A 55,678-nucleotide genomic window follows, 5' to 3' on the forward strand; every position below is an offset into this window, starting at 1 on the left:
TGTTGTGGGTGGCTGGGGGTGTTGTTTGGGGCGTGCTGCGTGCGCGCGGCGGGGGGGGGGGGGCGGGTGGTGGGGGGGGGGGGGGGGGCGCGCCCCCCCCCCCCCCCCCCCCCCCCCCCCCCCTCCCCCGTAAGGCGTCACCACAGCCCCACTACTCAGCCGGCCACGGCACCTTCACCGAGCGGTAGTAGTCGATCCCCAGCGCCTCGAAGCGCGGGGCCTGCGCGGCGAGGCGCACCTTGTAGGTGTTCCAGTCGTGGGTGGCCTTCGGGGACCAGCCCAGCTCGGCGACGCCGGGCAGACGGGGGAAGGCCATGAACTCCAGCTGATCGCTGGTGGCGAGCGTCTCGGTCCACAGTGGGGCCTCGACACCGAGGACCGACTCCGCGGGGACGCCCTCCAGGTAGCTGCCCGGGTCCCAGTCGTAGGCGCGGTCCACCTCGACGTAACCGGCCCAGGCCAGGCCCAGCGGGGTGTCCTTGTGGTACTTCATGTCGAGGTAGGTGCGGTCGGCGGGCGAGATCACCAGCTTGGTGCCTGCCTTCGCCGCGTCGGCGACCTGCTTGCGCTCGGCGGCACCGGTCTTGTCGTAGCCCCAGTACTGGGCGACCTTGCCGTCCACCTGCTTGGCACCGGTCAGCTGGTGCCAGCCCATGACCTTCTTTCCGAGCTTGCCGACCACGTCCTGGGCGTAGTCCATCATCTTGACGTAGTCCGCGTGCGAGGTGGAGTGCGCCTCGTCGCCGCCGATGTGGAGGTACTTGCCGGGCGTCAGCTCGGCGATCTCCCGCAGGACGTCGTCGATGAACCTGTACGTGACGTCCTTGCTCGCGCACAGGCTACTGAAGCCGACATTGGTGCCGGTGTAGAGCGGCGGGGCGACGCCGTTGCAGTTCAGCTCGGCGTAGGAGGCGAGGGCCGCGTTGGTGTGGCCCGGCATGTCGACCTCGGGGATGACCTCCATCTGGCGGGAGGCCGCGTACGTCACCAGGTCCTTGTACTGGGCCTTGGTGTAGTAGCCGCCGGGGCCGCCGCCGACCTGGGTGGAGCCGCCGTAAGTGGCCAGCCGGGGCCAGGAGTTGATGGCGATGCGCCAGCCCTGGTCCTCGGTGAGGTGCATCCGCAGCTTGTTGACCTTGTAGAGCGCGGCCTGGTCGATGTACTTCTTCACCTGGTCGACGGTGAGGAAGTGGCGGCCGACGTCGAGCATCACGGCCCGGTAGCTGTAGCGCGGCACGTCCTTGATGGTGCCGCCCGCGACCTGCCAGGGGCCCTGCTGCCTGGTTCTGCTCTCCACCTTGCCGGGGAGCTGCTGGCGCAGTGTCTGGACCCCGTTGAAGAGGCCGGCGGCCTTGCGCGCGGTGATGGTGACGCCGCGCTTGCCGGACTGGAGCCGGTAGCCCTCGTCACCCAACGACTTGTCGCGGGAGCCGAGTTCGAGGGTGATGGCGTCACGGCTGCCCCGGCTGGTGACGGGCAGCTCGTAGCCGGTGGAGGGCCGCAGCACGTCCGCCAGATACGCCGCGACCTTCTTCGCCTCGGACGAGTGCCCTTCGACCCGGATCGAGGTCTTGTGGTTCAGGGTGTACGCCGGTCCGCCGGCCTTGACCGAGGCGGGGGCCGGGATCACCTGGCCGAGCGGGGTGGGCGCGGTCCGGGGCTCGGGGGCCTGTGGCGGGGCGGCGCCCACGGTGGTGAAGCCGGCGGCTGCGACCAGCAGCAGGGGGGTGAAGAGTCGGGGGATCGTACGACGGTGTCTCACAAGCGGGTCCCTTCGAAGGGGCGGCGCGACTGTGGCATGTACGTAACAGGATTCATGGCTACCGTCCAAGTAACGCCCGGGTCAAGGGTGTAGACCAATCCCGGCCAGTCCCGCCCCCATGTGACCACTGATCCGGTCGTCCCCGCGAGGGTGCCTCGCGCGCGCCGTCCCGGTAATACCGCCCCGGTGCGAGAATCGCCCGCATGGCGGAAATCCTTCAGAAGGACGGCACGTGGACCTTCGACGGCGACACGGTGCGGATCGTCCCGGGGCGCGGCCGGGTCCATCCACTGCGGCAGGCGCTCGGTGAACTGGAGGTCCCGCTGACCGCACTGGCGGGCATCGCCTTCGAACCGGGCCGCAAGGGCGGCGGACTGCGGCTCAGGCTGCGCGAGGGGGCCTGCCCGCTGCTGCTCGCCGCCGGCGGCAGGCTGCCGGACAACGCGGACCCCTACCGCCTCGCCGTCGAGTCCGACCGCACGGGCGTCGCCGAGTACTTCGCCGACGAGGTCCGCAACGCCCTCCTGCTCGACCGGGTGCCCGCCGGCCCGGTGGACCACTTCCTGCTGCCGGGCCCCTCGGTGCCTGTGTCGATCGGCGGCGCGGACGGCACCGCCTCTTTCGACGGTGAGAGCGTGCAGCTGACCTGGAGCTGGAAGGCCGAGGAGGCCAAGTCCGACCGGGGCCCCCTCACCCTCCCGCTCGCCGCGATCACCGGGGTGGACTGGCTGCCCGCCATCGGCCTGGAGAACGGCCACCTCCGCTTCCTCACGGCCACCAGGGGCGGCGCCAAACGCCCCGCCGTGAAGTACGACCCCCACGCGCTGACCCTGTGGGGGCTTTCCCGCAAGGAGTACGCGGCCGCCCTGGTGGCCGCCGCCGTACTGGCCCGCCGCCCGCACCCGCTGGCCCCCGCCGACACCCCGGCCCTGGAGAAGGCCGCCCCCGAGCCGGTCGCCGTACCGGCCCCGCCCGCGCCTCCGGATCAGGACCACGACGTACTCCTGCGCCGGCTGCGGGAGCTGGGTGAGCTGCACCGGGCCGGAATCCTGGACGACGAGGAGTTCGCGAGGGCCAAACAGGCGGTGCTCAAGCAGCTCTGAGGCGCCGAGCGGGCCCGAAGTGCAGCCCGAAAGTCTGTACCAATACGCGATCAAGAGTAATCCTGCCCGATATCGGGCAGGATTCTTGCGTAGGGCCGCCCTCTCCCCCCAGTATCGACGGGTGCTCGAACGCCGTACGTCCTCCCCGTCGTCCCACGACGACCTCGTCGACCACCTGGTCCGCTCCACCGCGCTGCCGCGCGGCGAGGCAGCCCGGGTCGTGCTCGATGTGCTGGCGTACTTCGACGAGACGACCGAGGAGTTCGTCCGCCGCCGCCACCGTGAACTCCAGGCCGGTGGCTCCGTGAACGCGGAGATCTTCGAGCGGATCGCGGCCGAGCTGCCGCACCGCGCGGTCGCTCCCCCGGAGCTGTCACTGCGGCAGTTGCGCCGCATGGTCTACGGCTGAGCACCCCAGGACACGCAGGACACGCAGGACAAGAAGTGCACGAAGTACGAGAACCACCAGGTCACACCCACTCGGAGGTCAACACCACATGTGCGGAATCGTCGGTTACATCGGCAAGCGTGACGTCGCGCCCCTCCTCCTCGAAGGGCTCCAGCGCCTGGAGTACCGGGGTTACGACTCGGCGGGCCTGGTCATCACCAGCCCCAAGGCCGCCGGCCAGCTGCGCATGGTCAAGGCCAAGGGCCGCGTCCGTGACCTCGAAGCGAAGGTCCCCAAGCGCTTCGCGGGCACCACCGGCATCGCCCACACCCGCTGGGCCACCCACGGCGCCCCCTCCGACGAGAACTCGCACCCGCACCTGGACGCCGAGGGCAAGGTCGCCGTCGTCCACAACGGCATCATCGACAACGCCGACGACCTGCGCGCCAAGCTGACCGCCGACGGGGTCGTCTTCGCCTCGGAGACGGACACCGAGGTCGTCGTCCACCTGATCGCCCGCGCCCAGGCCGAGACGCTTGAGGAGAAGGTGCGCGAAGCCCTTCGGCACATCGAGGGCACCTACGGCCTGGCCGTGATGCACGCCGACTTCTCCGACCGCATCGTGGTGGCCCGCAACGGCTCCCCGGTCGTCCTCGGCATCGGCGAGAAGGAGATGTTCGTCGCCTCCGACGTCGCAGCCCTGGTCTCCCACACCCGCCAGATCGTCACCCTGGACGACGGCGAGATGGCGACCCTGAAGGCGGACGACTTCCGGACGTACACCACCGAGGGCTCCACCACCTCGGCAACGCCGACCACCGTGGAGTGGGAGGCCGAGTCGTACGACATGGGCGGCCACGACACGTACATGCACAAGGAGATCTCCGAGCAGGCCGACGCCGTGGACCGGGTGCTGCGCGGCCGGATCGACGACCGCTTCTCCACCGTGCACCTGGGCGGCCTCAACCTGGACGCCCGCGAGGCCCGTGGCGTACGCCGCATCAAGATCCTCGGCTGCGGCACCAGCTACCACGCCGGCCTGATCGGCGCCGGGCTCATCGAGTCGCTGGCCCGCATCCCGGCCGACGCCGAGCCCGCCTCCGAGTTCCGCTACCGCAACCCGGTCGTGGACCCCGACACCCTCTACATCGCGGTCTCGCAGTCCGGTGAGACCTACGACGTGCTCGCGGCCGTGCAGGAGCTGAAGCGCAAGGGCGCCCGGGTGCTGGGTGTCGTGAACGTGGTCGGCTCCGCGATCGCCCGTGAGGCCGACGGCGGCGTGTACGTCCACGCGGGCCCCGAGGTCTGCGTCGTCTCCACCAAGTGCTTCACCAACACCGTGGTCGCCTTCGCGCTGCTCGCCCTGCACCTGGGCCGCATCCGCGACCTCTCGGTCTCCGACGGCAAGCGGATCATCGAGGGCCTGCGCAAGCTGCCCGAGCAGATCACCGAGATCCTCAAGTCCGAGGAGCACATCAAGGAGGTCGCCGAGGCCTACGCGGGCGCCCAGTCGATGATGTTCATCGGGCGCGTGCGCGGCTACCCGGTCGCCCTGGAGGCCTCCCTGAAGCTCAAGGAGATCTCCTACATCCACGCGGAGGCCTACCCCGCCTCCGAGCTCAAGCACGGCCCGCTGGCCCTCATCGAGCCCGCGCTGCCGACGGTCGCCATCGTCCCCGACGACGACCTGCTGGAGAAGAACCGCGCCGCCCTGGAAGAGATCAAGGCCCGCAGCGGCCGGATCCTGGCGGTCGCCCACCGCGAGCAGGAAAAGGCCGACCACACCATTGTGGTCCCCAAGAACGAGAACGAGCTGGACCCCATCCTGATGGGCATCCCGCTCCAACTCCTCGCCTACCACACCGCGTTGGCGATGGGCCGCGACATCGACAAGCCGCGCAACCTGGCGAAGTCCGTCACGGTCGAGTAGTCGCGCTCGACGCCGCTTTCGGACGTACGCCGTCTCACAGGTACGCATGAGAAGGGCCCCGAACACGCCACCGCGTGTACGGGGCCCTTCCCCTCGGAAGGCCGGTGTCGCCCCACACCGGCCGTGGGTACGGCAGTCGATCAGCCGGTGGCCGTCACGCCCCGGCCCGCCGCCGAAAACCGCCAAGAGCGAAGAACCGCCAACTGGCGCGCCCTGTCCGCGAACTGACGGGAAATGACACAGGGGCGACGGCCTACGGAATGACCACGACCGGCCGCTGCGCCCGCTTGGCCAGCCGCCCCGCCACCGACCCGAAGAGCCGCCCGACGATGCCCTGGGTCGACCCCACCACGATCGCGTCCGCCTCGTACTCCCGGCCGACCTCCTCCAGCTCGTGGCAGATGTCGCCGCCGCGCTCGACCAGGATCCACGGCACCTCGGCGAGGTAGTCCGCACAGGCCAGTTCGAGCCCGAGCACTTCGGTGCGGTGGTCCGGGACGTCCACGAAGACGGGGGGCTCGCAGCCCGCCCAGACCGTGGTGGGCAGCCGGTTGGCGACATGGACGATGATCAGTCCCTGTCCTATCCGGCGGGCCATCCCGATGGCATAGGCGAGCGCCCGCTCACTGGAGGTGGAGCCGTCGAAGCCGACGACGACACCGTGCCGGAAGGCGGGGTCGCAGGAGTGGTGCGGCTCTTCAAGCGCGTAGAGGTCGCCGCTCGACTCCGCACTGGGATCGGCGACCTGCTTGCGGTCCGCGGGTTCAGGAATTTCGTGACCGGCCATCGGTATCTCGGCGTCTGGATCCTCAGAGGGGCTGACAACGCGACGGTGGAGCTGTGGAGCTGTCCGGGAATCATCTTCCCAAGCCCATACCCCCAAGGGTACGACCGCACTCCTCCGCTGCCCAGCCCCTGCTTGCGTTCGGCGTTCCAGGAGCATGCACGACCCCGACCGGTATCGCAATGCCCGCTGCGCCGTACAGCCTTCTGCCGCCGCCCCCGTACCCCTTCCCTGCCGACACCCCCCTCACCGCACACCCGTCCCCGCCTCCCCGTACGGCCGCCCCGCCCACGTGACCCCCCGCCCCTCCCGTTCGTTGATCAGTCCCCCGCCCCCCACGCCCCCGCAGGGAGTGCACCGTGCACGGCCCCTCGCACCTCGCCCCGCCCCACGACCGCCCCCGCGGCCGCCACTCCCCCCACCCCCCTCACAGCTCCCACTCGCACCACGGACCCCGCCGCTCCACCGAGGCCCCACCGGCCCCCCAGCCGGGATCCGGCTCCGCGGATGTCGTCCGGTGGGCCGCCTTCAGCTGTCTGCTGGTGCCCGCCGTACTGATCGGTTACGGCGGCTCCGTCGGCGGCGCCACCGTGGCGGCCGGCGGGCTGGCCGTCGTCACCGTCGTCTGCCGGCTGCTGCTGCGCCAGTCGGAGCGGACCGCGGCCCGCGACCTCGCCGAGGACCAGGCGGGAACCCACCGCGGCCGCCACAGCCGCACCGGAAGCGGCGCGCACCGCGGCGGCCGCAAGACCGACGCGTGAGGAACGCTCGAAGGGCGCTGGAGAAACACTCAATTTTCACAGGAACAACGCGTGAAGAATTCATCGCGACGGCCACTTCCCGGAGCGTGGTGCGCCGGGTGAGTGACGGGATCGCACACGCGCGCCCGTAGCTTTTCGGCCAACTTCCCCGCCCACCGGAACCCTTGGCGGAATGCGCCCCCAACCCCCTTGCCACCAGCGAGGAAAGGACCGCTCGCGGCCCGCGCACCCTACGGGGACGGGCCATGACCGGGAGGCGCACTTCCCTGCGGCGCCCGGGAGTGAAACGCTTCCTGATCGAATGCTTCGCGCCAAGTTGCCATGTCGACATAGCGCCGGTTCCGGAACTTGTCACGGCGGCGCCACGCGACACAGTAGATTCGATCATGGGGTTATTCGACGGCGGGGGAACCGTGCAGGACCTAGAGGGACTGCGACTTCGAGGAGCAGTGTGCAGGATCGACAGGCCCGTCACGAACAGGGAGCCGCGACCAGCGAGGGGGGCTTAGCGCCATGAGCCAGGACTTGGCCGCTCCGTCGGAGGCCACCCGGAAGCTCTCCGGGCGCCGCCGCCGGGAAATCGTAGCGGTGCTGCTTTTCAGCGGGGGACCCATCTTCGAGAGCTCGATCCCGCTCTCGGTGTTCGGCATCGACCGGCAGGACGCCGGGGTTCCGCGCTATCGGCTGTTGGTGTGCGCAGGCGAGGAAGGACCCCTCCGTACCACCGGAGGCCTCGAACTGACCGCGCCGTACGGCCTGGAGGCGATGAGCCGCGCCGGGACGGTCGTCGTACCGGCCTGGCGGTCCATCACCTCCCCACCACCGGCGGAGGCGCTGGACGCGCTGCGTCGCGCGCACGAGGAGGGGGCGCGGATCGTCGGGCTGTGCACGGGCGCCTTCGTGCTGGCCGCCGCCGGCCTGCTGGACGGCCGCCCGGCCACCACCCACTGGATGTACGCACCGACGCTCGCCAAGCGCTATCCGTCGGTGCACGTCGATCCGCGCGAGCTGTTCGTCGACGACGGAGATGTTCTTACGTCGGCGGGGACGGCGGCCGGAATCGATCTGTGTCTGCACATCGTGCGGACCGACCACGGGACGGAGGCGGCCGGCGCACTGGCCAGACGCCTCGTGGTCCCGCCGCGGCGAAGTGGCGGCCAGGAGCGCTATCTCGACAGGTCTTTACCCGAAGAGATCGGTGCGGATCCACTGGCCGAGGTCGTCGCGTGGGCGCTGGAGCACCTCCACGAGCAGTTCGACGTGGAGACCCTGGCGGCACGGGCGTACATGAGCCGACGCACCTTCGACCGCCGGTTCCGCTCGCTGACCGGGAGCGCTCCGCTTCAGTGGCTGATCACCCAGCGGGTGCTCCAGGCGCAGCGTCTCCTGGAGACCTCCGACTACTCGGTCGACGAGGTCGCGGGCCGGTGCGGCTTCCGCTCACCGGTGGCGCTGCGCGGCCACTTCCGCCGCCAGCTGGGCTCGTCCCCGGCCGCGTACCGGGCGGCGTACCGGGCCAGGCGCCCGGCGTCCGACCCGGTACCGCTGGGGTCCTCGGCGATGGCCGACGCGGTGCCGCAGCAGATACGGCGGGCAGCGGCGGCGCACGCTCCGGCGGGCGGTGCCACTTCGCCGGTCGGCGGCGGGGCGGAGAACGGCAGGCCGGGGGCGGACGCGTTCGTACCGGGGCGGTTCCGGTAGGCGGTTCCGCTTTCGCGTGACGGTCCCAAGGGGGGCGGGCTTCCCGCCCCCCTCTGCCGTACCCCTGGCGTTCCCGGCGCGTCCGCGCGCCAAGGCCACCCGGCCCGGGCGGGCCCCGAAGCGTCCCCCACCCCATAGGGTGACGGCATGAACGATCGCATGGTGTGGATCGACTGCGAGATGACCGGGCTCTCGCTGACGGACGACGCACTTATCGAGGTGGCCGCACTGGTCACCGACTCGGAGCTCAATGTGCTCGGCGAAGGCGTGGACATCGTGATCCGCCCGCCGGACGCAGCCCTGGAGACCATGCCGGAGATCGTGCGCCAGATGCACACCTCCTCCGGTCTCCTCGACGAACTGGCGGGCGGCACCACCCTCGCCGACGCCGAAGCACAGGTCATGGCGTACCTCAGGGAACACATCAAGGAACCGAAGAAGGCCCCGCTGTGCGGGAACTCCGTCGGCACCGACCGTGGCTTCCTGGCCCGTGACATGCAGGAGCTCGAAGGCTTCCTGCACTACCGGATCGTGGATGTGTCCTCGGTGAAGGAGCTGGCCCGCCGCTGGTTCCCGAGGGCGTACTTCAACAGCCCGGACAAGAACGGCAACCACCGCGCGCTGGCCGACATCCGTGACTCCATCACCGAGCTGCGCTACTACCGCGAGGCCGTGTTCGTGCCCCATCCCGGGCCCGACTCGGACACCGCGAAGAAGATCGCCGCGAAGTTCTCCGCCCCTGGTGAGGGGGGATGACAGCGGCCTGAGGAGGGCCTCGGAAGGGCCCTCGTAAACCTGGGCGCGAGCACCCTCGCGAACCCTGTACACTTTTTCTCAGCCGGTCGGGAAAAAGACCGGTCACGGTGGGTGTAGCTCAGTTGGTAGAGCACCTGGTTGTGGTCCAGGTGGCCGCGGGTTCAAGTCCCGTCACTCACCCTGTGAATCGAAGGTCCCGACTCGAAAGAGTCGGGGCCTTCGGTGTTTTCCGGGGCGGCTCTCCGAGGTGGTGCCGGGGCGGCCTTCCGGAACGGGGTGCCGGGGCCGTCGCCCCGGCACCGTTCGCGGCGACGTTACGACGAGGAGCGCGCGACCAGCTCGGTCGGCAGCATCAGCTGGGGCTGCGGCGGGCGCGGTGCGCCCACCGGGAGGCCCGCGCGGGCGATCTCGCCGAGCAGGGTGTGGGCCATCACCCGGCCCATTTCCTCGATCGGCTGGCGGACGCTGGTCAGCGGCGGTTCCATGTGGCGGGCGATGGAGGAGTCGTCGAAGCCGACCATGGCCATCTCCTCGGGGACCCGGATGCCCCGGGCGCGCAGCACCTGGCGGGCGCCGGCCGCCATCACGTCGGAGGCGACGAAGACGGCGTCCGGGAGCGGGTCGCGGGTCAGCAGGACCTCCATCGCGGCCCGGCCGCCCTCCTCGGTGAAGTCGGCGGGCGCGATCAGTGACTCGTCCGGCGGCAGGCCCGCCTCGGTGAGGGCGTCGCGGTAGCCGGCCAGGCGGCACTGGGCGCCGTAGATGTCGAGGCGGCCGGTGATGGTGGCGATCCGGCGGTGGCCGCGGGCGGCGAGGTGGGCGACCGCCTGACGGGCTCCGCCGACGTTGTCGGCGTCCACCCACGGGAGGGGCTCGTCGGCGGCGCGGCGGCCGCTGATGACGGCGGGGATGCCGAGCTCGGTGAGGAGGTCGGGGAGCGGGTCGTCGGCGCTGAGGGAGACCACCAGGACGCCGTCCACGCGGTGGCCCGCCAAGTAGTTGGCCAGCCGGCCCCGTTCGCGGTCGCTGCCGACGATGGTCAGCAGGAGCTGCATCTCGGTGTCGGCGAGGGCGGTGTTGACGCCTCGCAGGATGTCGGAGAAGTACGGCTCGACGAAGAAGCGGTGTTCGGCCTCGGGGACCACCAGGGCTATCGCGTCCGTGCGGTTGGCGGCCAGCGCACGGGCCGCCCGATTGGGGACATAACCCAGCTCGGCGACGGCGGCCTCGACCGCCTCACGGGTCCGCTCGCTGACTCTTGGCGAGCCGTTGACCACCCGGGACACCGTTCCGCGGCCCACGCCCGCTCGGGCTGCCACCTCTTCGAGGGTGGGGCGGCCCGCACCACGCGGGCTCCGGCTGCCCGTTTCCCGTATCGCCAATTGAATCGACTCCTCCCAGCACGCCGCGTGTACACAACCACGTCTTTGACGCCAAGTCTCGCCGTCCAGTGCCTTGACACCCCAGCGGGGAGCCGCGACCCTTCAACACATCACTCGTGGGAGCGCTCCCACCGTACCTGACCCATCGGGCTTCAGGAGGGCCGCAATGCAGATCTTCGCGTCACGTAAGACCTCACTTGCTCTCACCACCGCCGTCGCACTTCTCGGCGGCGCACTGCTCTCGGGCTGCGCCTCGGACGATCCGGGGGCCGGAGGCAGCACCGGGGGCGGCAGCACGGCCGCCGGGCAGAAGGGGAAGACCGTACTCCGTATCGGGGTCTTCGGTGCCTTCGGTTTGAAGGAGGCCGGTCTGTTCGATCAGTACATGAAGGAAAACCCCGACGTCACCATCGAGCAGAACTCGATCGAGCGCAACGAGAACTACTACCCGCAGCTGCTCAATCACCTGACCAGCGGCAGTGGCCTGTCGGACATCCAGGCCGTCGAGATCAACAACATCGCCGAGATCACCGCCACCCAGTCCGCGAAGCTGATGGACCTGGGCAAGGTCGCGGGGGTGCAGAAGGACGCGTTCCTGCCGTGGAAGTGGGCGCAGGGCACCAGCAAGGACGGCAAGACGGTCGGGCTCGGCACGGACGTCGGCCCGATGGGCATGTGCTACCGCAAGGACCTCTTCGCCAAGGCCGGGCTGCCCACCGACCGTGAGGCGGTCGGCAAGCTGTGGGCAGGTGACTGGCGCAAGTACATCGAGGCCGGCAAGCAGTACAAGGCCAAGGCTCCCGACGGCACCAAGTTCCTCGATTCGGCGTCCGGCCTGATGGCGGCCGTCACCGGCGGTTCCGAGAAGCGGTACTACGACACCGACGGCAAGGTCATCTACAAGTCGAACCCGGTGGTGAAGGAAGCCTGGGACATCGCGGCGGAGGCCGCCGGGGCCGGGCTGACGGCCAAGCACCAGCAGTTCCAGAAGGGCTGGGACCAGGGCTTCGCCAACGGTCAGTTCGCCACCGTGTCCTGCCCGCCGTGGATGCTCGGCTACATCCAGGACAAGGCCGGCGACGCGGGCAAGGGCAAGTGGGACGTGGCGGCCGCACCGAAGCCCTCCAACTGGGGCGGGGCGTTCCTGACCGTTCCTGAGGCGGGCAAGAACAAGGAGGCCGCCGCGAAGCTGGCCGCCTGGCTGACCGCGCCCAAGCAGCAGGCCAAGTTCTTCGCCGAGCGCGGCAGCTTCCCGAGCGCCCAGGCGGCGTACGACATGCCCGAGGTGTCCGGGGCGAAGCACGCGTACTTCAACAACGCGCCCATCGGGACGATCTTCTCGACCGCCGCCAAGGGCGTGCCGGTGCAGATCCTCGGCCCGAAGGACCTCGTCATCGCGCAGAACCTCGCGGACATCGGCATGCTTCAGGTCGACCAGAAGGGCCGCTCGTCCGAGGAGGGCTGGAACGCGGCGGTGAAGGCGATCGACAACGCACTCGACCAGTGAGCGGACACCTGTGATGAGCAGCCCGAGCAGTCAGTCCGTCCAGGCCCCGTCCTCCCCCTCCGCCGAGGGGGAGGAGGGCGGGGCCGCCCGGCGCGCTTCCAAGGCCCCCGCGCACAGCGCGTGGCGCAGCCGCCGCTACCGCTGGGACATGAAGTTCAGTCCGTACGCCTATGTGGCGCCGTTCTTCGTCTTCTTCGTCGCCTTCGGTCTCTTCCCGCTCCTCTACACCGGCTGGGCGTCACTCCACCAGGTGGAGCTGACCGCGCCGACCGACATGAACTGGGTGGGGCTGAGGAACTTCAGCCGGCTGATGAGCGACGAGTTCTTCTGGAACGCGTTGCGCAACACCGTCACCATCGGCATCCTGTCCACCGTCCCGCAGCTGGTGATCGCCCTGGGCATCGCCCATCTGCTGCACTTCAAACTGCGCGGCTCCTCGTTCTTCCGGGTCGCGGTCCTGACCCCGTACGCCACGTCCGTGGCCGCGGCCACCCTCGTCTTCGTGCTCCTCTTCGGACGCGACTACGGAATGATCAACTGGGCGATCGGGATGCTCGGCATCGATCCCGTCGACTGGCAGAACGGCAACTGGACCTCGCAACTGGCCGTCTCCACCATCGTCATCTGGCGGTGGACGGGGTACAACGCGCTGATCTACCTGGCCGCCATGCAGGCCATCTCCCCCGACCTGTACGAGTCGGCGGAGCTGGACGGGGCCTCGCGCTGGCAGCAGTTCCGCCACGTCACGATCCCCTCGCTGCGGCCGACGATCCTGTTCACGGTGGTCGTTTCCACGATCGGCGCGACGCAGCTCTTCGGTGAGCCGTTGCTGTTCAGCGGCAGCGCGGGGGCCACAGGCGGCTCGGAACACCAGTTCCAGACGCTGGGTCTGTACCTGTACGAGCAGGGGTGGGTGAACCTGCACCTGGGCCGGGCCTCGGCCATCGCCTGGACGATGTTCCTGATCCTGGTGCTGATCGGGTTGGTCAACTGGCTGATCTCGCGACGCCTGACCAAGAGCGAGAAGGGATCGCGGTCATGAGCACGACGGCCGTACGAGAGGTGCGCGAGCCCGAGGACGCCGAGCCGAAGCGTGCCCGCAAAGGACGCGGGGGCCGTGGCAGCCGCGGGGTCCACCAGGCAGGGCGGCAGCGGTACGCGGGGAAGCTGACGTACGCGATCCTGATCGTCTTCACGGTCGGTTCGCTCTTTCCCCTGGTGTGGACGGCGATCGCCGCGTCCCGCAACAACACCCGGCTCGCGCAGACCCCGCCGCCGTTCTGGTTCGGCGGGAACCTGTTCAAGAACCTCGGTATCGCGTGGACCGACGCCAACATGGGCACGGCCCTGCTCAACACCACGATTGTGGCGGGCTCGGTCGCCCTGGGCACGGTGCTCTTCTCGACCTTCGCCGGCTTCGCCTTCGCCAAGCTGCGGTTCCGCTTCAAGAACCTGATGCTGCTGCTGGTGATCGGCACCATGATGGTGCCGCCGCAGCTCAGCGTCGTACCGCTGTACATGATGATCGCGAAGCTGGAGTGGACCGACCAGCTCCAGTCCGTCGTCCTGCCGACGCTGGTGAGCGCCTTCGGGGTGTTCTTCATGCGGCAGTACCTTCACGAGGCACTGCCGACCGAGCTGATCGAGGCGGCCCGGGTGGACGGGGCGAGCAGTATCCGGGTCATGTGGCACATCGTCTTCCCGGCGGCCCGGCCGGCGATGGCGGTGCTGGGGATGCTCACCTTCGTGATGGCCTGGAACGACTTCTTCTGGCCGATCATCGCCCTCACCCAGAACGGCAGTCCGACCGTCCAGGTGGCGCTGACCGGTCTCGGCCGGGGCTTCATCCCCGACCAGTCGGTGATCATGGCGGGCGCGCTGCTGGGCACCCTGCCGTTGCTGATCGCATTCGTGCTGTTCGGCAAGCAGATCGTCGGCGGGATCATGCAGGGCGCGGTCAAGGGCTGACCCGTATCTCTTCTCAACCACCTTTTCTCTTCCGGGAGTTGAACCATGCCTTCTGCTGCGAGCTTTCCGGCGGGCTTCCTGTGGGGCTCGGCCACCGCCGCCTACCAGATCGAGGGCGCGCCGCGCGAGGACGGCCGTACGCCGTCCATCTGGGACACCTTCAGCCACACCCCGGGCCGCACCGAGAACGGTGACACCGGGGACGTGGCCTGCGACCATTACCACCGGCGGGCCGAGGACGTCGCGCTGATGGCGGACCTCAACCTCAGCGCCTACCGCTTCTCGGTCTCCTGGTCGCGCGTCCAGCCGACCGGCCGGGGCCCTGCCGTCCAGCGCGGCCTGGACTTCTACCGCGGCCTGGTCGACGACCTCCTCGACCGCGGCATCACCCCCTCTCTCACCCTCTACCACTGGGACCTCCCCCAGGAGTTGGAGGACGCGGGCGGCTGGCCGGCCAGGGACACCGCCTACCGGTTCGCGGAGTACGCGGGGCTGGTCGCGGAGGCGCTGGGCGACCGGGTCGAGCTGTGGACCACGCTCAACGAGCCGTGGTGCAGCGCGTTTTTGGGGTACGGCTCGGGGGTCCACGCCCCGGGCCGCACCGACCACGTCTCGGTGCTGCGGGCCGCCCACCACCTCAACCTGGCCCACGGTCTTGGCACCCAGGCGCTGCGCGCATCGCTGCCGGCCCGGGCCCGTGTCGGCATCAGCCTCAACCCGAGCGTGGTCCGCCCGCTGACCTCCTCCGAGGCCGACGCGGACGCCGCCCGCAGGATCGACGCGCTCGCCAACCGGATCTTCTCGGGGCCGCTGCTGCACGGCGCGTACCCGCAGGACCTGCTCGCGGACACGGCGTCACTCACCGACTGGTCGTTCGTCGAGCCGGGCGACGAGGCTCTCGCCCACCAGCGCCTGGACATGCTGGGCATCAACTACTACACACCCGCGGTGGTTTCGCACGCCGCGGACCCGGACGCCCCGCGTTCGGACGGCCACGGCGCCAGCGACCACTCCCCCTGGCCGGCCGCCGAGAGCGTCGCCTTCCACCAGCCGCCCGGCGAGCGGACGGCGATGAACTGGTCGATCGACCCGTCGGGACTGTACGAACTCCTGGTGCGGTACGGGCAGGAGGCCCCCGGCACGGCGCTCTACATCACCGAGAACGGCGCCGCCTACGACGACAAGCCGGACGCGGAGGGCGTCGTCCACGACCCGGAGCGGATCGCCTATCTCCGGGCCCATCTGGCCGCCGTGCAGAAGGCGTTGGCGGTCGGGGCCGATGTGCGCGGCTACTTCCTGTGGTCGCTGATGGACAACTTCGAGTGGGCGTACGGCTACGGCAAGCGGTTCGGTGCGGTCCATGTGGACTTCGAGACGCAGGTCCGCACCCCGAAGTCGAGCGCACGGTGGTACGCGGAGGTGGCGCGGACGGGCGTGCTGCCGGAGGAGGAGGCTGCGGAGTAGCGGCCCGGGCGGGGCCGGGGGGGCGCGGTACGGGGGGGCGCACCCTCTCGGCGTACCCCTGGCCGCCCCCCGGCGTACCCCTGAGGGCTAGGCCTTCTTGCCCTGCTGCTGGGCGATCTTGTCCGTCATGTCGGTGGTCTCAGCGGCGGCCGGGGGCTGGGCGTCCACCTTCGTACCGAAGTCGGAGAACTCGATGACGGTGCGCGAGGTGGCCTTCTCCTGGGTGGCGGAGTCGGCGCCCTGGCCCTTGGGAACGGTCATCGTCATATCGATCTGCTGGCGACGGATCCGGCCCTCGTCGTCGATCCACAGCTCCATCGGCAGGGTCGGTCCGACCATCTTCTTCAGCTCGCTGCCGCCCTGGAGCTTGGAGACGTCCACCTTCACCTTGTAGTGCGTGGTGTTGGCGTCGCCGATCTTCTCCGTGCCAACCTTGCTGACGTCCTTGTCCATGATGTTCTTGGCGAAGGCGGTGTTCGCGGCAGGGTCGCTGACCTGGGGGTTGGAGCCGTTCTGGGTTCCGAGCTTCTTCAGGTCGACCTTGATCCAGGGCTTGCCACCGGAGTCCTTCTGCGCCTTCGGCGGGAGCTTCTGGTAGAGCACCTGGTCCACCACGCGCTGCTCGATCTTCTCGCCCTCGGCGGTGAGACTCATCGCGCTGGTACCGGACTTCAGGTCGAGCACGCCCTGGCCGTCCACCGAGACGGTCTTGCCCTGGCTGCTGACCTGGGTGCGCATCACCATCCTGGCGCTGCCCGCCTCGGTGGTCTTGTCCGAGGCCGAACGGACCGCGCTGGTCCCGTCCTCGGAGGCGCCGGGGCTCTTCGGCGCACCGGAGGACTCGGCGGACCTGGCCCCCGGATCCTTCTTGGTGTCGCTTCCACAGGCGACGAGTGACGTACAGGCGAGAACCCCCGCGATACCCAAGGCGCCCACCCGAAGACCGTTCTTGTCTCGCAACATGGTGTGTATTCCCTCCCTGAGGAAGCCGGCTTTTCGGCATCCTGTGGAGTTCTCGTGTGCCCCAGGTGTTTCTGATTACGCGAGGAATTTGGTCACTTTGTTCGGGTACTCGCCCCGGGAACGCAGATCATCGCAGGTCACAGAGTTCGCAGAATTCTCAGGAGGGGAAGCACCCATGTCGTCCTCGATCGTCGAGACCATTGACGTCAACGCCCCGGTGTCGGACAGCTGGGCACTGTGGAGCGATGTGACGCAGTGGCCCACCTTCCTCTCGCACGTCGAGCGGGTGGACCCGATCGACGCCAACACCTTCACCTGGTGGCTCTCGCTGCCGGGCGCCGACAAGGCCTTCACCGCCGAACTAACCGAGGTGGTGGCGGAGGACCGGATCGCCTGGAAGACCACGGCCGGCGTCAAGCACGCGGGCGTCGTCACCTTCCACCGCCTCAGCGCAACCACCAGCCGGGTCACGCTCCAGATCGAGTACGAGCCGCACGGCTTCATCGAACACCTCGGCGCACTCACCAACCTGGACAAGACCCTCACCAACTACGACCTCGGCCAGTTCAAGCGGCTGGTGGAGGACGCGGCGGCACATCACCTCACGTCGTGAGCGGGTGACCCCGTCCGGCCCTCTGGGGCGGGGTGAGGAAGTCCAGCAGCGCCCCGGCCAGTTCGGCCGGGGCGTCTTCCTGTACGAGGTGGCCGGCGCCCGCAACCGGTACGAACGCGGCGCCCGGGATGCGGGCCGCCAGAGCGCGTCCGCGCTCGGCCGGGATCCAGCTGTCGTCCTCACCCCAGCACACCAGGGCGGGCACGGTGATTTCGCCGTAGCGGCCCTCGATCTCGTCGGTCCAGCGCTGGTCGGACTGGGCGATCTGCCGGTAGAAGGCGGACTGCCCGGCCTCGGTGAGCCAGGGGGCGGCGAGCTGCTCGGCGACGGCCGGGTGGAGGCCCGGGGACGATGCGGTGCCGAGGTACTCCCGTACCAGCGCCGCGTGCAGATGAGGGGGCAACCGGTCGAACACGTCGGCGTGCTGACCGACCAGCCGGAAGAACGGGGAACCCCAGGGGGCGAGCGCGACCGGGTCGACCAGGGCGAGGCGGCGGTAGCGGGCACCGTGCAGGAGGTGGGCGCGCAGGGCGGTCGCGCCGCCGAAGTCATGGGCGACGACATCGGGCGGGGCGGGCAGCTGCCAGTGCCGGAGCAGGTCGGCGAAGACGCGCCCCTGGGCGCCGAGGGAGACGTCCTGGCCCTCGTACATCGCCGACTGCCCGTAGCCGGGCATGTCCCACACGTACACCTGGTGCCCGCGCGCGGCCAGGGTGCGGGCAAGCGCCCGCCAGACGTACGACGAGAACGGGGTCCCGTGGAGCAGCACCACCGGCGGGCCCGCCGGGTCGCCGAGGCGGGCCCAGCGCACTTCGCCGGAGGCGGTGGGGAAGGTGTGGTCGAGGCGCACGGTGCTCACTTCCTCGGGTGGGGCTTCTTCTCGGGGACACCGGCTGTCGGGGACGCCGGCTGTCGGGGACACCGGCTGCCGGGGACGCTGGTTGTCGGGGACACCGGCTGCCGGGGACGCTGGTTGTCGGGGACACAGTTGATCGGGGACGCCGGTCACTGCACGCAGAACTCGTTGCCCTCCGGGTCGGCCATCGTGACGTGGTGTGTACCCGGTTCCTGTACCTCGCGCAGCACCTTCGCGCCGAGCCCCTCCAGCCGGGTCACCGCCGCGTCCCGTCCTTCCGGGCCGAAATGCAGGTCGATGTGGAGGCGGTTCTTGCCCTGCTTGGGCTCGGGCACCTGCTGGAAGAGCAGCCTGCGTCCGAGTCCGATGCCGGTGAAGTCCTGGACGGGGTCCTCGGGGTGGCGGACGGCGGCCAGGGCGCGCCAGGCGCGGCCGCCGTCGGGGGTGGTGAGGGTCAGGTCCTCGGTGATCTGCCCGGCGGAGAGCAGCTGGTCGATGAGTGCGCCGTGTTCCTCGGTGACGTATCCGAGGGCCTGGGACCAGAAGGCGGTCTGGGCGTGGGGGTCGGCGCAGTCGACGACGAGTTTCCAGCCGACGGCGGGGGTGGGGTCTGCGGGCACGGCGGGCTCCAAGTGACACGGACCGGGGGCGAGTTGCGGCAGGAATTCCGTAACCAGTTATAGGGGTTACGACGGGATGCGGCAAGCACTTCGGGGGTGTGGAGCGGGAGTACGTCGTGCGGAGTGCGGTCCGGTGCGTCACCGGGAGCGGGGGTACGGGGGCCGTCTCAGGACGCGCCCGCGACCTTCCGGGCCGAGGGCCTCCGGCGGCGGACCACGCGGTGGCCCCGTCGTTCGCCCGTGCGGCCGCCGTGCAGCGCCAGCCAGACCCGGACCTCCGTGCCGCCGAGGACCGAGCGGCCGAGGCGGACGTCACCGCCGGTGGACTCGGCGACGCGGCGGACGATGTCGAGGCCCAGGCCGGTGGAGCCGGCCCGCTCGCCGCTGTTGCCGCGGGCGAGGGCGGCCTCGGGGTCGGGTATGCCGGGGCCCGCGTCGGAGACCAGGACGATCACGGCGTCCTCGCCGTTGTGGACGTCGAGGGAGAACGGGGTGCCCTCGGGGGTGTGCCGGAAGATGTTGCCGAGCAGCGCGTCCAGGGCGGCGGCCAGATCGGGGCGGGCGACCGGGATGCGGACCGGGCGATCCACCCCCGCGAGACGGACCTCGCGGCCCTCGTCCTCGGCGAGGGCGGACCAGAACGCCATCCGGTCGCGGATGACCTCGGAGGCGTCGCAGCCACCGGCCGGGGAGGTCGCGGGCTGGGTCTGCGGGCGCTGTTCGCGGGCGGTACGGATGATGATGTCGACCTCGCGCTCCAGCTGCTCGACGGCGGCGCGGGTCTGATCGGCGGCGGGGCCCTCGCCGAGGGAGGCCGCGTTGAGGCGCAGCACGGTGAGCGGGGTGCGCAGCCGGTGGGACAGGTCGGCGGCCAGTTCGCGTTCGTTGGCCAGGAGCTGGACGACCTGGTCCGCCATCGAGTTGAACGCGACGGCGGCGGACTTGAGTTCGGTGGGGCCGTCCTCGGGGACGCGGGCGCCGAGCCTGCCCTCGCCCAGGTCCTGGGCCGCGCCCGCCAGCCGCTGGGCGGGCTGGACCATCCGTACACCGAGACGGTCGGCGACCGCCACCGAACCGACGATCAGCGCCAGACCGACGCCCGCCAGGACCAGCCAGGCGGTGCCGACCCCGTTGCTGACGCTCTCCTCGGGGACGAAGACCTCGACGACCGCGATGCTGCCGCTGGCGAGGGCCGTCGGCTGGAGCAGGACGGAACCGCCGGGGGCCTGCGCGGTGTACGCGCGGCCGATCCGCCGGGTGGCCGCCACGTCCGCGACCGAGGCACGGCGGGTGCCGACCTCCTGCGCCTGCACGCCCCTGTCGGTCTCGCGCACGGCGGGCAGATGGATCGCCATCCAGCCCTTGCCGCCCGGCTCGGTGATCGCGATCGCCCGTTCCAGCTCCTCGCGGTCGGTGGTGATGGAGAGGGTCGGGCCGATGGACGCCGCCTGCCGTTCCGCGCCGGAGAACGCGCGGTCCTCCGCCATCTCCTTGATGACCAGCCCGAGCGGCACCGCGAAGGCCACCACGACCATCGCCGTGACGGCCAGGCACACCTTGACCAGCGCCCACCTCACCCGAGGGCACCCGGTGGTTCGAGCTTCACTCCGACCCCCCGAAGGGTGTGCAGATAGCGGGGGTTGGCGGCGTTTTCACCCAACTTGCGACGGAGCCACGACAAATGCACATCAATAGTCTGGTCGTCGCCATAGCTCTGCTGCCAGACCTCTGCGAGAAGTTCCTTGCGCGGTACGACCACCCCGGGCCGACCCGCAAGGAAAGTGAGCAGGTCGAACTCCCGCCTGGTCAGATCCAGTCGGATGCCGTCGAGTTCGGCCTGCCGGCGCAGCGGGTCGATGGCCAGCCCGCCCACCCGGATCTCCCGCGGCGGCGGCTCGGCGCCCGCGGAGGCCCGCGAGCGGCGCAGTACGGCCGCCATCCGCGCGGACAGGTGCTCCACCGAGAAAGGTTTCGTCAGATAGTCGTCGGCGCCGTCGTTCAACAGCCGTACGATCTCCGCCTCGTCGTCCCGCGCGGTGGCGATGATCACCGGTACGTCGGTGATTCCGCGCAGCATCTTCAGCGCCTCGGACCCGTCGAGGTCCGGCAGACCGAGGTCCAGGATCACCACGTCGAAGCGGAAATGGGCGACCTCGCGCAGCGCCTCCAGGGCCGTTCCGACGCTCCGCACGGTGTGCGAGGCCTCGGTCAGGTGCCGGATGAGGGCGGAGCGCACGAACTGGTCGTCCTCGACCACGAGCACACTTGCCATGGAACGGCACCGTACGCCATTCGGCCCCCCGGCATCCCCGGGGGCGGCGCCTCCCCTCTCCTCCCCGTGGGACAGCGGTGGTGCGCGTGGGGCAGGATGGCGTGAATGCGACGAGGACTCATACATTCCGGTGCCTGGCTGCTCGCCACCGGCGCAGCGGTCACCCTGTCGTGGTGGGGCGTGCACACGGTGATGGCCGGGACCGCGTACGACCCGCCGCGCGCCCTGCCGATCCCTTCCGGCCGCTCGCTGCCCGCCATGGGGAGCGGCGACGGTACGGCTCAGTCGGCGAGCCCGCAGTCCTCCTCCACCCACCGCCCCTCGCGGACCCCGACCGCGGAGAAGCCGTCCCCTTCGAAGACGCCGGCCGGCCGCACCCCACCGCGGTCCCCCTCCCGCACCCCCGCCCTGCCCGCCTCACCCAAGCCGTCCGGCCAGGTCAAGGTGGTCAACACGGAGGCGGGCCGGGTGGTCTTCTCCATGGGCAAGGACTCGGCCAAGCTGGTGTACGCGATTCCGGCCGCCGGGTGGGCGATGCAGGTGTGGAACAACCCGTCGTGGATCCGGGTGGAGTTCACCGCGGGCGCGGCGAAGCTGTCGGTGTTCTGCACCTGGCACGACCATCCGCCGGCGGTCGAGATCATCAAGTCCTGAGGCGATGTGCGTCGCTTGGACGCGTGCGCACACGCGCGAACAACCCTCTTACGGATTACGTCACTTGACGCCAGTCACGTGCCGCTGCGTCACTTGAATACGGACGACGGCGGCATCGGCGAGGGCCGGGCGCGCGCGTCCGTCACGGCCGTCGCTCCCCCGGTGAAGTCGGCCAGGTCCCGCCCGTGCTCGACCCGCCCGGGGTGCGGGTCGGTAGCCACCCGCCGGGTCCACTCGGCGAGCGGCAGGGTCAGTTCGGAGCCGAGGAGTACGGCGTTCCCGAACCGCTTGCCACGCAGTACGGCGGGGTCGGCGGCCAGTGCCAGCTGCGGGAACACGACCGCGGCGGTGGCGATCTGGCCGCGCAGATGCGCCAGCGGGGGGCCGTCGGCGAGATTCGCGGCGTAGTGCCCCTGCGGCTTCAGCACCCGCCGTACGTCGGCGAGGAACTCGGCGCTGGTGAGATGGGCCGGGGTGCGGGCCCCGCTGAACACATCCGCGATGATCAGGTCCGCCCAGCCGTCGGGCAGCTTCGCCAGCCCCTCGCGGGCGTCCGCGCCGCGCACCCTGATCCGGGCATTCGGGTCCAACGGCAGCTCACGGCGCACCAGTTGGGCGAGCGGCCCGTCGATCTCCACGACCTGCTGGGCGGAGCGGGGGCGGGTCGCGGCGACGTATCGCGCCATGGTGAAGGCGCCACCGCCGAGGTGCAGCACCTGAAGCGGCTGCTTGGGCGGGGCGATCAGGTCGACGATGTGACCGAGGCGGCGCTGGTACGCGAAGTCGAGATGGGCGGGGTCGTCGAGGTCGACGTGCGACTGGGGCGCCCCGTCCAGCAGCAGCGTCCAGCCCCGGGGGCGGTCCCGGTCGGGTATCAGCTCGGCGAGACCGCCGTCGACCTTCTCGACGACCGCCTCGGGGGAGGATGCGCGGTCACGCCGCCTGCTGGTGCTCTTCTTCGCCACTTGGCCAGTATCGGGGCGAGGGGCGGAGGTGGCCTGGTGGGGGTCCCACTCCTGGTGGGCCCCCTGGTGGCCCGGCGTGCGCGGGGGCGCCGTCGTCGCCGTGCCACCCCCGGCCCGCTGGGCGCCGGGCCGGCGCCCCCCGCCGGCCGCTGTCGGGCGCCCCCGTCAGCGGCAGCGGTCCGCCGCCTCGATCAGCCTGGCCGCCTCGCCCAGCGCCCGGCGCAGCACCATGGGGTCGGTGACGTGATCCGTGTCCGTGGGGGGCAGCAGCCAGCCCGTGCCGTTGACCGGAGGCTCGGGAACCGGAGGAGCGGACTCCGGGGCGCCTGCGGGCCTGCCCGCCGCGACCGGCGTGGGGCCGCCCGCGTCCCCCGGACCGCCCGGCCCCGGGTTCCCGAAGGAGACGCCCCGTCCCAGTGTCTGCGTACACGCGCTCCCCGGCAGGTCCCAGCAGTCCGCCGTGCCCGGCGGTACCAGGAAGCCGAGCGTGTCGCACGGTCCGTCGTGCAGGACCGGTCCGACTGTGGGCCCGGCCGCCAACGTCTCCGCCCCCGCCGCGCCGGACCACATCGAGGTGGCCGCCGCGCGCTGCAGGATGTCGACCGCCTCCAGTCCCTGCCGGGCCGGCACCGTGACCAGGTCCAGCGGTTCGGCGGGGCCCGGCGCCCGGCCATGGTCGGGGGCGGGGCTGAAGTCGTGGGTGGGCCTGTGCTGGGCGGTCGAGGTGCGGGGGGCGGCGGTCGCGCGGGGCGCCGGGCCCGTCGAGGTGGGTGGTGCGGAGTCGCGCGGAACACATGTCGCCGCGGGCTGCGGGCTGGCTTCCACGATCTCCGTGCCGGCCTCCAACAAGGGAATCCTCCTCGTTCGGGAGGGAGCCGCACCCCCTCCGTCCCCTGTCAACGCGGCGACGGCGTCAACGGCTACGGCAACGCGTCGCCGCAAAGGATGGCAGTTCATGGCAGATCACGGATGAGATATCCGGTTTGTAGGCAAACTCCGCGTGTTCAACCCGTCACAGCCGGTACGTTCGTGCCCCGTCCGGGGTCAGAGCCTGCTTCGTCACGCATCCGCCCCGGCAGCACCATCCGCCAGAGAGGGCCAGGCCATGGCGTCGTCACCCACGAATCTTCGGCCGACCGAACCGAACCTCGCCTTCCGGGCTCTGCGGGGACACCGCTCGCCGGGGGAGTTCGCCGCCGCGGTGCGCAGGGCCGCCCGCGAGATCAATGAGCAAGTGGCCTGCGACGCCCGGTACATCGGGCGGGTGGAGGCCGGCGAGATCCGCTGCCCCAACTACGCGTACGAGCGGGTCTTCCTGCACATGTTCCCCGGCCTGACGCTGACGGAACTCGGGTTCACCGCCAGGGAGGCGGTACGGGGACGGAGGGCGCGCAAAAGCGTCCAGGCGCCCGTACCGCACCCCGGTACACCAAGCCCCGGTACGCCGCGGTTCGGTGCACCGCCCGGTGACGCGCCCGGCCGAACCACCATGTCCCATATCGACGAGGAGAGCGACGTGCTGCGTCGCGCATTCATGACGAGCGGCTCCGCCACCGTGGCGAGTGCCGCCACGCTCGGCTCAATGGGCCCCGCCCGGGCGGGTACGCCCGGACATCCGAGGCACCAGGATCATTCGATCACCATGCCGGGGCCGGGACCGGCCCCCTCATGGCGACGGGGCGGCGAGAGCGAGGCCTTCGCGGTGGAGGGGGCGGTGCGGCAGATCCGGCTGCTCGACGACCGGCACGGCGCCGACGCGCTCTACCGGCACGCCAACAAGCCCCTCCAGGCGGCGTACGCCCTGCTCGACGCGGGGACGGTGCGCCGCACGGTCTCCGACAAACTGCACTCCGGCGCGGGTGAACTGGCGCTGTCGGTGGGGTGGCTGGCGCACGACTCGGGGCGGTTCGACGAGGCGCGCTCGCACTACGCGGAGGCGCTGGCCACCGCACGGGTGGCCGGGGACGGCGGACTTGAGGCGCACGCCTTCTGCAACATGGCGTTCCTGGCCAGGGACGCGGGCCGGCCGCGCGAGGCGCTGCGGTCGGCGCAGGCCGGGCTGCGGGTGGCGCGCGGGCTCGGCTCGATGCGGCTGATGTCCCTGCTGACGCTGCGCGAGGCGGGGGGCTGGGCCGCGCTCGGCGACCGTACGGCCTGCGTCGAGGCGCTGGTGCGGGCCAAGTCGCTGTTCCAGTGCGGGGCTTGTGACGACGACCCCGAGTGGATGTCCTTCTTCGGGCCCGCCGAACTGGCCGGTCTGGAGGCGCAGTGCTGGTCGGCCCTGGGCAACTGGCGGCGGGCCGCCCGGTACGCGCACCGGGCGGCCGAACTCCAGGACCCGCACTTCGCCCGCAACCTGGCGCTCTACAACGCCGAACTCGCCGACGACCTCGCCCGCTCCGGCGTCCCCGACGAGGCGGCGGCAGTCGGCCAGCGGGTCCTGGACCTGCTCGAACAGGTCCAGTCCTCCCGGGTGCACACCATGCTCGCCGGGACGATCCGCACCCTGCTGCCGCACCGGCGCTCACCGGAGATCGGGGCGTTCCTGTCCCGGCACGCGAATGTGGTGCGGCGGGGCTGAGGGCCTGCCTTCCGGGGGACGCGATTCCCGGGCGGGGACGGGGATCCTGGATCTCGTGCGGGCCCCTGGCGGTCTCAGGCCTGGGCGTCGAGGTGGCCGGTGTCGTTCCAGCGCTCGACGGCCGGTTCGCCGTACGCCCAGCCGAGGACCGAGAGCGAGGTCGGCTCCAGGCGGATGTGCGCGCCGAAGCCGATGCCGAGGCCCAGCCAGCGGGCGCCGATGGAGCGCAGCACATGGCCGTGCGCGAAAACCAGGACGTCGCGGTCGGCGGAGCGGGCCCACTCGATGACCCCGTCCACGCGGGCGGTGACATCGGCGAGGGTCTCGCCGTCCGGGGCGCCGTCCCGCCAGATCATCCAGCCCGGCTGCTGCGCGTGGATCCGGTCCGGAGTGAGGCCCTCGTAGGCGCCGTAGTCCCACTCCATCAGGGCGTCCCAGTTCTGCGCGCGGTCGCCGAACCCGGCGATGTCGCAGGTCTCGCGGGCGCGGACCAGGGGGCTGGAGCGGACCTCGACGCCGGGGAGGCCGTTCCAGGGGGCGCGGTGCAGGCGTTCGCCGAGGAGCCCCGCGCCGCGGCGGCCCTCTTCGAGCAGCGGGATGTCCGTCCGTCCGGTGTGCTTTCCGGACAGCGACCACTCCGTCTGACCGTGCCGGGCCAGCAGGATGCGGGGTGCCATGGCGTTCTCTCCCTGGGCGCTGAGCGATATGGGGTGCGAAAAGATGAATCGATATGAGGTGAAGCATCCGGTTTGAGGTCCGGCGCTTCCCATCATCGCCCACGGGCGGAAACTGCGGATGCGGGGGTGTTGTCAGTGGCGGATGCGAGACTTCCGAGGGTGAACGCATCCCTGGGCAGCGGACCCGAACCCACACCTCCGCACGCACAAGGTCAGCACCTGGGCGAAAGGGCTGTTCCGGTCCGGCAGCGGCTGGCCGAACTGCGCGGTCCGACCGTCGCCCCGCACCCGCTGGACGCCCGCGCGCTGGCCGCGCTGGCGGCCAATCCGGGGTGTGAGCGGCGGGCTCTGCTGGACGGGGCGGGGGTGAACAAGGCGGTCCTTGCGCAGGCGCTGGGCTCGCCCGCGCCCTTCGGGCAGTCCCAGTTCGCGTTCATGCGCGGCAACGCGTTCGAGGCGCGGGTGAAGTCGGACGGGGGTACGGAACTGCTGCGGCTGCTCGGTGTCGAGGACCCGGCCGGGGCGCTGACCCCGGACGTCTCGGCGGCGGGCCCCGAGGGACGTACGGCGCGGACCGCGCTCGCACTGCGGGAGGCGACGGCGGCGAAGGCGTGGACGCTGCTGGACCACCCGATGCTGGCGCTGGAGGTGGCGGGTACGCCGGTGTATCTGGAGCCGGACGCGGTGGTGGTCCATCCGGACGGGCACTGGACGGTGGTGGAGATCAAGTCCTTCCCGATGCTGGACGGTTCGGCCGACCCGGCGAAGGTGGGGGCGGCGGCCCGGCAGGCGGCGGTGTACGTGCTGGCACTGGAGCGGGTGGCCGCGCAGGTGGCGGGGGCGGAGGTGGGGCACCGGGTGCTGCTGGTCTGCCCCAAGGACTTCTCGAACCTGCCGACCGGGTCCGCGGTGGACGTACGCAAGCAACTGTCTGTGACACGGAGGCAGTTGGGCCGGATGCGGAGGGTGGAGGAGCTGGCCGCGGCACTGCCGCCCGGGACCACCTTCGATCCGGCGTGCGGGCCGGAGGAACTGACGGAGGCGGTCTCCGCGGTGGACGCGGCGTATGCGCCGGAGTGCCTGGCGGCTTGCGAGTTGGCGTTCCACTGCCGTGAGCAGGCGCGGGACGCGGGGGCGGTGGAGTCGCTGGGGCGGAGTGTGCGGGGCGAGTTGGGGGGGCTGACGACGGTCGAGGCGGTGCTGGACGCGGCCCAGGGGCGCGCGGGGGATCCGTCGGATCCGACGGTGGCGGCGTTGCGGCGGGCGGCGGGGCTTCGGGCGGAGGTGCTGGGGCCGGCGGGGCGGTCCTAGGAGGGCGGGGTTACGGGGGCGGGGCGGGAACGAGGGGGCGGCGTCCGCCGGGGCCGCCCCGCGCCCACCCGTCCCGCCCCTTGAGGGCGGCACCAGCGCCCACAGGGCCACGTGGGGCTGTGTCCGGCACCAGTGCGACAGGGCTCCCGGTAACAACTCCACCCCACCTCACCCTCGGTAAGAGGAAGGACCCGGATCCACTTCATGTCCCTCATCAACACGCTTGCGCGGCTCGAAGCCACTCGTAGTGGGCGCGCGCAGGTGCTTGCGACTGTCCGGCATCGGCATCTGTCCGAGCGGCCGATGGTGGTCGTGCCGCTGACCACGGCGGGCGAGGCCGGGGCGCCGCTCGGGGCGCTGGTCGGGACCGACCGGGACAAGCCCCGGCTGCTCGCCGTCGCCCAGCCCCGCGATCGCGACCTCCGCTTCGCGTTCCTCGCCGAGCTGGCCGAGGCCGTCCTGCCGTACGTCGACTCCTATGCGGACCACGTCGAGCCCGCCGAGCGCAACGAGACCGACCCGGAGACCGGCAAGCGCGTCAAGGTGGAGGTCGAACTCTGTCTGGACGCACCCCAGTTGATCGTCCCGAGCCGGGCCGGTATCGACTACCTCCGCCTCCTCGGCCGCTCCACCCGCTTCCGCCGCACCGCCGAACAGGACCCCGACACCCCCTACCCGGCCCCTCCCCACATCCCCCTCCTCGGCCGCTGGCTCACCCACTACGGCGAGCGCGCCCGCGTCCCCGGCGCCTCCCTCCTCCTCGCCGCCACCGACCTCCTCGCCCGGCACTGGGCGACCGGCCAGAGCAGCCTGGAGGACCTGCACCTGGGCGCGCTGCTGGCCTGGGTCGACCCGCCGGAGGGCGAGAGCGGCACGGACGCCGCCCGCCGCGCCGAGACCGGCAGGGACGAGCACGGGCAGCTCCTGTGCCCGCCGGCCGGACCCGCCACCGACCCCGCCTTCGACAACCACCTCCTCGCCCCGGCCATCGACGCCTACGACCTGGCCCGCAAGAACCTCGCCGCCGCCGAGGACGGCGAGTCCGCCGATCTACGCCTGGGTCAGCTCACCGCCGCCGAACGCCACATCCGCGACCTCCTCGCCGCCCAGCTCCTCCCCACCTGGCACGCCACCTGGCGCTCCCTCGACCTGCTGCGCACCCTCCCCGAGGGCCCCCGCGCCACCGCCCGCTGGGACCGCGACCGCTGGTCGTTCACCGGGCACCGCGACCGGGTCCGTGCGGGCGAGCCCCCGCAGCCCGCGATCGACAACGCCGTCGGCGCCGCCCAGAAGCTCGCCGCCCGGGAGACCGAACAGGGTCGGCTGGAGGCCCAGGAGGCACTCGACGATCCGCTCGTCATGGCCTCCCGGCGACTGGCCGGAGAGGCCTTCACCAGCGAGGTCATCGACGTCGAGATGACCTGGACCGAGACCAGGCGCCCCAGCCCCCGTCCCCTCGTCACCGTCACCACCGACGATTCTCCGCAGCTCGCCGACGAGGGCGTGAAGGTGTTCCGGGCGACGGACGACGGCAAGTCGCAGCACGCCGAGTTCGTGACCCGGACGCCCGGCGGCGCCCTGGTGCTGCGCGTCCTCAACGGGATGGGCCGCTCCAAGGACCCCGCCCCCGGCACCGTCCCCGAGCGCGGCGACCGCATCTGCTGGACCCTCTTCGAGCACGACCAGCGCGGTGGCCCCCAGCTCCCCGACCCACAGGACACCCCGTGGACCCACGGCGGGCCGCCGGACGCCGAAGCCGCCGCCCGGCCCCTCCCCGTATCCGCGGAGCACCCCGAGGACATCCTGTGAACCGCCCCTCCCCGTACTCCGGCCCCGACTTCGACCCCGGCGCCGAGGCCGCCCGGGCGACCGCCGCGATCCTGCACGACACCCTGCACGGCACCCACCGGGGTGTGGTCGTGGACTCCCCGCCCGGAGCCGGCAAGTCCACCCTGGTGGTCCGTGCCGCCCTCGAACTGGCAGCCGCCGGGCGCCCGTTGATGGTCGTCGCGCAGACCAACGCGCAGGTCGACGACCTGGTCCTGCGCCTCGCCGAGAAGCAGCCGGACCTCCCCGTGGGCCGCCTGCACAGCTCGGACTCCGACCCGTACGACAAGGCGCTCGACGACCTGACCCAGGTGAAGAAGTCCGCGAAGGCGGCCGATCTCGCGGGACTCGACATCGTGCTGTCGACGGCGGCGAAGTGGGCCCATGTCAAGGGTGTCGAGCCGTGGCGGCACGCGATCGTGGACGAGGCGTACCAGATGCGCTCGGACGCGCTCCTCGCCGTGGCGAGCCTCTTCGAGCGGGCGCTGTTCGTCGGCGACCCCGGCCAGCTCGACCCGTTCTCCGTCGTCGGCGCCGACCAGTGGGCCGGGCTGGCCTACGACCCGTCCGCGAGCGCGGTCTCCACCCTCCTCGCCCACAATCCGGAGCTGCCGCAGCACCGGCTGCCGGTGTCCTGGCGGCTGCCGGCCTCGGCGGCGCCGCTGGTGTCGGACGCGTTCTACCCGTACACGCCGTTCCGCAGCGGCACCGGTCCCGGGGACCGGCGGCTGACCTTCGGTGTTCCGTCGGACGGGTCGGCGGTGGACCGGGTGGCCGACGAGGCCGCGCACTCCGGGTGGGGTCTGCTCGAACTGCCCGCCCGGCACACCCCCCGCACCGACCCGGAGGCCGTCGGGGCGCTGGCTCTGGTCGTACGACGTCTGCTCGACCGGGGCGGGGCCGCGGTGAGCGAACGCTCCGCCGACCCCACGCCCCTCACCGCGGACCGCATCGCGGTCGGCACCGCCCACCGCGACCAGGCGGCGGCGGTACGGGCCGCGCTGGCCGCACTCGGCGTCACCGGCGTCGCGGTGGACACCGCCAACCGCCTCCAGGGCCGCGAGTTCGACGTCACCGTCGTTCTCCACCCACTGTCGGGCCGCCCCGACGCGACGGCGTTCCACCTGGAGACCGGGCGGCTGTGCGTCCTCGCCTCGCGTCACCGTCACGCGTGCATCGTGGTGTGCCGGGAGGGCGTCGGGGAGCTCCTCGACGAGCATCCGTCGACGGAGCCGGTGCAGTTGGGTGTGACGGTGAAGTTCCCTGACGGATGGGAGGCGAACCACTCCGTGCTGGAGCACCTTTCGGAGCATCGGGTGCGGTACCGGTAGCCGGCGGCACGGCGCGGGGTGCGTTCCGCACCCGTCAATGCCCACTTGCGCCGACCCGGACAATGGAGGGTGGCCATTCGCCCCCAGGGTGGCCGAGAGAGGGAGGAACGACACATGGCGGAGACCGAGCGGCCCGAGCGGCGGCTGCGACCCGTGCCGCTGCTCTTCGAACCCGAGGAGGCGGCCGCCGATCCCGAGCACTTCTTCGATCTGGAGTCGATCGAGGACCCGAGGGAGCTGCTGTCCCGGGCCACCGAGCTGACGCTGGCGTTCCGGGCGGCCACCGACCGGGCGGTCGAGTTCCAGGCGATCGCGGCGGCGCAGCTCGCGGATCCCAAGCGGTTCGACCGGCTGACACCCGCGGACATCGCCGAGCGTGCGGCCTGGACCGAGGACTACGCGATGAAGATGGTCGACTTCGGACGCGATCTGCTGCGCTGCCAGCCGCCGAAGTAGGGCGGGGAGGAAGTTCCCGGGAAGAGCACCCGGGGAGGGGCTTGAGGAGGGGCTCCGGGGAGGGGCTTCGAGAGGGGGCTCCGGGCAGGGGCCGCGAGGGCAAGCGCCACCGGAGAAAAGCGGCTGGCATATGCGCGAGCGGCAAGATACTCCCCCGCACCCCGCCTTGTCCCGGTTTCCGGCAACTCACAGAAACGGAACCCTTACCCCCCGTAGACCTGGGTGTATGACCACTCACGCCCCCACACCCGCGGCCCCCCGGTACAGCCACTCGCAGAGCAGCCCGCTCGACCACGTCACCTCCCCCGGTGCCGCCTGGCTCGTCTCCGCGTCCTCGTATCCGCGTTCCACCCTGTCGGCCTGGGAGGCGCGCCCCACCGCGCCTGCCGTGCTGCCCTGCGGGACCGTCTTCGACGTGGTCAACGTGCCCGCGGTCTTCGGGCGCCGGATGCTCGACGCGCTGTGGGCGGAGGGGCCGGGATCGGGGCCGGTGGCCGTGCAGCAGGGGCGGATGCTGCTGTTCGCCTCCCCCGGCACCGCCCAGCGGCTGCCGGCCCTGCTGGAGTGGGAGCCCCGTGCCGACGACGTACCGCCGTTCCTGTGTCACGGGACGGGCGACGCGGTGACCGTGCCGGCGCTGGCGCCCGGGGCGGGCAAGGGACCGCGCTGGGTGGTGGCGCCGGATGTGCGCCATCCCTGGCTGCCGGGGGCGGAAGTGCTGTTCTGGGCGTGCGTGCGGGCGTCGCGGTTATCGATTTTTCCTCCCGCCGATCAGGGTGCTAATGTCTACGACGTCAGCAGGCGCCGCTAGCTCAGTTGGTTAGAGCAGCTGACTCTTAATCAGCGGGTCCGGGGTTCGAGTCCCTGGCGGCGCACAGACGGAAAAAGCCCCCGAGCTTCGGCTCGGGGGCTTTTTCGTGTGTCTGTACCCACACCGGGTGCTACGTCGCCGGGGGTGGCGAGCCCGTCGTGACCTGCACCACCCATCCCCCCGAGCCGGTCCGGTCGGCGACCTTCACCCGGGTGTTCTGGTCGGTGACCGTGTACGTCTCGCCGACGCCGAGCGGGGCGTCCGCCAGCGGCGGGTAGACCGAGCGGTCCCAGCAGGCCTCGGTGCGCGGGTGGGTGTCGACGACCTCGATGGGGCCGCCGCCGGAGGCCGTGCCGTTGCGCACCCGGTAGATCAGTACGCCCTGGACGCACGCGCCACGGTCGTTGCCCGAGACGCCGCGGGCCTCGATGGCGAGCGCGGTGTTCTCTCCCGTGCGCACGACGGCGAGGCGGGTGCCGCCGCGCTGGCCGTCGCGCGGGGCGGGCGCGGTGAGCGGGTCCATGGTGAGGCGGGTGGTGGTGCCCCAGGGGACGCAGGCGACCTGGTCGCGGGCCAGCCAGCCGAGCTTCCACTTGTGCCAGCCGAACGGTTCGGGGGCGAGCCCGAACTGGCTGCCCATGACGTCCCAGTCCCCCACATGGGTGTCCCAGTCGCCCTTGCCGTCGGTGGGGCGGTGGTAGAGGTCGGGGAGGTCGAAGACGTGGCCGGTCTCGTGGGCGAGGACGTTGCGGTCCGGCGGGTGCTTCTCGAAGACGGTGACGATGCGGCGGATGTCGGTGTTGTCGGCGCGCAGCGGGGTGTCGAAGTTGACCACCTTGGTGGCGTCGGAGTCCACGCCCGGGGCGTCCGGGTCGGCGACCAGATAGACGATGTCGTACTTCGAGAAGTCGACCTGTCCGTCGGCGGCGGCCACCGCGTCGCGGAGGTAGGCGCTGCGCCGCTCGGCACTCCAGTCGCGCTGTATCGCGTACGTCGTGGAGTCGGCCGGCATCCGGATCCAGTTCTTCAGGGCGTGCGGCCGCAGGCTGAACTTGCCGTAACTGGCGCGCTGGAAGAATTGCTCGGTGGCCGGGAAGTGGTCGGCGGCCAGCTCCTGGGGGGTGGTCAGGGGCTCGGAGTCCGGGAAGGACAGGAAGACCATGACGGCACTGAGGCTCTTCACCGGCTGCGGATAGCTGTCGTTCCAGGTGTCGACGCCGAGGGAGTGGTGGGCGGAGGTACGGGGCAGGGCGCACTGCCCGACCGGCTGGTCGGCGGCGACGGCCGGCCCCGCGACCAGTCCGGTGGCGGCGAGCGCGGCGAGCGAGGTGAAGAACGCCGCCGTACTGCGCAGCCGGACCCTGGAACCTCCGAGCCCACTGCCGCCGAACGCGCCCCCGCCGGGCGTCGACCCTCTGTTCGTTCCTGGCTTCGGTGGCTCTCCCGGCGTCAACTGACCCTGCACTTGGACCTCCGGCTCCTCCCGGTCGTCCGGGCGCGGAATTCGCAACACCTCACCCACGTTGGTGGGTTTTCGGTGGATACGCCCTGTTCCAGTGCGCCACTCGGGTGCCCGGGGCAACCTGCGGCGACACCCCGGTGGATCACAGAAAGTCACAAACGGTCAGGAGGGTGGCAGGTCAAGGCACACCCGCGCAGAAACGATCGACCAGAGAGGGGCGCGCACCCGGCGGCCCCGAACCGGAGCGGGATTCGGCGGTGACGGAGCTGGATCGGCCGTTGCGGCAGCCTCTATGATCGGCACACTTTCCCGCGTGGAATCCGCCCCAGGGCAGCGGATTCGACCTCGCTTCCGCTCGGTTCCCCGTTGATTCGTCCGACCGGCCGACGTTCGGCCACGACCTTCCCCACCGACCCGCAGGACCGCCAACATCAGGACCCCGACATCACCCGACGACACCTGTACGACTCAATCGCCCGGGAGCACACGGTGAGCGGAATCCCCGAAGAGTCCGGTTCAGGCTCAGACCTCGTCCCGCCCGTCCCGCACATCCCGCCCTTCGTCACACAGCGTCACGCCGAGGTCGTACGGGACGACGCGGACGCACGCGACTACCGGGCCGCCTTCCGGGCGGCCCAGCTGGCAATGGCCCTGGTCACCCCGGGTGGGACGGTGATCGCCGCCAATCGCGCACTGGGTGCGCTGCTCGGCGCCGATCCGGCCGAGCTGCCCGGTACCGAGGCGGCGGAGCTGGTGGATCTGGCGGCCGACGCACGCACCTGGCACGCGTACCGCGAGGTGCTCGACGGGCGGCGGACCCGGTTCCGCTGCACCCGGCGGCTCAAGCACCGCGACGGTCACGTGCTCTGGGTGGAGGCCGGCCTGGCCCCCGTACCGGACAGCGAGAACGTCCTTCTCTCCCTGTCCGACATCAGCGACTGGCGCGAGCTCCAGGCCCGGCTGCGGCATCTCCAGATGCACGACCCGGTGACCCGGCTGCCCAACCGGGCGCTGTTCTTCGAGCGGCTCTCCGCGGCGCTGGAGTCCTCGTCGTACGAACGCGGCGGGACCGGCCGGATCGGGCTCTGCTATCTCGACCTGGACGGGTTCAAGGCGGTCAATGACACGCTCGGACACCGGGTCGGCGACCGGCTGCTCACGGCGGTGGCGACGCGGCTGACCCGGTGTGCGGACGAGGCGGGGCGCGGCCCGGGCGGCGGGCATCTGGTGGCGCGGCTCGGCGGTGACGAGTTCGCGCTGCTGGTGGAGGACTCGACCGGCACCGAGCAGCTCACCGATCTCGCGCAGACCGTGCTGACGTCACTCCAGCAGCCGTTCGACCTGGCGGGGCAGCGGCTGTCCGTCTCCGCCTCGATCGGGGTTCTGGAGCGGCCCGCGGCGGGTGCGACGGCGACCGGGCTGATGCAGGCCGCGGACACCACGCTGTACTGGGCGAAGGCGGACGGCAAGGGCCGCTGGACGCTCTTCGACCCCGAGCGCAACGCCCACCGGATGACCCGGCAGGCCCTCTCCTCCACCCTGCGGCCCGCCCTGGAGCGCGGAGAGTTCGTGCTGGAGTACCAGCCGCTGGTGGATCTGGAGGGCGGGCTGGTGCAGGGGGTGGAGGCGCTGGTGCGGTGGCGTCATCCGCAGTTCGGGACGCTGGCGCCGAATCGGTTCATCTCCATCGCCGAGGAGGACGGCTCGATCGTCCAGCTCGGCCGGTGGGTGCTGCGGACTGCCTGCCGGCAGGCGCGGCAGTGGCAGCAGGATCACCCGGGCACCGCGCCGCTCTTCGTGTCGGTGAATGTGGCGGTGCGCCAGGTCTGGGACTCCGACCTGGTGGGCGACGTGGCGGAGATCCTCGAAGAGACCGGGCTGGCACCGGAATTGCTCCAGCTCGAACTGACCGAGTCGGCGGTGATGGGATCGGCCGGACGGCCCTTGCAGGCCCTCCAGGCGCTCAGCGACATGGGCGTCCACATCGCCATCGACGACTTCGGCACCGGCTACTCGAACCTGGCATATCTGAGCCGCCTGCCGGTGTCCGTCCTCAAACTGGACGGCGCTTTCGTACGGGGCTTCCAGGACGAGGCACACCCCAACCCGGCCGACGAGACGATCGTCGAGGCGCTGGTGCAGCTCGCCCACCGGCTGGGGCTCACGGTCACCGCGGAGTGCGTGGAGACGGCGGGGCAGGCGGCGCGGCTGCGGCGGATCGGGTGCGACACCGGACAGGGGTGGCTGTACGCGCGGCCGCAGGCGCCGGACCGGATCGCGGCGATGCTGGCGGAACGGGCGGCGGGGTAGGTGGGGGGCGCCGCAGGACGACGCCCCCCGCCCCGTACCGCGAAACCCCCCTGCCTCGGAGCCCTCCGAACCCCGCGCCACGGAGAGTCCCGCGCCTCGGAGCGCCCGCGCCTCAGAGCGTCGGCAGGCCGTACGCGTCGGCGATCAGCTCGTAGCTCCGGACCCGGATGTCGCCGCCGTGGGCGTTGGCGGTCAGCATCAGCTCGTCGGCGCCGGTGCGCTTGGCGAGGTCGTCCAGGCCGGTGCGGACGGCGTCCGGGGTGCCGTGGATGACGTTGGACAGCCAGCTGTCCACGAACTCACGCTCCACGGAGCTGAAGGAGTACGCGGCCGCTTCCTCGGGGGTCGGGATCAGGCCCGGGCGGCCGGTGCGCAGCCGGAGCATGTTGAGTGCGCCGGTGAGGACCTGCCTGCGGGCCTCGCTCTCCTCGTCGGTGGCCAGCGCGGAGACGCCGATGACGGCGTACGGCGCGTCCAGCACGGCGGAGGGGCGGAAGGACTCCCGGTAGAGGTCGAGCGCCGGGATGGTGTTCTGCGCGGAGAAGTGGTGCGCGAACGCGAACGGCAGGCCGAGGGTTCCGGCCAGCCGGGCACTGAAGCCGGAGCTGCCGAGCAGCCAGATCTGCGGGGTGTTGCGGTGCCCCTGCACCGGTCCGGGGACGGCGTGGATACGGGCGTAGGGGTGCCCGTCCGGGAAGTCGTCCTCCAGGAACCGGGTCAACTCGGCCAGCTGCCGCGGGAATTCGTCGGCGCCCTCGTGCGGGTTGTCGCCGCGGCGCAGGGCCGCCGCGGTGGCGCCGTCGGTGCCCGGGGCACGGCCGAGGCCGAGGTCGACGCGGCCGGGGGCCATCGCTTCCAGCGTGCCGAACTGTTCCGCGATCACCAGCGGGGCGTGGTTGGGCAGCATCACGCCGCCGGAGCCGAGCCTGATGCGGTCGGTGTGGGCGGCGAGGTGGGCCAGGATCACGGCCGGGGAGGAGCTGGCGACGCCGGGCATCGAGTGGTGCTCGGCCACCCAGTACCGGTGGAACCCGCGCGCCTCCGCGAGCCTGGCGATGTCGACGCTGGTGCGCAGGGAGGCGGTGGGGGTGCTGCCGACACCGACGGTGGCGAGGTCCAGGACGGAGAGTGGGGTGGGGGCGGTGCCGTGGGTGGGGGCGTGGATGGGGTCGGGCGTCGGTTCCACCGGGGGTCCTCCTGGGGCAAGCGTTTCGGGCGTACGTCGGCGTACTGGTGCGTACTCCCGAATACGAACAGGAGGGAGGCTCCGGATATTCCCCGGGCCTCCCCCTCCCCTCGCTCAGACGCTGTGCGCGGGCCGCCCCAGCACGTTCGCATCCAGTACGTCCGAGCCCAGTACGTTCGAGCCCAGCACGTCCGAGAAGGCCTCGACGGACTGCGCTCCCGACATCGTGACGCCGTCGTCGTAGACGAACAGCGGCACCGAGCTCACCTTCGCCTCACGGACGCGGGCGAGCTGCGCACGCAGCACCTCCTCCCCCACGTCCCTGCGCACCACTCCGATCTCGTCCGCGAGCCGTCGCAGCGTCGCGGAATCGGCGATGTTCACCCCGTCGGAGAAGTAGGCCCTGAACAGCCGCTCCGCCATGCGCTCGCCCTTCCCCTCCGCCGCCGCCGCGAGCACCAGGCGGTGTGCGGCGGCGGTATTGGTGAAGATGGCCCGTTCGAAGTCCACCTTCAGCCCGTCCTCGGCACCGAAGCTCCGGTCCTTGGCGATGGCCTGCGCCCGCTCCTCCCCGAAGGCTGCCCGGTGGACCTCGAACAGGGGCCGTCCGGCGGCCGGTTCCTCCGAGGAGAGGTGGAACGGGCGGAAGATCACTTCGACCGAACCGCCGTTCTCGCGATACCGGTCGACCGCCTTGGAGAACCGGGTGAATCCCAGATAGGAGTGGACACAGACGAGGTCGTAGAAGAACTCGACACGGCGCGTGGATGTTTCGCTCGGCTTCATGTGTCCACCCTCCGACCTGAATCGCGGTTGAGGTCAAGCCCTCCGCGGGACGGGGCCGGTGGGCTGCCGGCTACCCGGCGAACAGCGCCCCCAGCGCCGCCGCCCGCACCCTGCGGTCCGCCAGCCTCAGCCCCTCCCACACGGTGACCTGGTTCGCCGTCAGCACGGGCTTGCCCAACTCGGCCTCCAGCTCGGTCAGATGGGCGGCGGTGTGCAGCGCCGTATCGGGCAGCAGGACCGCTTCCGCGTCGGGATGGTCGCCGGCGCGGGCCAGGGCGAGGACCTCTTCGCGGCCCCAGGTGCCCACCTCGGCCGCCGTGATGACGCCGCTGCCCCGGGTGGAGACGACCTCCGCGCCCGCCGATTTGAGGAAGGTGCGGAAGAGTTCGGCGACGTCGTCGGGGTAGGTGGCCGCCACCGCGACCCGGGTCACCCCCAGCTTCCGTACCGCATGGGCGAAGGCGAAGGAGGTCGACGAGGCGGGCAGGCCGGCCGTGGCGGCCAGCGTGCGTACCTGCTCGTGGGCGCCCTCCCAGCCGAACACGAAGCTGGCGCTGGTACAGGCCCAGACGACGGCCTCGGCGCCGGAGAGCCGCAGCTCCTCGACGCCTGCCGCCAGCCGGTCCGCCGAGCCCATCTCCAGCAGGGCGTCCACCCGGTGGGCGTCGGTGCCGATGTCGGTGTGGACCAGCGGGAGACGTACCTCCGCGTCGGCGAGCAGCGCCTCCATCCGCGGGTAGTCGTCCTCGGCCGAGTGGCCGGGGTAGAGGAATCCGATCGCTGTCATGTCAGTTCAGGCCTTCCTGCTCGGGGAACTGCGGGAGCGGGGGCGGCAGCAGCGGTGGGAGTACGGGCGGGTCGGCGGCCAGCGTCTGGGGGTCGGCCAGGACCGGCGGCTCGGTGAACCCCGAGGGCTCCGCCAGCACCGAGGGCTCGGCCAGTACCTGCGGAACGATCTCCGCCACGGGACCCGGCCGCTGCGCCGCCATCAGCAGCAGCTGGTAGGGCCCGACCGCGTTCAGCTCCAGCCGCCGCAGCGCGGACCACATGGTGACCTGGTTCGCGGAGAGGACCGGCATCCGCAGTTCCGCCTCCAGTTGGGGGATGACGTCGTACGTGGGCAGATTGGTGCAGCTGATGAAGAGGCAGTCGGCCGCGCCGACCACCGCCCGCCGCGCCATGTCCACCACGTCCCGGTACGGCACCTTCCAGATGTGCCGGGTGAGGCCCAGGAACTCGCGTCCCGTGACCACGATGCCCGCCTCCGCCAGATAGTCCTCCAGTGCCTGGGTGACCGATTCCGTGTACGGGGTGACCACGGCGATCCGGCGTGCGCCCAGTTCGCCGAGCGCCTCCAGGAGGGCGCCCGAGGTGGTCACCGAGGGCAGTTCGCCGTCCTCGGTGACCCCGGCCCGGGACATCGCCTCGCACATGGCGCGTTCCCCGGCGGTGCCGTCCACAAAACTGCCGGAGGTGCAGGCGTACGCGACCACCTGCGGTTCGACCGCGATCAGCGCCCGGACCGCCTCGCGCAGCGTCTGGTGCTCACTGACGAGCCGGGCCAGGTCGAGACTGACCTCGACGGGGACGTAGGGAGTGCGGGTCAGATGGAGCGAGATACCGTCCGGCACCCAGCGCCACAGCTCCCTGTCCAGAGCGAAGTCGAACGGGGCGACCACTCCGACACCGCGTTGCGGCTGTGGCCCACCGAGAAACACGGTATCGATGGAGCGAGTATCCAAAGCGGCCCCCAGGTATGGGTGTTGACGACCGTAGGGTGTAGGTACCAGCGTGGTCAATCAGTACATCTGCGACGTTGCGAAACGGTTTCCTGACTATGACTGATGCCAGCAAAACTCGCGAAGACGGCGAAACGACCCTTCTGGTGCTCGATGCCGACCCGCCGCCCCGTCTTGGCGGCCTGACCGGACGCACCCGCATTCTGCACGGTGACGAATCGACGTTTGCGAGTCAACTCCCCCTCGCCGATGTCCTGCTGGTGTGGGACTTCCTCTCGGACGCGGTACGGCGCGCGTGGCCCGGCGAGGGTCCGCGCCCCCGCTGGGTGCATACCGCGAGCGCCGGGGTGGACCATCTGATGTGCCCGGAGCTGGCCGCCTCGGACACCGTGGTCACCAATGCGCGGGGGATCTTCGAGGCCCCGATCGCGGAATACGTCGCGGGCCTGGTCATCGCCGCCGCGAAGGACTTCTACGGCACCAACGAGCTCCAGAGGCAACGGCGTTGGCGGCACCGCGAGACGCGGCGGGTGGCCGGGACGCGGGCCGTGGTGGTCGGCTCGGGCCCGATCGGCCGGTCCATCGCCCGCACGCTGGAGGCACTCGGGGTGACGGTCGCGGTCACCGGGCGCAGGGCCCGCCCCGGGGTGCACGGCCCCCAGGATCTGCCGCCGCTGCTCGCCCGGGCCGACTGGGTGGTCTCGGCCGCCCCGCTCACCGACGCGACGCGCGGGATGTTCGACGCCCGGGCCTTCGACACGATGAACCCGTCGGCGTACTTCATCAATGTCGGCCGGGGCCGGCTGGTGGTGGAGGCGGACCTGCTGGCCGCGCTGGCCGGGCGCTGGATCTCCGGCGCCGCCCTGGACGTCTTCGAGCAGGAGCCGCTCCCGCCGGAAAGCCCGCTGTGGGACGTCCCCGGGCTGATCGTCTCCCCGCACATGAGCGGTGACGTGGTGGGCTGGAGGGACGAACTGGGCTCACAGTTCCTGGAGTTGTACGACCTTTGGGAGAGCGGAAAGCCGCTGCCGAATGTAGTGGACAAGGATGTTGGGTACGTCCCCACCCATGACCCCTCCCATGACTGAGCCGACAGCAGAGCCCACCGCCCTCGCGTCCTTCACGGCACGTCAGCTTCTCGCCGCCTACGAGAAGGGCGAGGCCTCGCCCGTGGAGGCGGCCCGCGCCGTACTGGAGCGGGCCGAGGCCATCCAGCCGACCCTGAACGCGTTCGTCCGAATCGACGGCGAGGCCGCGCTGGCCCAGGCCCGGGAGTCCGCCGAGCGGTGGCGCCGCCGGGAGCCCAGGGGCCTGCTCGACGGCGTACCGGTGACCGTGAAGGACCTCCTCCTCCAGGCGGGCACGCCCACCCTGCGCGGTTCGCAGTCCATATCCGCCGAGGGCGCCTGGGACGAGGACGCGCCCGCGGTGGCCCGGCTGCGCGAGCACGGGGCGGTCTTCATCGGCAAGACCACCACCCCCGAGTTCGGCTGGAAGGGCGTCACGGACTCGCCCCGGCACGGCATCACCCGCAACCCGCACGACCCGGCGAAGACGGCCGGCGGTTCCAGCGGCGGCAGCGCGGTGGCCGTGGCCGCGGGCGCGGGACCGCTCTCCATCGGCACGGACGGCGGCGGCTCGGTCCGCATCCCCGCCTCCTTCTGCGGAATCTTCGGCATGAAGCCGACGTACGGCCGGATCCCGCTCTACCCCTCCAGCCCCTTCGGCACCCTGGCCCACGCGGGCCCCATGGCCAGGGACGCGGCGGACGCGGCGCTGATGCTGGACGTGATGTCCGGCGAGACGGACTGGCGGGACTGGTCGCAGCTCCCGGTCACCGACGACAGCGAGACCCGGACCCGGCTCGGGGACGGGGTGCGCGGCCTGCGGATCGCCTACTCCCCCACCCTGGGCGGCCAGGTGAAGGTCGCCCCCGAGGTGGCGGCGGCGGTACGCGGCGCGGTCGAGAAGCTGGCCGAACTGGGCGCCTTCGTGGAGGAGCTGGACCCGGACTTCGCGGACCCCTACGAGGCCTTCCACACCCTGTGGTTCAGCGGGGCGGCCCGGGTGGTCCAGCACTTCGGACGGGAGCAGCGGGAATCACTGGACCCGGGCCTGCGGGAGATCTGCGGCATCGGGGCACGGTATTCGGCGCTGGACTATCTGGCGGCGGTGGACGCCCGGATGGAGCTGGGCCGGCGGATGGGCCGCTTCCATGCGACGTACGACCTGCTGGTGACGCCGACCCTCCCGATCACCGCCTTCGAGGCGGGCAGCGAGGTGCCGCGCGGCGCCGGACTCCGCCGGTGGACGGGGTGGACCCCGTTCACCTACCCCTTCAACCTGACCCAGCAGGCGGCCGCCACGGTCCCTTGCGGAGTGGATGCGGGCGGGCTGCCGATCGGGGTCCAGCTGATCGCGGCGCGGCACCGGGACGGGGTGGTGCTGGGGGCGGCGGACACGCTGTACGGGGCGGGGGTCGCGGGGTCCGTGCCGGTGGCCCGGTACGGGGCCTGAACTCCTGCGGGTGGGGCGCGGGCTCTCAGACGCGGGCTCTCAGTTCCGGCGGCCGCCGGTGCCGCGCCAGGTGGCGTAGAGGCCGGAGACGGCGACGGCGATCGTGGCGAGGGACTCCGGCGCGGTGCCGCGCAGGACGAGGAAGGTGCCGGTGGCGAGCACGGCGAGGAAGACGAGGAGGTCCTGGAACCGGTTGGTGTGGTGCGGCATGGCGAAGTCCCCGTTCCGGTGGGAGAGGTGGGTGCGGATGCCTCGGAAGGCGTACGTTCAGAATGACTTGGGCCCGGGGTGCTGCGGGAGGTGCAGCAGTGATGCCGGGCAACTGGCAGCAGGAGCGGGGACGGTGCGCGATGACCGAGCTGAAGCGGGTCGACGAGGGGCTGGCGCCCGAAGTGGCCGCCCTGGCGAAGGCGTTGCGGGACCTCTTCCTGGGGCTCGGCGTCTCCACCCGCCGGTACGCGGCCCGGCGCTCGTACGACTGCTCCACCGTCTCCCGGTACCTGGGCGGGCAGCGAATGCCCCGCTGGGAGTTCGTTCTGAACCTCCTGCACGACGTGGCGGAGGAGCGCGGCACGGTGCCCACCGAGGAGACGATCGGGATGCTGCGGGAGTTGCACACCGCGGCGTTGCAGCAGGGCAACAGCCCGGTTCATGCCGCCCAGTTGCTGGAGCAGCGGCTGGCGCAGGCCGATCAGGAGGTACGGCGGGCGGCCATGCGGGAGCGGATGCTGGAGGACACGCTCCAGGACCGTGAGCACCGCATCCGGGATCTCCAGTTGCGCTACCGGGAACTCCAGGCGTCTTCGGGGCCGCTGGCTTCGGAGCCGCCGGCTTCGGGGGCGGGTGACGAGGGAACGGCGGCGGAGCAGGTCCGGCTGCGGGCGGAGATCCGTGACCTCCAGGACGAGTTGGGCCGGGTCCGGGCGCTGCACCGGGAGGCGGAGGAGCGCTGCGAGCAGCTGGAGCGTCAGTTGATGGAGGCGGAGGGGGCGGTGGCGGTGGCGGTCGAGCGGGAGGGGACTGCCCCGGCCGGAATCTTCCCGCGTGAGGGCTCGGGGGTGCAGACCACCATCACGGGGGACGTCATGATCACTAACACTCTCAACGGGTGGCGGGGCGATGAGGGGTACGTCCGCTCACGGAGCGTCCAGGTGTTCGACGAGGCAGGGTTTCTCCGGGGCAGCGGGCTTCTCGTCGATGCCTGGACAGTGGTCACGGTCGGGGATGTGGTGCCGCCGGGCAGACTCACCCACATGTTCGCGGGGGGCAGTGACCACCGTGTGAAAACGAGTTCGGTCGAGTTCCCCGATCTGGCCCCGGGTGCCCTTAACCTCTTCGCGGTGTTGCGTCTCTCCGGGCCCCTGCCGGCGCCCGAACAGCCGCTGGCCATTGATACGCGTCCTGTCCCGGGCAGTCAGCTCTTGGTGAGCACGGAGGCACGCAACGGCCCGTTCTCGTGCCTGTTGATGTTCAAGGGGCGCTCGGGAGCGCTGCTGCGGGTGGCCGGTGAGTTCGAGCGTGGAATCGCAGGTGCGCCCGCCTTCGCAGACGCCGGCAGCGTGGTGGGACTGGTCGGACACTGGGCTTCGCCCTCGGAATCGGACCGCGGTTCCCTCTTCCCGGTCGCCGATCTGCTCGCTTCGCTGACCACCGGCGCATAGTCCTGCCGGCGCACGCCGGAACCCCGAACGCATCGGGGTTCCGGCACACCAGTTGTCAGCGCTGGTCAGCGCGCGAACCCGTAATTCAGCAGCTTCCCGGCGTCCTTCGCCCTGTTCACGTCCGACGAGGAGCCCAGCAGTGCCCCGTACAAGGTCTTCGACCCTCGCTTCGTCGCGAAGACCAGGCAGTACTTCGCCTGTGGGCCCGAGCCCGTCTTGATGCCCAGCGTCCCCTTGTAGCTGGTCAGCAGGGGGTTGGTGTTGGTCCAGGTCATGTCGCGGTGTCCGCCGGACCTCGTCACCGTGCGCTGCTTGGTGGACCTGGTGGCGACGATCTTCCGGAAGGTGTCGCTCTGCATGGCGCTCATGCCCAGGCGGGTGAGGTCGCGGGCGGTGGAGTAGTTGCCGTTTCCGCCGCCGCCGTCGAAGGAGTCGAAGTGGGTGTTCTTCAGGCCCAGCGACCTGGCGGTGGCGTTCATCTTGCCGATGAAGGACTTCACCCGGGCGTCCCGAGTCCTACCGGCCCCGAACTTGTCGGCCAGGGCGTACGCCGCGTCGCAGCCGGACGGCAGCATCAGCCCGTACAGCAGCTGCCGGACGGTCACCTTGTCGCCGACGATCAGGCGGGCCGAGGAGGCGGTGTTCTTGACGATGTAGTCGCTGTACGCCTTCTGGATGGTGACCTTGGCGTCCAGGTTGAGGCCCTTGGTGGCCAGCACCACCTTGGCCGTCATGATCTTGGTGGTGGAGCCGGTGGGCAGCCGGGTGTCCGCCGCCTTGGCGTAGAGGGTCCTGCCCGTGCCGGCGTTCATCAGGAAGGCCCCCCTGGCGGAGACCGTGGGGGCCTTGGGCGCGGCGGTCACCCCGGCCGGCGCCGCGGCGGGGGTCACCGCCTCGGGGGCGAGTGCCTGTGCCGGGGCGATGGCCGCCCCGGACGCCAGGACCGACCCGGCGGTGGCGGCGGTGACGGCGATCGCCGACGCACGGCGCACCTTCACATTTCGCCCGATTCCGGTAATTCCGTTCTTCACGGTGAATACTCCAAATGCCCATATCTCGGTGGCCACATGAGAAAGTCGCCTACCCACGTGACGACCGAGACGGGCTTCGGGCACGGCTTGTGCCGAGATTTCCTCCCGCGTGGTCATCTTCAGGCCATTGCCACGGCCGCCCGCTGCCGGGCTTCGTCCTCACGGCGGGACCTGCGCGCCCAGCGCACCCCGAAGCCGACCGCGACGGTCAGGATCAGCGCCCCGCCCCCGGCCATCCCCAGCGAGGCGTTCCGGTCGTCGGTCACGGCGGTGTCCGAGCCCTGAGCGTCGACGAAGACACTGACGCGGCCCGTGCCGGGGTGCTCCGAGTAGGTCTGGTCGATCTCCAGCCTGGGAATGATGAACGTCCCGGCCGTGTCCACGAAGGAGCCCTCGCACTTGTACTGCGGGTCACCGTGGCGGCCGGCGGTGGAATGGCAGTACTCGGGGGTGAAGTACCCCTTCACCCCGGTCAGCTGGGTGTGCAGCCCGGACAGCCCCGACCCCAGCAGATACAGTCCGCCACCGACTCCGACGATCACTCGCCACGCACGTCCGACGCTCACGTTCTTCCCCACCCGCTACTTCACGCAACGCCCACCCCCCTGGTGGACCTGCGCAGATTAGCCGCACGATCACCACAAGCGGAATGCTTTTCGGGGTCCGGGTGGATGGCTTGAGAATGCCTTTTACCTGGCCGGGGCGACATGCTCCGATACGCCCCATGAATCACATCGTGCGCGAGGGATACGAGGGCACCGGGCCCGGGGCGATCACCCCGGACGGGTGCGCGGTGGAGCTCTACCGGCGGATATCCGCCGAGGGAGAGCCGGAGATCGTGGCCCGAGCGGTGGCCGGCCGGCTGCCCGGTGCGCGTCTGCTCGAACTCGGCTCGGGGGCGGGGCGGCTGACGCGTCCGCTGACGGAGCTCGGTTTCGAGGTGACGGCGGTCGACGAGTCCGAGGAGATGCTGGACGCGGTACGGGAGGCGGTACCCGGGATCCGTACCGTACGCAGCCCGATCGAGTCGCTGGACCTCACCGGCGAGGAGCGCTTCGACGTCGTCCTGCTGGCGTCGTTCCTGGTGCACGCGGGAACGGAAGGGGTACGGGAGGGGATGCTGGACGCGTGCCGCCGCCATGTCGCCGACGAGGGATGGGTGATCGTGCAGCGGGAGGCGGACGGGCGGCACGAGGGGCTGCCCAGGGAACGGCGGGCGGCGGGCGGCGAGCTGATCCGGGCGGTGTCCTCCGAGCCCTCGCCGGACGAGGGCCGGCCGGGGTCCCGGTCGCTGCATGTGGAGTACTACTTCCCCGACGCCAAGTGGACGCAGACGTATCTGTCCTGCCCGCTGACGGAGAAGGAGTTCGAGGAGGCGCTGGCAGGGGCGGGGCTGGTGGTGGACGCGTATCTGGACGAGCAGCGGAGCTGGGCGCGGGCGCGGGTGGCGGCGCCCGGGAGGTAGCCGGTGCGGCCCACGTGATCACTGATGCTGCCCCGTCACCGGCTGGAGGCGGGGCAGCATGCGGTCGTGGAGGGCCCGCATGCGGCGGAAGTGGAAGTGGTTCCACACGGAGAGGACGAGCAGGAATCCCCAGAGCGGAGCCTGCCTGCCGTCGTCCCCGAGGAAGAGCATCGACAGCAGGAGCAGCGCGTAGAGACCCGCCAGGCCGAGCCACAGCCAGCGGGGGTTAAGGGTGAAGGGGCGGAACTGCTTCTCCAGGAGCCACAGCATGCGCTGCCGGTCCGTCTCGTCCTCGGGGGTCTCCTCCCGCTTGATCCGGCGGGCGAGTGGGGGCAGATCCTTCGGTTCCAGGCCCAGTTCACGTGCCTGGCGGACCGCCTTTCGGCGGAGGACCACCCCCACCACCAGGCCGGCCACCGCACCGCCGGCGCAGAGGGCCCCGGCGAACAGGACGTCCTCCCACATCCACTGGAGCCAGAGGAAGAGGAGGCCGCACATCAGGAGCAGGCCGGTGACGCCCGCCCACGGCATTTCGTACCACCGCCGCTCGTCCGCCCGCTGCGCACTGCCGGGCTGCTCGGTTCTCATCCCCGCACCTCCTCCGCCCCCGGCGACGGAGCCGGGGTGACGGAGTTCCGGGTGCCCGCCCTCGCCGGGCGCACTCCCGTGCCGTACGAACGGGCGGGGTTACGTCGTCTGCTGCCCCGGATCCGCCAGCGCCGCCTCCACCCGGGCGAGACGGGCGCGCGCACTCGCCATGCTGCGGTAGTAGGTGACGAAGAAGCCCGCGAAGGCGAGCACCAGCGCGCCGAGGAGGAAGTGGCCGAGGAGCAGATTGACGACGCCGATCACCAGCATCAGACACACCGGCACGGCCACCCTCCAGATTCCGGCGGCCCGCTTCCTTCCGATCTGCATCCGGATCAGGTCGGCCATGACCCGGCGGGCCTGTGGATCGGCGGGGATCCGCTCCTGCCGCAGCCGCCGTTGCAGCACCGCCAGTTGCCGTACGGAGTAGCCGCTCCTGGCCTGGGCCCGCGTCAGGGTCAGGTCGTTCAACCAGGCGATGAACAGCGACAGCACCAGGCCGATCGCCATCACCCGCTCCCAGCCACGCCCACCGGTGCCCCAGCACACCCCTGCGGCCACCGCGCATCCGACGACGACCACCGCCGTCGCCGAGGCGGACCGGGTGTCGTGCCAGCGCACCTCGGCCGCCCAGTCGATGTCACTGGCGGAGGGGTCCTGGGGTCCCTCGTGGGGTCTCCCGCCGGATCCCGCGCCGGGTCTCTCGCCGGTTCCGGCGTCGGATCCCGCGCCGGATCCCGCGCCGGGTCTCTCCTCGGGTGTCGCATCGCTCACTGGCTGACTCCGTCCTTGCGGCTTCCGGCACCGTGCCGGAGGCGGATGGTACGGAGCGCGGGCATTCCCGCCAACTCACCGGACAGAGCGCATGATTACTCCGCAGACCGCCGGAAACTCAGCGTCTCCCCCACCGCCCCCGCCCGCCAGAGGTCCTGGCACGCCTCCGCCATCCGGTCGAGGCCGTCCACGACCGAGCCCCACACGATGCCCGGCACCCAGCCCTGGTCGCCGTTGATCAGCAGGTTGTTGCGTTCGTAGAAGAGGGCCAGGTCGACGATGACGGGGCGGCCGGGCTGGACGTGATCGGCGGAGTAGCCGTAGGAGCCGGTCGCCAGGTCCGTACCCGCGAAGGAGAAGTAACAGAGGTCACCGGGGATGGGGGTGACTGTGGGGTTCTCCAGGGGTGGTTCGGCGGCGGCGAAGGACGGGAAGAGGGCATAGATCTCATTGCGGGCGTACTTCGCGTGATAGACCTCGCCGGACAGCGGAAGCGCGTCCCAGACCGCGCGGCAGGTGATCGGGGCCTTGTCGTCGAGGAGTCGGGCGGTGCAGTGCACACCACGCTTGTCGAGCGATATGTCCACGTATCGATCGGTCATCTTCCCATCGTGCAGCGGAGATCGCTCACGTCAAGGGTGCATCTCCCGGAACAAGGGCTGGAATTGAGTGGAGTAGTCCGTACGGCACTGGGTAGCCGCGCGCCCATGGCTCCCACACGAGATTTCAGGGAAGAGCAAGGAAATGGCAGACGACGATCGATAGGACTGTCGGCGGGACGGCCGATAGGCAGGCGCTCGGTTCTGATGGGCGGAGCGGCGCTGGGCGCGGCGGGGGCGCTCGGGGTCGCGGGATGCAGCAAGGTGCCGACCGGGGACACGCTGGCCCGGCTGAGATCGCAGGGAATCGTGCGGATGGGCATCGCGGGCGAAGCCCCGTACGGCTTCATCGACGACCAGGGGAACTTCACCGGTGAGGCGGTGGAACTCGCCAAAGTGATCTTCAAGCGGCTGGGTGTCGCGAAGGTGCAGCCGGTCGCGACCGACTTCTCCTCCCTGATACCCGGCCTCAACTCGCAGCAGTTCGATGTGGTTTCGGCCGGGATGTACATCAACAAGGACCGCTGCGCACAGGTCATCTTCGCGGACCCCGAGTACCAGATGCTGGACTCCTTCATCGTGCCCAAGGGCAACCCGAAGAAGCTCCTCTCGTACCAGGACATCAAGCGCACGGGCGCCAAGATGGCCACCGGCACCGGATACGCGGAGATCGACTACGCGATAGCCGCCGGCATCCCGGAGAAGGAACTCGTGATCCTCCAGGACCCGGTCGCGGGCCTGAACGCGGTCGAGTCCGGCCGGGTCGACGTGTTCGCGGGTACGGCGCTGACCGGCCGCGGAGTGGTCAAGAAGAGCACCAAGGCCGAGGCCACCGCCCCCTTCGCTCCGCTGGTGGACGGCAAGAAGAAGGTCGACGGCGGCGGGTTCGCCTTCCGCAGGCTCGACGCCGAAGTGCGTGACGCCTTCAATGTGGAGATCCACAAGATGAAGAAGAGCGGCGAGTTGTTCCGGATCCTCCAGCCGTTCGGCTTCACCAAGTCGGAGATGACGACGCTGACGGCCAAGGAGCTGTGCCGATGAGCTCCGGACTCTGGGTGAACTGGATCCTTCCGGGGATCTGGACGACGGTCCAACTGACCGTCTACAGCGCCGTACTGGCGACCGTCGTCGCCTTCGGCATCGGGATGGCACGCACCCACAGGCTGTGGATCGTGCGCTTCCTCGCGGGTGTCTATACGGAGATCTTCCGGGGGACCTCGGCACTGGTGCTGATGTTCTGGCTGTTCTTCGTGGTGCCGGGTCTGATCGGCTGGGCGTTCGTTCCCATGTGGGCCGCCGTGCTCGCACTGGGTCTCTCCTACGGTGCGTACGGTGCGGAGGTCGTGCGCGGCGCCCTGAACTCGGTGACTCCCGCGCAGCGCGAGGCGGGCATCGCCCTCAACTTCACCCCGTGGCAGCGGATGCGGCTGATCCTGCTGCCGCAGGCGGTGCCGGAGATGATCCCGCCGTTCAACAACCTCCTGGTGGAGCTGCTGAAGGGCACCGCGCTGGTGTCCCTGCTGGGCATCGGTGACGTCTCGTTCGCCGCGTACCTGGTGCGGCTCGCCACTCAGGAGAGCGCCCAGATCTACTCGATCACCCTGGTCATCTACTTCGTGATCGCGTTCCTGCTGACGCGCGGCATGAAGGGCCTGGAGCGCAGGACCAAGGCCGGCATCGGCATCGACATCAAGGCCCAGGCCGCCGGGGGTACGCGATGAGCAACTGGGACTGGTCCGCCGTCGCGGACTTCATGCCGCGCTTCTGGGACGGGGTGCTGCTCACCCTCCAGGTGCTGGCCCTCGGCTCGCTGCTGTCGTTCTCACTCGGCCTTGTGTGGGCCTTCGGGCTGCGCTCGCCGCTGAAGTGGGTGCGCTGGCCGGTGAACGTCGTCACCGAGTTCATCCGCAACACCCCGCTGCTGGTGCAGCTGTTCTTCCTGTTCTTCGTGCTGCCGGAGTGGGGGATCCAGTTCTCCGCGATCACCACCGGCACCGTGGCGATCGGGCTGCACTACTCGACGTACACCGCACAGGTCTACAAGGCGGGCATCGACGCCGTCCCGGCCGGCCAGTGGGAGGCGGCGACCGCGCTCAGCCTGCCCATGCACCGCACCTGGTTCGCGGTGATCCTGCCGCAGGCGATCCGGCGCATCGTGCCGGCGCTCGGCAACTACGTGGTCTCGATGCTGAAGGACACCCCGCTACTGGCCGGCATCAGCGTGCTGGAACTGCTCCAGCAGGCCCGGCTGGAGAGCGCGTCCACCTTCCAGTACACCGAGCCGCTGACCGTCGTCGGCATCGCCTTCATCCTCATCGCCTACCCGGCATCCCTGTTGCTGCGAGTCCTGGAGCGTCGCCTTGTCCGCTGAAGTCACCGACACCCGTCAAGTCCCCTCCGCCGACGGCGACCTGATCACGTTCGACAACGTCACGAAGCGGTTCGGGAAGAACACCGTCCTGGACAACCTGTGCTTCTCGGTGAAGCCGGGCAAGCACGTGACCCTGATCGGGCCCTCCGGCTCCGGCAAGACCACCATCCTGCGCCTGCTGATGACACTGATGAAGCCCGAGGAGGGCACCATCCACGTCGGCGGGCGTCAGCTCTTCCCCTCCGAGGGCGAGAAGCAGCTGCGCGAGGTCCGCAAGAACATCGGTATGGTCTTCCAGCAGTTCAACCTCTTCCCGAACATGACCGTGCTGCGCAACATCACCGAAGCCCCGGTGCGGGTGCTGGGCCTGTCCAGGGACGAGGCGGACGAGCGGGCGCGCGAGCTGCTCGACATGGTGGGCCTGGGCGACCGGTGCGACGCCAAGCCCACCCAGCTCTCCGGCGGCCAGCAGCAGCGGGTGGCCATCGCCCGCGCGCTCGCCATGCGCCCGCAGGTGCTGCTCCTCGACGAGGTCACCTCCGCCCTCGACCCCGAACTGGTGGCGGGCGTCCTGGACGTACTGCGCGACATCGCCCGCACCACCGACATCACCATGCTCTGCGTCACCCACGAGATGAACTTCGCCCGGGACATCTCCGACGACGTGCTGATGTTCGACTCCGGCCGGGTCATCGAGTCGGGCCCGCCGGAGAAGATCTTCGGCGACCCGGAGCACGAGCGGACCCGGGAGTTCCTGGGCGCGGTGCTGTAGACCGCACCCCGCCCGCACCCGTGAAGTGTGATCTGACGCTGGCATATGCCACAGGAGGCGTCGCCCAGCTCACGCCCCTCTGACCGGTATGCGCGCGGACGCCATTTTGTCAACCCCCGCCCCCACGGCGGGGGTTGACGGCTATCGTGGCGTACGACGCAAGAACGACGCAGATCCAGCACAACAGCACATGCAGATGGCAGACGGTCGCAACCATCGATGGGGGAACCGTGGCGCTGAAGCCCGAGCCGACCACGCCGCAGCACTCGGTGCAGTACGCCCTGCGCGTGCTGGAGTCGGTGTCCCGGCACAGTGACGGCGTCACCGACGTCCAGCTCGCCCGCGAGACCGCACTCCCCGCCGCCGTCCTGGGCCCACTGCTCCTGATGCTGCGCAGGGAGGGTTACGTCGCCCAGGTCGTGGACGGCGCCTATGTGGGCGGCGACGCACTGGAACTGGTCACCAGCTCCGGCACGGCCGGCCGCGAGGGCCTGCGGCTCAGGCTCCAGCAGACCCTGGACCAGCTGCGTGACTCGGTCGGCGCCGCGGTCTACATCGGGCGGTACGTCGACGGGGAGATCCGGGTCACCCAGGTCGCCGAGGGCCCGCTCACCCCCAAGGTCAACGAGTGGGTGGACTTCCGCTCCACCGCGCACGCCAGCGCCGTCGGCAAGTGCCTGCTCACCCAGCTCGACCAGGACGGGCGCCGCGAGCACCTCTCCCGGCACAGGACCGCCCGGCTGACCTCGCGCACCATCACCAATGAGCGGATCCTCTTCTCCACGCTGGACAGCCAGCCTCCGACGGTCCCGGTCCTGGACCTCCAGGAGTACGCGCTGGGTACCGTCTGCGCCGCCGTACCGCTGACGGCGGGGGCGGCCGTGGGCTGCCTCGCGCTCTCCCTGCCGGTCGAGCACGTGCACCGGCTGCGGCAGGCGGCGGACGCGCTGAACCGGCGGGCGACCCCGATGGCGCTTTCGCTGTCGCTGTAGGCCGCCGTGGACCGCGGTGAGAGGCGGCCGCCCGCCGGGGCCGCCCGACGGTCACATGACTGAGGCCCCCACCGGTGAACCGGTGGGGGCCTCAGTCATCAAGTGCGCCGCCAGGGACTCGAACCCCGGACCCGCTGATTAAGAGTCAGCTGCTCTAACCAACTGAGCTAGCGGCGCTTGACTCGTAAATAGTACCTGGTCCGCAGGGGTGCTCGCGACCTCGTTCGGTCAGTGGGCGGCCACCGGGGTGCGAGCCGGTTCGGCGGTCCAGGACCAGAGGCGGGAGAGCGCGACCTGGTCCAGGTCGTGGCCCTCGGTCCACAGGCGGGCCGCCGCGTTCAGCACCGACTGCCGGTCGGCCTCCGCGGTGCCGGGGCGGGCGGGGAGCAGCGGGACCGCGGCGCTCGCCCCCAGCCGCACGGCCCGGTGGCGGCGGGCGAAGGCGGTGAGGGTCTGCCGGGAGCCGACCTCGATGAGCAGCATGTCGTCGACCGCGAGCAGTGACTCCAGGGCCGGGGCGAACTGCACGGTGTCGGTGAGGTGCCTGGCCCAGTAGCGGGGGCTGGTCGCCTGGTCGGCGGTCATCAGCTCGCCGGTGTAGCCGGAGTAGAGCGGCAGCGTGGGCGCCCGCAGCGGCAGGGTGCGGTACGCCGACTCGATGGCTTCGGCGGCCGGGGCCATGGCAGGGCAGTGGAACGGGCTGGTCGCCGGGACGGTGACCACCGTGTATCCGTCGGCGCGCAGCCGGGCCTCGACCGCGGCCAGCGGGGCGACGGAGCCGGCCAGCATGGTCTGCTGGCGGGCGTTGACCGCGGCGATGGCGACATCGGCGGCGAGGTAGGGGCGCAGCTGTTCCTCGTTGGCGGCCACCGCGAGCATGCCGCCGGGCGGGATCTTCACCGCCTCGCGGACCCGTTCGCGCATCATCGCGACCGCGTCGGGCAGGGCGATCGCCCCGGCGACGACCGCCGCGACGAGTTCCCCGGCGCTGTGCCCGAGCAGGGCCGCGGGCCGTACTCCCCAGCTGATGACCATGCGGGCGAGCGCGTAGTCGACGGCGAAGATCAGCGGCTGGGCGCGGCGTACGTCGTCGACGGGGACGGCGGGGCCCGCGCCCTGCTGTGCGGTGCTCAGCCAGTCGGTACGGATGCGGTCGCCCTCCTCGCCCAGGTGGGAGAGGACCGCGTCGACGGCGGCGGTGAAGACCGGCTCGTGGCGGTAGAGCCCGGCCGCCATCGCGTGGTGCTGGGAGCCCTGGCCGGGGAAGAGCAGGGCGATGGGGCGGGGGCCGGGGTGGGTGACGGTCTTCGCCCGGTGCACGGCGGCGGCGGCCAGCGCGGCGACGGTGACGACCGCGCCGCGCACCTGGCCCGGCGGGGTGCCGCAGGGAACGGCGGTGGGCAGCGAGGGGAAGGCCTCCTCGTGCAGTCCGCTGAGCAGGGGCATCAGTTCGCCCCGTACCCGGGCCTCGTCCTTGGCGTCCCTGCCGGACCACAGCAGCAGGCGGTGGCGGTCGGGTGAGGTGGTACGGGCGCCGTGGTCGACGGGGCGCAGTGGGGGGACGGCCGTGGGGTCGGCGGTTTTGCCGGCCGGGTCCGCGAGGTCCAGCAGGCCGAGTACGGGGTCGGCGTCCGCGATCGCTTCGGCGGCGCGGCGCAGGGCGTAGACGGTGATGGTGCCGGCGGCGGGTTCGCCGAAGGCGGCCACCAGGGCGAAGTCGGCGGTGCGGTCCTGGAGTTCATGGTGGGCCAGGCGCAGGGCGTGGCCGGGGGAAGGGGTGGAGCGGACCACGAAGCCTTCGTGCTCGGCGGGGAGGGGGGCGGGGAGCGGGGTGCCGGGGAGGGGGTCTGCGGGGAGGGGGGTGTCGCCGATGTAGACGACCGTGCGGACCGGGAGGTCGGCGGGTGCGCGGCCGAAGGCGCGCAGCACCGCGGAGAGGGCGGCGGGTGTCGCCCGGAGCGTGATCTGGGGGGCGGGTCCCGGGCTGACGACCAGTCTCCGGGTCACTGCGCTGTGCACGGTGAGCGACATGGGCTGTCTCCTCGCGGCGAGTGGGGCGGGGGGAGTAGCGGGTGGTGCGGGGGGCGGGGGGACGCGGGGTGGTGCGCGGATGAGGGAGGAGCGGCCGCCCCAGGTACGGGGGGGAACCTCGGGGCGGCCGCGTCGGGGGGGCGGCGGTCAGGCCGCCGCGACCCGGCTGCCCGCGTTGATGAGGGCGAGCAGGGCGCCGGGGGTCTCGGCGTCGACTATGGCGTCGTCCGGGATGGAGATGCCGTACTCGCGCTGGACCTGGCCGATGACCTGGAGCAGGGCGAGCGAGTCGTAGCCGAGGTCGATGAAGGGGGTGTCCTGTACGTCGCCGTCCAGGTCGATGCCCTCCTCCTCGCCCGCGCTCTCGCGGAGCATCCGGGTCAGGTCGGACAGGGTCACGGTGGCGGTGGTGGTGGACATGTTCTGCCTTTCGGTTGGGTGGAGGAGCACTTCGGTCGGGTCGTCGGGTCGTCGGGTCGTCGGGTCGTCGGGTATGTGGGCCGGGGCCGCGGGGCCCGTGGAGCGTCAGGCCGCCTTGCGCAGGACCAGGGCCGCGTTGAAGCCGCCGTGGCCGCGGGCCAGCAGCAGGGCGGTGCGCGGGGCGGTCTCCCGGGGGGCTCCGACCACGAGGTCGAGGCCCGGGAGGGGGGTGCCGGTGGTGGCGGTGGGCGGGATGACGCCGTCGCGCAGGGAGAGCAGGGCGGTGGCCGCGTCCAGGGCGGCGCCGCCCGCGAGCAGCCGTCCGGTCAGGGTCTTGGGGGCGGTGACCGGGACCCCGCCCGGGCCGAAGAGGCCGGTCAGGACGTCGGCCTCGGCCCGGTCGAGGGCGGGGACACCGGACGCGTCGGCGAACACCACGTCGATGTCGGCGGGGGTGAGTCCGGCGTCCGCGAGGGCGTTCTCGGCGGCCCTGCGCAGACCTGGGGGGCGGGGCGAGCCCGGGGGCGGGTCGAGGGTGGCCGCGTAACCGGCGATCTCGCCGTAGATCTGGGCCGCGCCCCGGCTGCGGGCGGACGCGGCGTCCTCGGTGATCAGGATGGCGCCTCCCTCTCCGGGGACGTACCCCCTGGCCCCGGAGGACAGGGGTGCGTACGCGGTGGCCGGGTCGGGGTCGGTGGACAGCAGCCCGGAGGCGATCTGCGGGACCCAGCCCCAGGGGCAGAGCATCGCGTCGACGCCGCCCGCGACGACCGCCGGGCAGCCCTTGCGGATGTGGCGGCGGGCCTGGCCGAGGGCGTCGAGGCCGCCGGCCTGCTCGGTGAGGAGTACGCCGCTGGGGCCGCGCATCTTGTGGCGGATGGAGATCTGGCCGGTGTTGACCGCGTAGAACCAGGCGAAGGACTGGTAGGCGCTGACGTACTCCTTGCCCTGGCTCCACAGGTTCTGCAGTTCGCGCTGGCCGAACTCGACCGCGCCGCCGGAGGCGGAGGTGACGACTCCGATGCCGTACTCGGGCAGCGTCTCGGGGTCGAGGCCGGCGTCCGCGATGGCCCAGTCGGTGGCGGTGAGGGCGAGCCGGGTCATGTGGTCGGTCTGCGGGAGCAGCCGGGAGGGGATGTGGTCCTCGGCGACGTAACCGGAGATCTCACCGGCGACCGTCGAGGGGTAGGAAGAGACGTCGAAGCGGGAGACGGTGGTGAGACCGGAGGTGCCGGTGAGGGTGGCCTTCCAGTACTCCTCGGTGCCCAGGCCGTTGGGGGCGGTGATGCCCAGACCGGTGACGACGGTCGGGGCAGGGGTCGCTGTGGCGCTCATGCGGCGCTCCTCTCCGGGCGGGCCAGCAGCATCGCGCTCTGGAAGCCGCCGAAGCCGCTGCCGACGCTGAGCACGGTGTCGGCTCTCTTCTCGCGGGCGGTCAACGGGATGTAGTCCAGGTCGAGTTCGGGGTCGGGCTCGTGGAGGTTGGCGGTCGGCGGCAGCAGGCTGTGCTCCATGGCGAGCGCGCAGGCCG

Annotated in this window: 54 protein-coding genes and 3 tRNA genes (1 of these 57 cut by a window edge); 30 read left to right on the forward strand and 27 right to left on the reverse strand. The window is 71.2% G+C overall.

The window, feature by feature from the left end:
- Nucleotides 1-151: 151 nt before the first annotated feature.
- The gene (locus ACIA73_RS32730) at nt 152-1,762 is read right to left on the reverse strand and encodes a beta-N-acetylhexosaminidase (protein WP_399442517.1); all 1,611 of its coding nucleotides are present in this window, start codon (nt 1,760-1,762) and stop codon (nt 152-154) included.
- A gap of 203 nt (nt 1,763-1,965) precedes the next feature.
- On the opposite strand from ACIA73_RS32730, the gene ACIA73_RS32735 reads away from it, so the two are divergent.
- From ACIA73_RS32735 to glmS, 3 genes are all read left to right on the forward strand, one after another.
- Nucleotides 1,966-2,865, forward strand: coding sequence for a DUF4429 domain-containing protein (locus ACIA73_RS32735; RefSeq protein WP_399442518.1), 900 nt, complete (start codon nt 1,966-1,968; stop codon nt 2,863-2,865).
- Between the two features lie 121 nt (nt 2,866-2,986).
- Nucleotides 2,987-3,274, forward strand: a complete 288-nt coding sequence (locus ACIA73_RS32740) for a hypothetical protein (RefSeq protein ID WP_399442520.1) — start codon at nt 2,987-2,989, stop codon at nt 3,272-3,274.
- Between the two features lie 88 nt (nt 3,275-3,362).
- Nucleotides 3,363-5,183 (forward strand): glutamine--fructose-6-phosphate transaminase (isomerizing), encoded by a 1,821-nt coding sequence (glmS, locus tag ACIA73_RS32745; RefSeq protein ID WP_399442521.1) that lies wholly within the window; start codon nt 3,363-3,365, stop codon nt 5,181-5,183.
- A gap of 253 nt (nt 5,184-5,436) precedes the next feature.
- Here glmS and ACIA73_RS32750 read toward each other — a convergent pair whose 3' ends face one another.
- Entirely contained in the window at nt 5,437-5,970 is a 534-nt protein-coding gene (locus tag ACIA73_RS32750) for a universal stress protein (protein ID WP_399442522.1), read from the reverse strand.
- 356 nt (nt 5,971-6,326) lie between these two features.
- Between ACIA73_RS32750 and ACIA73_RS32755 the strand changes: the two genes are divergently transcribed.
- The 4 genes from ACIA73_RS32755 to ACIA73_RS32770 all read left to right on the forward strand — a co-directional run bounded on the left by ACIA73_RS32755 (nt 6,327) and on the right by ACIA73_RS32770 (nt 9,365).
- The gene (locus ACIA73_RS32755; RefSeq protein ID WP_399442523.1) at nt 6,327-6,728 is read left to right on the forward strand and encodes a hypothetical protein; all 402 of its coding nucleotides are present in this window, start codon (nt 6,327-6,329) and stop codon (nt 6,726-6,728) included.
- Nucleotides 6,729-7,241: 513 nt separating this feature from the next.
- A complete protein-coding gene (locus ACIA73_RS32760; protein ID WP_399442524.1) occupies nt 7,242-8,429 on the forward strand; it encodes a helix-turn-helix domain-containing protein in 1,188 nt (395 codons plus the stop codon).
- 147 nt (nt 8,430-8,576) lie between these two features.
- Nucleotides 8,577-9,185: an oligoribonuclease gene (gene orn / locus ACIA73_RS32765; RefSeq protein WP_399442525.1), complete on the forward strand. Its 609-nt coding sequence runs from the start codon at nt 8,577-8,579 to the stop codon at nt 9,183-9,185.
- A gap of 107 nt (nt 9,186-9,292) precedes the next feature.
- Nucleotides 9,293-9,365, forward strand: a tRNA-His gene (locus ACIA73_RS32770).
- Nucleotides 9,366-9,499: 134 nt separating this feature from the next.
- Here ACIA73_RS32770 and ACIA73_RS32775 read toward each other — a convergent pair.
- Nucleotides 9,500-10,561 carry a LacI family DNA-binding transcriptional regulator gene (locus ACIA73_RS32775; protein WP_399442645.1) on the reverse strand — a complete coding sequence of 354 codons (1,062 nt, stop codon included), beginning with the start codon at nt 10,559-10,561 and terminating at the stop codon, nt 9,500-9,502.
- A 172-nt stretch (nt 10,562-10,733) separates the two neighbouring features.
- Between ACIA73_RS32775 and ACIA73_RS32780 the strand changes: the two genes are divergently transcribed.
- The 4 genes from ACIA73_RS32780 to ACIA73_RS32795 all read left to right on the forward strand — a co-directional run bounded on the left by ACIA73_RS32780 (nt 10,734) and on the right by ACIA73_RS32795 (nt 15,506).
- Nucleotides 10,734-12,074 carry an extracellular solute-binding protein gene (locus ACIA73_RS32780; protein WP_399442526.1) on the forward strand — a complete coding sequence of 447 codons (1,341 nt, stop codon included), beginning with the start codon at nt 10,734-10,736 and terminating at the stop codon, nt 12,072-12,074.
- Nucleotides 12,075-12,222: 148 nt separating this feature from the next.
- The gene (locus ACIA73_RS32785; RefSeq protein WP_399442646.1) at nt 12,223-13,116 is read left to right on the forward strand and encodes a carbohydrate ABC transporter permease; all 894 of its coding nucleotides are present in this window, start codon (nt 12,223-12,225) and stop codon (nt 13,114-13,116) included.
- Nucleotides 13,113-14,042, forward strand: a complete 930-nt coding sequence (locus tag ACIA73_RS32790; protein ID WP_399442527.1) for a carbohydrate ABC transporter permease — start codon at nt 13,113-13,115, stop codon at nt 14,040-14,042. Before ACIA73_RS32785 ends, ACIA73_RS32790 begins: the two co-directional genes overlap by 4 nt.
- Before the next feature lie 45 nt (nt 14,043-14,087).
- Nucleotides 14,088-15,506 (forward strand): GH1 family beta-glucosidase, encoded by a 1,419-nt coding sequence (locus tag ACIA73_RS32795; protein ID WP_399442528.1) that lies wholly within the window; start codon nt 14,088-14,090, stop codon nt 15,504-15,506.
- 87 nt (nt 15,507-15,593) lie between these two features.
- Here the strand turns inward: ACIA73_RS32795 and ACIA73_RS32800 are convergent, their stop codons facing one another.
- Nucleotides 15,594-16,469 carry a hypothetical protein gene (locus ACIA73_RS32800; RefSeq protein WP_399442529.1) on the reverse strand — a complete coding sequence of 292 codons (876 nt, stop codon included), beginning with the start codon at nt 16,467-16,469 and terminating at the stop codon, nt 15,594-15,596.
- 175 nt (nt 16,470-16,644) lie between these two features.
- On the opposite strand from ACIA73_RS32800, the gene ACIA73_RS32805 reads away from it, so the two are divergent.
- Nucleotides 16,645-17,082, forward strand: coding sequence for an SRPBCC family protein (locus ACIA73_RS32805; RefSeq protein WP_399442530.1), 438 nt, complete (start codon nt 16,645-16,647; stop codon nt 17,080-17,082).
- Here the strand turns inward: ACIA73_RS32805 and ACIA73_RS32810 are convergent.
- The 4 genes from ACIA73_RS32810 to ACIA73_RS32825 all read right to left on the reverse strand — a co-directional run bounded on the left by ACIA73_RS32810 (nt 17,072) and on the right by ACIA73_RS32825 (nt 20,830).
- On the reverse strand, nt 17,072-17,941 hold the full coding sequence (locus ACIA73_RS32810) for an alpha/beta fold hydrolase (protein ID WP_399442531.1): 870 nt from the start codon (nt 17,939-17,941) through the stop codon (nt 17,072-17,074). The genes ACIA73_RS32805 and ACIA73_RS32810 overlap by 11 nt on opposite strands.
- A gap of 146 nt (nt 17,942-18,087) precedes the next feature.
- Nucleotides 18,088-18,558, reverse strand: coding sequence for a VOC family protein (locus ACIA73_RS32815; RefSeq protein ID WP_399442532.1), 471 nt, complete (start codon nt 18,556-18,558; stop codon nt 18,088-18,090).
- Nucleotides 18,559-18,725: 167 nt separating this feature from the next.
- Nucleotides 18,726-20,135 (reverse strand): ATP-binding protein, encoded by a 1,410-nt coding sequence (locus ACIA73_RS32820; protein WP_399442533.1) that lies wholly within the window; start codon nt 20,133-20,135, stop codon nt 18,726-18,728.
- Entirely contained in the window at nt 20,132-20,830 is a 699-nt protein-coding gene (locus ACIA73_RS32825; RefSeq protein ID WP_399442535.1) for a response regulator transcription factor, read from the reverse strand. Before ACIA73_RS32825 ends, ACIA73_RS32820 begins: the two co-directional genes overlap by 4 nt.
- A gap of 105 nt (nt 20,831-20,935) precedes the next feature.
- On the opposite strand from ACIA73_RS32825, the gene ACIA73_RS32830 reads away from it, so the two are divergent.
- Nucleotides 20,936-21,484 carry a hypothetical protein gene (locus tag ACIA73_RS32830; protein WP_399442536.1) on the forward strand — a complete coding sequence of 183 codons (549 nt, stop codon included), beginning with the start codon at nt 20,936-20,938 and terminating at the stop codon, nt 21,482-21,484.
- Nucleotides 21,485-21,573: 89 nt separating this feature from the next.
- Here ACIA73_RS32830 and ACIA73_RS32835 read toward each other — a convergent pair whose 3' ends face one another.
- Together ACIA73_RS32835 and ACIA73_RS32840 are read right to left on the reverse strand one after the other, a co-directional pair.
- Nucleotides 21,574-22,449, reverse strand: a complete 876-nt coding sequence (locus tag ACIA73_RS32835; protein ID WP_399442537.1) for a spermidine synthase — start codon at nt 22,447-22,449, stop codon at nt 21,574-21,576.
- Nucleotides 22,450-22,614: 165 nt separating this feature from the next.
- The gene (locus tag ACIA73_RS32840; RefSeq protein ID WP_399442647.1) at nt 22,615-23,295 is read right to left on the reverse strand and encodes a hypothetical protein; all 681 of its coding nucleotides are present in this window, start codon (nt 23,293-23,295) and stop codon (nt 22,615-22,617) included.
- 259 nt (nt 23,296-23,554) lie between these two features.
- On the opposite strand from ACIA73_RS32840, the gene ACIA73_RS32845 reads away from it, so the two are divergent.
- Nucleotides 23,555-25,030, forward strand: coding sequence for a tetratricopeptide repeat protein (locus tag ACIA73_RS32845; protein ID WP_399442538.1), 1,476 nt, complete (start codon nt 23,555-23,557; stop codon nt 25,028-25,030).
- 74 nt (nt 25,031-25,104) lie between these two features.
- On the opposite strand, the gene ACIA73_RS32850 is transcribed toward ACIA73_RS32845, so the two are convergent.
- A complete protein-coding gene (locus ACIA73_RS32850) occupies nt 25,105-25,707 on the reverse strand; it encodes a histidine phosphatase family protein (RefSeq protein ID WP_399442539.1) in 603 nt (200 codons plus the stop codon).
- A 159-nt stretch (nt 25,708-25,866) separates the two neighbouring features.
- On the opposite strand from ACIA73_RS32850, the gene ACIA73_RS32855 reads away from it, so the two are divergent.
- The 6 genes from ACIA73_RS32855 to ACIA73_RS32880 all read left to right on the forward strand — a co-directional run bounded on the left by ACIA73_RS32855 (nt 25,867) and on the right by ACIA73_RS32880 (nt 31,507).
- Nucleotides 25,867-27,018: a hypothetical protein gene (locus ACIA73_RS32855; RefSeq protein WP_399442540.1), complete on the forward strand. Its 1,152-nt coding sequence runs from the start codon at nt 25,867-25,869 to the stop codon at nt 27,016-27,018.
- Between the two features lie 204 nt (nt 27,019-27,222).
- Nucleotides 27,223-28,827, forward strand: a complete 1,605-nt coding sequence (locus ACIA73_RS32860) for a hypothetical protein (protein ID WP_399442541.1) — start codon at nt 27,223-27,225, stop codon at nt 28,825-28,827.
- Entirely contained in the window at nt 28,824-30,176 is a 1,353-nt protein-coding gene (locus tag ACIA73_RS32865; protein ID WP_399442542.1) for an AAA domain-containing protein, read from the forward strand. The genes ACIA73_RS32860 and ACIA73_RS32865 overlap by 4 nt, the downstream gene beginning before the upstream one ends.
- Nucleotides 30,177-30,290: 114 nt before the next feature.
- On the forward strand, nt 30,291-30,632 hold the full coding sequence (locus tag ACIA73_RS32870; protein ID WP_399442543.1) for a hypothetical protein: 342 nt from the start codon (nt 30,291-30,293) through the stop codon (nt 30,630-30,632).
- Nucleotides 30,633-30,858: 226 nt separating this feature from the next.
- Nucleotides 30,859-31,443 carry a bifunctional DNA primase/polymerase gene (locus tag ACIA73_RS32875; RefSeq protein ID WP_399442544.1) on the forward strand — a complete coding sequence of 195 codons (585 nt, stop codon included), beginning with the start codon at nt 30,859-30,861 and terminating at the stop codon, nt 31,441-31,443.
- Nucleotides 31,434-31,507 (forward strand) — tRNA-Lys (locus tag ACIA73_RS32880). The genes ACIA73_RS32875 and ACIA73_RS32880 overlap by 10 nt, the downstream gene beginning before the upstream one ends.
- Nucleotides 31,508-31,573: 66 nt before the next feature.
- Here the strand turns inward: ACIA73_RS32880 and ACIA73_RS32885 are convergent.
- Nucleotides 31,574-32,797, reverse strand: a complete 1,224-nt coding sequence (locus ACIA73_RS32885) for a M6 family metalloprotease domain-containing protein (protein ID WP_399442648.1) — start codon at nt 32,795-32,797, stop codon at nt 31,574-31,576.
- Nucleotides 32,798-33,454: 657 nt separating this feature from the next.
- On the opposite strand from ACIA73_RS32885, the gene ACIA73_RS32890 reads away from it, so the two are divergent.
- On the forward strand, nt 33,455-35,215 hold the full coding sequence (locus ACIA73_RS32890; protein ID WP_399442649.1) for a putative bifunctional diguanylate cyclase/phosphodiesterase: 1,761 nt from the start codon (nt 33,455-33,457) through the stop codon (nt 35,213-35,215).
- A gap of 112 nt (nt 35,216-35,327) precedes the next feature.
- Here ACIA73_RS32890 and ACIA73_RS32895 read toward each other — a convergent pair whose 3' ends face one another.
- The 4 genes from ACIA73_RS32895 to ACIA73_RS32910 form a co-directional block, all read right to left on the reverse strand.
- Entirely contained in the window at nt 35,328-36,401 is a 1,074-nt protein-coding gene (locus ACIA73_RS32895; protein ID WP_399442545.1) for an LLM class flavin-dependent oxidoreductase, read from the reverse strand.
- Between the two features lie 114 nt (nt 36,402-36,515).
- The gene (locus ACIA73_RS32900) at nt 36,516-37,187 is read right to left on the reverse strand and encodes a DsbA family protein (RefSeq protein ID WP_399442546.1); all 672 of its coding nucleotides are present in this window, start codon (nt 37,185-37,187) and stop codon (nt 36,516-36,518) included.
- Between the two features lie 70 nt (nt 37,188-37,257).
- The gene (locus ACIA73_RS32905; protein WP_399442547.1) at nt 37,258-37,974 is read right to left on the reverse strand and encodes a decarboxylase; all 717 of its coding nucleotides are present in this window, start codon (nt 37,972-37,974) and stop codon (nt 37,258-37,260) included.
- Between the two features lies 1 nt (nt 37,975).
- Entirely contained in the window at nt 37,976-38,914 is a 939-nt protein-coding gene (locus tag ACIA73_RS32910) for a decarboxylase (RefSeq protein ID WP_399442651.1), read from the reverse strand.
- A 110-nt stretch (nt 38,915-39,024) separates the two neighbouring features.
- Between ACIA73_RS32910 and ACIA73_RS32915 the strand changes: the two genes are divergently transcribed.
- Complete coding sequence (locus ACIA73_RS32915) at nt 39,025-40,014, forward strand: D-2-hydroxyacid dehydrogenase (RefSeq protein WP_399442549.1); 990 nt, start codon at nt 39,025-39,027, stop codon at nt 40,012-40,014.
- Nucleotides 40,007-41,443 (forward strand): amidase, encoded by a 1,437-nt coding sequence (locus ACIA73_RS32920; RefSeq protein ID WP_399442550.1) that lies wholly within the window; start codon nt 40,007-40,009, stop codon nt 41,441-41,443. Before ACIA73_RS32915 ends, ACIA73_RS32920 begins: the two co-directional genes overlap by 8 nt.
- Before the next feature lie 39 nt (nt 41,444-41,482).
- Here ACIA73_RS32920 and ACIA73_RS32925 read toward each other — a convergent pair whose 3' ends face one another.
- Complete coding sequence (locus tag ACIA73_RS32925) at nt 41,483-41,653, reverse strand: hypothetical protein (RefSeq protein WP_399442551.1); 171 nt, start codon at nt 41,651-41,653, stop codon at nt 41,483-41,485.
- Between the two features lie 140 nt (nt 41,654-41,793).
- Between ACIA73_RS32925 and ACIA73_RS32930 the strand changes: the two genes are divergently transcribed.
- Entirely contained in the window at nt 41,794-43,104 is a 1,311-nt protein-coding gene (locus ACIA73_RS32930; protein WP_399442552.1) for a hypothetical protein, read from the forward strand.
- Between the two features lie 65 nt (nt 43,105-43,169).
- Here the strand turns inward: ACIA73_RS32930 and ACIA73_RS32935 are convergent, their stop codons facing one another.
- Nucleotides 43,170-44,135: a D-alanyl-D-alanine carboxypeptidase family protein gene (locus tag ACIA73_RS32935; RefSeq protein WP_399442553.1), complete on the reverse strand. Its 966-nt coding sequence runs from the start codon at nt 44,133-44,135 to the stop codon at nt 43,170-43,172.
- Between the two features lie 119 nt (nt 44,136-44,254).
- Nucleotides 44,255-44,701 carry a hypothetical protein gene (locus ACIA73_RS32940; protein ID WP_399442554.1) on the reverse strand — a complete coding sequence of 149 codons (447 nt, stop codon included), beginning with the start codon at nt 44,699-44,701 and terminating at the stop codon, nt 44,255-44,257.
- Nucleotides 44,702-44,859: 158 nt separating this feature from the next.
- Here ACIA73_RS32940 and ACIA73_RS32945 point away from each other — a divergent pair, with 158 nt between their 5' ends.
- Nucleotides 44,860-45,600, forward strand: a complete 741-nt coding sequence (locus tag ACIA73_RS32945; RefSeq protein WP_399442555.1) for a class I SAM-dependent methyltransferase — start codon at nt 44,860-44,862, stop codon at nt 45,598-45,600.
- A gap of 18 nt (nt 45,601-45,618) precedes the next feature.
- On the opposite strand, the gene ACIA73_RS32950 is transcribed toward ACIA73_RS32945, so the two are convergent.
- The 3 genes from ACIA73_RS32950 to ACIA73_RS32960 form a co-directional block, all read right to left on the reverse strand.
- A complete protein-coding gene (locus ACIA73_RS32950; protein WP_399442556.1) occupies nt 45,619-46,188 on the reverse strand; it encodes a hypothetical protein in 570 nt (189 codons plus the stop codon).
- A 99-nt stretch (nt 46,189-46,287) separates the two neighbouring features.
- Nucleotides 46,288-46,962, reverse strand: a complete 675-nt coding sequence (locus tag ACIA73_RS32955) for a hypothetical protein (protein WP_399442557.1) — start codon at nt 46,960-46,962, stop codon at nt 46,288-46,290.
- Nucleotides 46,963-47,057: 95 nt separating this feature from the next.
- Nucleotides 47,058-47,564 (reverse strand): DUF3830 family protein, encoded by a 507-nt coding sequence (locus ACIA73_RS32960; RefSeq protein ID WP_399442558.1) that lies wholly within the window; start codon nt 47,562-47,564, stop codon nt 47,058-47,060.
- A 204-nt stretch (nt 47,565-47,768) separates the two neighbouring features.
- Between ACIA73_RS32960 and ehuB the strand changes: the two genes are divergently transcribed.
- The 5 genes from ehuB (at nt 47,769) to ACIA73_RS32985 (ending at nt 51,696) form a co-directional block, all read left to right on the forward strand.
- Entirely contained in the window at nt 47,769-48,602 is an 834-nt protein-coding gene (ehuB, locus tag ACIA73_RS32965; protein ID WP_399442559.1) for an ectoine/hydroxyectoine ABC transporter substrate-binding protein EhuB, read from the forward strand.
- Nucleotides 48,599-49,282 carry an ectoine/hydroxyectoine ABC transporter permease subunit EhuC gene (gene ehuC / locus ACIA73_RS32970; RefSeq protein WP_399442560.1) on the forward strand — a complete coding sequence of 228 codons (684 nt, stop codon included), beginning with the start codon at nt 48,599-48,601 and terminating at the stop codon, nt 49,280-49,282. Before ehuB ends, ehuC begins: the two co-directional genes overlap by 4 nt.
- Nucleotides 49,279-49,932, forward strand: coding sequence for an ectoine/hydroxyectoine ABC transporter permease subunit EhuD (gene ehuD, locus ACIA73_RS32975; RefSeq protein WP_399442561.1), 654 nt, complete (start codon nt 49,279-49,281; stop codon nt 49,930-49,932). Before ehuC ends, ehuD begins: the two co-directional genes overlap by 4 nt.
- Nucleotides 49,922-50,704, forward strand: a complete 783-nt coding sequence (ehuA, locus tag ACIA73_RS32980; protein ID WP_399442562.1) for an ectoine/hydroxyectoine ABC transporter ATP-binding protein EhuA — start codon at nt 49,922-49,924, stop codon at nt 50,702-50,704. Before ehuD ends, ehuA begins: the two co-directional genes overlap by 11 nt.
- Nucleotides 50,705-50,934: 230 nt before the next feature.
- The gene (locus ACIA73_RS32985; RefSeq protein WP_399442563.1) at nt 50,935-51,696 is read left to right on the forward strand and encodes an IclR family transcriptional regulator; all 762 of its coding nucleotides are present in this window, start codon (nt 50,935-50,937) and stop codon (nt 51,694-51,696) included.
- A 103-nt stretch (nt 51,697-51,799) separates the two neighbouring features.
- Here the strand turns inward: ACIA73_RS32985 and ACIA73_RS32990 are convergent.
- The 5 genes from ACIA73_RS32990 to ACIA73_RS33010 all read right to left on the reverse strand — a co-directional run.
- Nucleotides 51,800-51,873, reverse strand: a tRNA-Lys gene (locus ACIA73_RS32990).
- A gap of 51 nt (nt 51,874-51,924) precedes the next feature.
- Nucleotides 51,925-53,727 (reverse strand): acyltransferase domain-containing protein, encoded by a 1,803-nt coding sequence (locus ACIA73_RS32995; protein ID WP_399442564.1) that lies wholly within the window; start codon nt 53,725-53,727, stop codon nt 51,925-51,927.
- 147 nt (nt 53,728-53,874) lie between these two features.
- Nucleotides 53,875-54,147: an acyl carrier protein gene (locus tag ACIA73_RS33000; RefSeq protein WP_399442565.1), complete on the reverse strand. Its 273-nt coding sequence runs from the start codon at nt 54,145-54,147 to the stop codon at nt 53,875-53,877.
- Nucleotides 54,148-54,252: 105 nt separating this feature from the next.
- The gene (locus tag ACIA73_RS33005; protein ID WP_399442566.1) at nt 54,253-55,482 is read right to left on the reverse strand and encodes a ketosynthase chain-length factor; all 1,230 of its coding nucleotides are present in this window, start codon (nt 55,480-55,482) and stop codon (nt 54,253-54,255) included.
- Nucleotides 55,479-55,678: the end of a beta-ketoacyl-[acyl-carrier-protein] synthase family protein gene (locus ACIA73_RS33010; protein WP_399442567.1), read on the reverse strand. 1,066 nt of this gene lie beyond the right edge of the window; 200 of the gene's 1,266 nt are visible here — the last part of the coding sequence; its start codon lies beyond the right edge, outside the window; the stop codon is at nt 55,479-55,481. Before ACIA73_RS33010 ends, ACIA73_RS33005 begins: the two co-directional genes overlap by 4 nt.

The organism is Streptomyces sp. NPDC051561 (assembly GCF_044454195.1).
Taxonomy (GTDB): Bacteria; Actinomycetota; Actinomycetes; order Streptomycetales; family Streptomycetaceae; genus Streptomyces.

Coding starts and splice junctions, on each gene's coding strand:
- ACIA73_RS32735 (WP_399442518.1), top strand. CDS start 1,966: ATGGCGGAAATCCTTCAGAAGGACGGCACGTGGACCTTCGACGGCGAC.
- glmS (WP_399442521.1), top strand. CDS start 3,363: ATGTGCGGAATCGTCGGTTACATCGGCAAGCGTGACGTCGCGCCCCTC.
- ACIA73_RS32750 (WP_399442522.1), bottom strand. CDS start 5,970: ATGGCCGGTCACGAAATTCCTGAACCCGCGGACCGCAAGCAGGTCGCC.
- ACIA73_RS32760 (WP_399442524.1), top strand. CDS start 7,242: ATGAGCCAGGACTTGGCCGCTCCGTCGGAGGCCACCCGGAAGCTCTCC.
- orn (WP_399442525.1), top strand. CDS start 8,577: ATGAACGATCGCATGGTGTGGATCGACTGCGAGATGACCGGGCTCTCG.
- ACIA73_RS32780 (WP_399442526.1), top strand. CDS start 10,734: ATGCAGATCTTCGCGTCACGTAAGACCTCACTTGCTCTCACCACCGCC.
- ACIA73_RS32785 (WP_399442646.1), top strand. CDS start 12,223: ATGAAGTTCAGTCCGTACGCCTATGTGGCGCCGTTCTTCGTCTTCTTC.
- ACIA73_RS32790 (WP_399442527.1), top strand. CDS start 13,113: ATGAGCACGACGGCCGTACGAGAGGTGCGCGAGCCCGAGGACGCCGAG.
- ACIA73_RS32795 (WP_399442528.1), top strand. CDS start 14,088: ATGCCTTCTGCTGCGAGCTTTCCGGCGGGCTTCCTGTGGGGCTCGGCC.
- ACIA73_RS32800 (WP_399442529.1), bottom strand. CDS start 16,469: ATGTTGCGAGACAAGAACGGTCTTCGGGTGGGCGCCTTGGGTATCGCG.
- ACIA73_RS32805 (WP_399442530.1), top strand. CDS start 16,645: ATGTCGTCCTCGATCGTCGAGACCATTGACGTCAACGCCCCGGTGTCG.
- ACIA73_RS32825 (WP_399442535.1), bottom strand. CDS start 20,830: ATGGCAAGTGTGCTCGTGGTCGAGGACGACCAGTTCGTGCGCTCCGCC.
- ACIA73_RS32830 (WP_399442536.1), top strand. CDS start 20,936: ATGCGACGAGGACTCATACATTCCGGTGCCTGGCTGCTCGCCACCGGC.
- ACIA73_RS32845 (WP_399442538.1), top strand. CDS start 23,555: ATGGCGTCGTCACCCACGAATCTTCGGCCGACCGAACCGAACCTCGCC.
- ACIA73_RS32850 (WP_399442539.1), bottom strand. CDS start 25,707: ATGGCACCCCGCATCCTGCTGGCCCGGCACGGTCAGACGGAGTGGTCG.
- ACIA73_RS32860 (WP_399442541.1), top strand. CDS start 27,223: ATGTCCCTCATCAACACGCTTGCGCGGCTCGAAGCCACTCGTAGTGGG.
- ACIA73_RS32870 (WP_399442543.1), top strand. CDS start 30,291: ATGGCGGAGACCGAGCGGCCCGAGCGGCGGCTGCGACCCGTGCCGCTG.
- ACIA73_RS32875 (WP_399442544.1), top strand. CDS start 30,859: ATGACCACTCACGCCCCCACACCCGCGGCCCCCCGGTACAGCCACTCG.
- ACIA73_RS32900 (WP_399442546.1), bottom strand. CDS start 37,187: ATGAAGCCGAGCGAAACATCCACGCGCCGTGTCGAGTTCTTCTACGAC.
- ACIA73_RS32905 (WP_399442547.1), bottom strand. CDS start 37,974: ATGACAGCGATCGGATTCCTCTACCCCGGCCACTCGGCCGAGGACGAC.
- ACIA73_RS32915 (WP_399442549.1), top strand. CDS start 39,025: ATGACTGATGCCAGCAAAACTCGCGAAGACGGCGAAACGACCCTTCTG.
- ACIA73_RS32920 (WP_399442550.1), top strand. CDS start 40,007: ATGACTGAGCCGACAGCAGAGCCCACCGCCCTCGCGTCCTTCACGGCA.
- ACIA73_RS32925 (WP_399442551.1), bottom strand. CDS start 41,653: ATGCCGCACCACACCAACCGGTTCCAGGACCTCCTCGTCTTCCTCGCC.
- ACIA73_RS32930 (WP_399442552.1), top strand. CDS start 41,794: ATGACCGAGCTGAAGCGGGTCGACGAGGGGCTGGCGCCCGAAGTGGCC.
- ACIA73_RS32945 (WP_399442555.1), top strand. CDS start 44,860: ATGAATCACATCGTGCGCGAGGGATACGAGGGCACCGGGCCCGGGGCG.
- ACIA73_RS32950 (WP_399442556.1), bottom strand. CDS start 46,188: ATGAGAACCGAGCAGCCCGGCAGTGCGCAGCGGGCGGACGAGCGGCGG.
- ACIA73_RS32960 (WP_399442558.1), bottom strand. CDS start 47,564: ATGACCGATCGATACGTGGACATATCGCTCGACAAGCGTGGTGTGCAC.
- ehuB (WP_399442559.1), top strand. CDS start 47,769: ATGGGCGGAGCGGCGCTGGGCGCGGCGGGGGCGCTCGGGGTCGCGGGA.
- ehuC (WP_399442560.1), top strand. CDS start 48,599: ATGAGCTCCGGACTCTGGGTGAACTGGATCCTTCCGGGGATCTGGACG.
- ehuD (WP_399442561.1), top strand. CDS start 49,279: ATGAGCAACTGGGACTGGTCCGCCGTCGCGGACTTCATGCCGCGCTTC.
- ACIA73_RS32995 (WP_399442564.1), bottom strand. CDS start 53,727: ATGTCGCTCACCGTGCACAGCGCAGTGACCCGGAGACTGGTCGTCAGC.
- ACIA73_RS33000 (WP_399442565.1), bottom strand. CDS start 54,147: ATGTCCACCACCACCGCCACCGTGACCCTGTCCGACCTGACCCGGATG.
- ACIA73_RS33005 (WP_399442566.1), bottom strand. CDS start 55,482: ATGAGCGCCACAGCGACCCCTGCCCCGACCGTCGTCACCGGTCTGGGC.